Source organism: Streptomyces sp. NPDC059994 (genome assembly GCF_042737755.1).
Classification (GTDB): Bacteria; Actinomycetota; Actinomycetes; order Streptomycetales; family Streptomycetaceae; genus Streptomyces.
The window spans coordinates 27,447-68,362 of the sequence record NZ_JBHWUR010000033.1 but is presented as its reverse complement, the minus strand read 5'-3'; the positions used below and the strand labels follow the sequence as shown (position 1 = coordinate 68,362).

The 40,916-nt window shown below is 69.7% G+C and carries 46 protein-coding genes and 4 pseudogenes; 24 read left to right on the top strand and 26 right to left on the bottom strand.

Features of this window, described 5'->3' with window-relative positions:
- Nucleotides 1–586: 586 nt before the first annotated feature.
- Complete coding sequence (locus ACFWA7_RS18730) at nt 587–1,495, bottom strand: NAD(P)-dependent oxidoreductase (protein WP_385823961.1); 909 nt, start codon at nt 1,493–1,495, stop codon at nt 587–589.
- A gap of 83 nt (nt 1,496–1,578) precedes the next feature.
- Between ACFWA7_RS18730 and ACFWA7_RS18725 the strand changes: the two genes are divergently transcribed.
- A complete protein-coding gene (locus ACFWA7_RS18725) occupies nt 1,579–1,950 on the top strand; it encodes a winged helix-turn-helix transcriptional regulator (RefSeq protein WP_385823957.1) in 372 nt (123 codons plus the stop codon).
- A gap of 87 nt (nt 1,951–2,037) precedes the next feature.
- Here the strand turns inward: ACFWA7_RS18725 and ACFWA7_RS18720 are convergent, their stop codons facing one another.
- From ACFWA7_RS18720 to ACFWA7_RS18710, 3 genes are all read right to left on the bottom strand, one after another.
- Complete coding sequence (locus tag ACFWA7_RS18720) at nt 2,038–2,469, bottom strand: transposase (protein WP_385823959.1); 432 nt, start codon at nt 2,467–2,469, stop codon at nt 2,038–2,040.
- A 582-nt stretch (nt 2,470–3,051) separates the two neighbouring features.
- Nucleotides 3,052–3,726, bottom strand: coding sequence for a response regulator (locus tag ACFWA7_RS18715; RefSeq protein ID WP_385823955.1), 675 nt, complete (start codon nt 3,724–3,726; stop codon nt 3,052–3,054).
- On the bottom strand, nt 3,723–4,835 hold the full coding sequence (locus ACFWA7_RS18710; protein WP_385538960.1) for a sensor histidine kinase: 1,113 nt from the start codon (nt 4,833–4,835) through the stop codon (nt 3,723–3,725). The genes ACFWA7_RS18715 and ACFWA7_RS18710 overlap by 4 nt, the downstream gene beginning before the upstream one ends.
- A gap of 181 nt (nt 4,836–5,016) precedes the next feature.
- Here ACFWA7_RS18710 and ACFWA7_RS18705 point away from each other — a divergent pair, with 181 nt between their 5' ends.
- Complete coding sequence (locus ACFWA7_RS18705; RefSeq protein WP_385538958.1) at nt 5,017–5,658, top strand: hypothetical protein; 642 nt, start codon at nt 5,017–5,019, stop codon at nt 5,656–5,658.
- A complete protein-coding gene (locus tag ACFWA7_RS18700; RefSeq protein WP_385823953.1) occupies nt 5,651–6,190 on the top strand; it encodes a hypothetical protein in 540 nt (179 codons plus the stop codon). The genes ACFWA7_RS18705 and ACFWA7_RS18700 overlap by 8 nt, the downstream gene beginning before the upstream one ends.
- A gap of 841 nt (nt 6,191–7,031) precedes the next feature.
- Here ACFWA7_RS18700 and ACFWA7_RS18695 read toward each other — a convergent pair.
- The 5 genes from ACFWA7_RS18695 to ACFWA7_RS18675 all read right to left on the bottom strand — a co-directional run bounded on the left by ACFWA7_RS18695 (nt 7,032) and on the right by ACFWA7_RS18675 (nt 11,592).
- Nucleotides 7,032–7,898, bottom strand: coding sequence for an NmrA family NAD(P)-binding protein (locus tag ACFWA7_RS18695; protein ID WP_385823951.1), 867 nt, complete (start codon nt 7,896–7,898; stop codon nt 7,032–7,034).
- A gap of 102 nt (nt 7,899–8,000) precedes the next feature.
- The gene (locus tag ACFWA7_RS18690; protein ID WP_385538953.1) at nt 8,001–8,474 is read right to left on the bottom strand and encodes a hypothetical protein; all 474 of its coding nucleotides are present in this window, start codon (nt 8,472–8,474) and stop codon (nt 8,001–8,003) included.
- A gap of 148 nt (nt 8,475–8,622) precedes the next feature.
- Complete coding sequence (locus ACFWA7_RS18685; protein WP_385823949.1) at nt 8,623–9,141, bottom strand: MarR family winged helix-turn-helix transcriptional regulator; 519 nt, start codon at nt 9,139–9,141, stop codon at nt 8,623–8,625.
- A gap of 968 nt (nt 9,142–10,109) precedes the next feature.
- Complete coding sequence (locus ACFWA7_RS18680) at nt 10,110–10,535, bottom strand: DUF4259 domain-containing protein (protein ID WP_385823947.1); 426 nt, start codon at nt 10,533–10,535, stop codon at nt 10,110–10,112.
- A 205-nt stretch (nt 10,536–10,740) separates the two neighbouring features.
- Nucleotides 10,741–11,592, bottom strand: coding sequence for a LysR family transcriptional regulator (locus ACFWA7_RS18675; RefSeq protein WP_385823945.1), 852 nt, complete (start codon nt 11,590–11,592; stop codon nt 10,741–10,743).
- A gap of 95 nt (nt 11,593–11,687) precedes the next feature.
- Between ACFWA7_RS18675 and ACFWA7_RS18670 the strand changes: the two genes are divergently transcribed.
- From ACFWA7_RS18670 to ACFWA7_RS18655, 4 genes and pseudogenes are all read left to right on the top strand, one after another.
- Nucleotides 11,688–12,419 (top strand): SDR family NAD(P)-dependent oxidoreductase, encoded by a 732-nt coding sequence (locus tag ACFWA7_RS18670; protein ID WP_385538945.1) that lies wholly within the window; start codon nt 11,688–11,690, stop codon nt 12,417–12,419.
- Between the two features lie 269 nt (nt 12,420–12,688).
- The gene (locus ACFWA7_RS18665; RefSeq protein WP_385823943.1) at nt 12,689–12,928 is read left to right on the top strand and encodes a hypothetical protein; all 240 of its coding nucleotides are present in this window, start codon (nt 12,689–12,691) and stop codon (nt 12,926–12,928) included.
- 1 nt (nt 12,929) lies between these two features.
- The gene (locus ACFWA7_RS18660) at nt 12,930–13,133 is read left to right on the top strand and encodes a hypothetical protein (protein WP_385823941.1); all 204 of its coding nucleotides are present in this window, start codon (nt 12,930–12,932) and stop codon (nt 13,131–13,133) included.
- A gap of 92 nt (nt 13,134–13,225) precedes the next feature.
- A pseudogene (locus ACFWA7_RS18655) lies at nt 13,226–13,474 on the top strand (PHP domain-containing protein); the annotation flags it as partial.
- 193 nt (nt 13,475–13,667) lie between these two features.
- Here ACFWA7_RS18655 and ACFWA7_RS18650 read toward each other — a convergent pair.
- Nucleotides 13,668–14,036: a winged helix-turn-helix transcriptional regulator gene (locus tag ACFWA7_RS18650; protein WP_385538941.1), complete on the bottom strand. Its 369-nt coding sequence runs from the start codon at nt 14,034–14,036 to the stop codon at nt 13,668–13,670.
- A gap of 445 nt (nt 14,037–14,481) precedes the next feature.
- Between ACFWA7_RS18650 and nadC the strand changes: the two genes are divergently transcribed.
- The 4 genes from nadC to ACFWA7_RS18630 all read left to right on the top strand — a co-directional run bounded on the left by nadC (nt 14,482) and on the right by ACFWA7_RS18630 (nt 18,220).
- Nucleotides 14,482–15,375 carry a carboxylating nicotinate-nucleotide diphosphorylase gene (gene nadC / locus ACFWA7_RS18645; RefSeq protein ID WP_385823939.1) on the top strand — a complete coding sequence of 298 codons (894 nt, stop codon included), beginning with the start codon at nt 14,482–14,484 and terminating at the stop codon, nt 15,373–15,375.
- Nucleotides 15,363–16,220: a PhzF family phenazine biosynthesis protein gene (locus ACFWA7_RS18640; RefSeq protein WP_385823937.1), complete on the top strand. Its 858-nt coding sequence runs from the start codon at nt 15,363–15,365 to the stop codon at nt 16,218–16,220. Before nadC ends, ACFWA7_RS18640 begins: the two co-directional genes overlap by 13 nt.
- A gap of 334 nt (nt 16,221–16,554) precedes the next feature.
- Nucleotides 16,555–17,049, top strand: coding sequence for a GNAT family N-acetyltransferase (locus tag ACFWA7_RS18635; RefSeq protein WP_385823935.1), 495 nt, complete (start codon nt 16,555–16,557; stop codon nt 17,047–17,049).
- Between the two features lie 241 nt (nt 17,050–17,290).
- The gene (locus tag ACFWA7_RS18630) at nt 17,291–18,220 is read left to right on the top strand and encodes an NADP-dependent oxidoreductase (protein WP_385823933.1); all 930 of its coding nucleotides are present in this window, start codon (nt 17,291–17,293) and stop codon (nt 18,218–18,220) included.
- Nucleotides 18,221–18,616: 396 nt separating this feature from the next.
- Here ACFWA7_RS18630 and ACFWA7_RS18625 read toward each other — a convergent pair whose 3' ends face one another.
- On the bottom strand, nt 18,617–19,213 hold the full coding sequence (locus ACFWA7_RS18625; RefSeq protein WP_385538931.1) for a TetR/AcrR family transcriptional regulator: 597 nt from the start codon (nt 19,211–19,213) through the stop codon (nt 18,617–18,619).
- Nucleotides 19,214–19,273: 60 nt separating this feature from the next.
- On the opposite strand from ACFWA7_RS18625, the gene ACFWA7_RS18620 reads away from it, so the two are divergent.
- The gene (locus tag ACFWA7_RS18620; protein ID WP_385538929.1) at nt 19,274–19,780 is read left to right on the top strand and encodes a DUF3995 domain-containing protein; all 507 of its coding nucleotides are present in this window, start codon (nt 19,274–19,276) and stop codon (nt 19,778–19,780) included.
- 146 nt (nt 19,781–19,926) lie between these two features.
- Nucleotides 19,927–20,295, top strand: a complete 369-nt coding sequence (locus tag ACFWA7_RS18615) for a DUF6463 family protein (RefSeq protein WP_385823931.1) — start codon at nt 19,927–19,929, stop codon at nt 20,293–20,295.
- On the opposite strand, the gene ACFWA7_RS18610 is transcribed toward ACFWA7_RS18615, so the two are convergent.
- The 6 genes and pseudogenes from ACFWA7_RS18610 to ACFWA7_RS18585 all read right to left on the bottom strand — a co-directional run bounded on the left by ACFWA7_RS18610 (nt 20,223) and on the right by ACFWA7_RS18585 (nt 24,356).
- Nucleotides 20,223–20,516, bottom strand: coding sequence for a DUF1330 domain-containing protein (locus tag ACFWA7_RS18610; protein WP_385823929.1), 294 nt, complete (start codon nt 20,514–20,516; stop codon nt 20,223–20,225). The two genes, ACFWA7_RS18615 and ACFWA7_RS18610, sit on opposite strands and share 73 nt — an antisense overlap.
- 113 nt (nt 20,517–20,629) lie before the next feature.
- Nucleotides 20,630–22,084 carry an MFS transporter gene (locus tag ACFWA7_RS18605; RefSeq protein WP_385823927.1) on the bottom strand — a complete coding sequence of 485 codons (1,455 nt, stop codon included), beginning with the start codon at nt 22,082–22,084 and terminating at the stop codon, nt 20,630–20,632.
- A 26-nt stretch (nt 22,085–22,110) separates the two neighbouring features.
- Nucleotides 22,111–22,569 (bottom strand): MarR family winged helix-turn-helix transcriptional regulator, encoded by a 459-nt coding sequence (locus tag ACFWA7_RS18600; RefSeq protein ID WP_229876805.1) that lies wholly within the window; start codon nt 22,567–22,569, stop codon nt 22,111–22,113.
- Nucleotides 22,570–22,587: 18 nt separating this feature from the next.
- A complete protein-coding gene (locus ACFWA7_RS18595; RefSeq protein ID WP_385823925.1) occupies nt 22,588–23,331 on the bottom strand; it encodes a hypothetical protein in 744 nt (247 codons plus the stop codon).
- Nucleotides 23,332–23,517: 186 nt separating this feature from the next.
- Nucleotides 23,518–23,748: pseudogene (locus ACFWA7_RS18590) on the bottom strand (transposase); the annotation flags it as partial.
- Nucleotides 23,749–23,795: 47 nt separating this feature from the next.
- Nucleotides 23,796–24,356 (bottom strand): TetR/AcrR family transcriptional regulator, encoded by a 561-nt coding sequence (locus ACFWA7_RS18585; RefSeq protein WP_385538919.1) that lies wholly within the window; start codon nt 24,354–24,356, stop codon nt 23,796–23,798.
- Nucleotides 24,357–24,471: 115 nt separating this feature from the next.
- On the opposite strand from ACFWA7_RS18585, the gene ACFWA7_RS18580 reads away from it, so the two are divergent.
- The 4 genes from ACFWA7_RS18580 to ACFWA7_RS18565 all read left to right on the top strand — a co-directional run bounded on the left by ACFWA7_RS18580 (nt 24,472) and on the right by ACFWA7_RS18565 (nt 27,618).
- The gene (locus ACFWA7_RS18580; RefSeq protein ID WP_385538917.1) at nt 24,472–25,158 is read left to right on the top strand and encodes an SDR family oxidoreductase; all 687 of its coding nucleotides are present in this window, start codon (nt 24,472–24,474) and stop codon (nt 25,156–25,158) included.
- Between the two features lie 47 nt (nt 25,159–25,205).
- Nucleotides 25,206–25,631: an aldo/keto reductase gene (locus ACFWA7_RS18575; RefSeq protein WP_385823923.1), complete on the top strand. Its 426-nt coding sequence runs from the start codon at nt 25,206–25,208 to the stop codon at nt 25,629–25,631.
- An 18-nt stretch (nt 25,632–25,649) separates the two neighbouring features.
- Nucleotides 25,650–26,654, top strand: a complete 1,005-nt coding sequence (locus ACFWA7_RS18570; protein ID WP_385823921.1) for an NADP-dependent oxidoreductase — start codon at nt 25,650–25,652, stop codon at nt 26,652–26,654.
- A 160-nt stretch (nt 26,655–26,814) separates the two neighbouring features.
- Nucleotides 26,815–27,618: an alpha/beta fold hydrolase gene (locus ACFWA7_RS18565; protein WP_385538912.1), complete on the top strand. Its 804-nt coding sequence runs from the start codon at nt 26,815–26,817 to the stop codon at nt 27,616–27,618.
- 167 nt (nt 27,619–27,785) lie between these two features.
- On the opposite strand, the gene ACFWA7_RS18560 is transcribed toward ACFWA7_RS18565, so the two are convergent.
- Together ACFWA7_RS18560 and ACFWA7_RS18555 are read right to left on the bottom strand one after the other, a co-directional pair.
- A complete protein-coding gene (locus ACFWA7_RS18560; RefSeq protein WP_385538910.1) occupies nt 27,786–28,040 on the bottom strand; it encodes a hypothetical protein in 255 nt (84 codons plus the stop codon).
- Between the two features lie 176 nt (nt 28,041–28,216).
- Complete coding sequence (locus ACFWA7_RS18555) at nt 28,217–29,230, bottom strand: NADP-dependent oxidoreductase (RefSeq protein WP_385823919.1); 1,014 nt, start codon at nt 29,228–29,230, stop codon at nt 28,217–28,219.
- Between the two features lie 113 nt (nt 29,231–29,343).
- Here ACFWA7_RS18555 and ACFWA7_RS18550 point away from each other — a divergent pair, with 113 nt between their 5' ends.
- Nucleotides 29,344–29,943 carry a TetR/AcrR family transcriptional regulator gene (locus tag ACFWA7_RS18550; protein ID WP_385538906.1) on the top strand — a complete coding sequence of 200 codons (600 nt, stop codon included), beginning with the start codon at nt 29,344–29,346 and terminating at the stop codon, nt 29,941–29,943.
- Here the strand turns inward: ACFWA7_RS18550 and ACFWA7_RS18545 are convergent.
- Together ACFWA7_RS18545 and ACFWA7_RS18540 are read right to left on the bottom strand one after the other, a co-directional pair.
- Nucleotides 29,922–30,107, bottom strand: a complete 186-nt coding sequence (locus ACFWA7_RS18545) for a hypothetical protein (RefSeq protein ID WP_385823917.1) — start codon at nt 30,105–30,107, stop codon at nt 29,922–29,924. The genes ACFWA7_RS18550 and ACFWA7_RS18545 overlap by 22 nt on opposite strands.
- 163 nt (nt 30,108–30,270) lie before the next feature.
- Nucleotides 30,271–30,651, bottom strand: coding sequence for a hypothetical protein (locus ACFWA7_RS18540; protein ID WP_385823915.1), 381 nt, complete (start codon nt 30,649–30,651; stop codon nt 30,271–30,273).
- Nucleotides 30,652–30,862: 211 nt separating this feature from the next.
- Between ACFWA7_RS18540 and ACFWA7_RS18535 the strand changes: the two genes are divergently transcribed.
- Both ACFWA7_RS18535 and ACFWA7_RS18530 read left to right on the top strand, forming a co-directional pair.
- Nucleotides 30,863–31,105: a hypothetical protein gene (locus ACFWA7_RS18535; RefSeq protein ID WP_385823913.1), complete on the top strand. Its 243-nt coding sequence runs from the start codon at nt 30,863–30,865 to the stop codon at nt 31,103–31,105.
- Between the two features lie 148 nt (nt 31,106–31,253).
- A complete protein-coding gene (locus ACFWA7_RS18530) occupies nt 31,254–32,801 on the top strand; it encodes a GMC family oxidoreductase (protein ID WP_385823911.1) in 1,548 nt (515 codons plus the stop codon).
- A gap of 460 nt (nt 32,802–33,261) precedes the next feature.
- On the opposite strand, the gene ACFWA7_RS18525 is transcribed toward ACFWA7_RS18530, so the two are convergent.
- Nucleotides 33,262–34,296: a helix-turn-helix domain-containing protein gene (locus ACFWA7_RS18525; protein ID WP_385538897.1), complete on the bottom strand. Its 1,035-nt coding sequence runs from the start codon at nt 34,294–34,296 to the stop codon at nt 33,262–33,264.
- A gap of 15 nt (nt 34,297–34,311) precedes the next feature.
- Nucleotides 34,312–34,464, bottom strand: coding sequence for a hypothetical protein (locus tag ACFWA7_RS18520; RefSeq protein ID WP_385538895.1), 153 nt, complete (start codon nt 34,462–34,464; stop codon nt 34,312–34,314).
- A gap of 183 nt (nt 34,465–34,647) precedes the next feature.
- Between ACFWA7_RS18520 and ACFWA7_RS18515 the strand changes: the two genes are divergently transcribed.
- The 3 genes and pseudogenes from ACFWA7_RS18515 to ACFWA7_RS18505 all read left to right on the top strand — a co-directional run bounded on the left by ACFWA7_RS18515 (nt 34,648) and on the right by ACFWA7_RS18505 (nt 36,722).
- The gene (locus tag ACFWA7_RS18515) at nt 34,648–35,196 is read left to right on the top strand and encodes a hypothetical protein (RefSeq protein ID WP_385538893.1); all 549 of its coding nucleotides are present in this window, start codon (nt 34,648–34,650) and stop codon (nt 35,194–35,196) included.
- 367 nt (nt 35,197–35,563) lie between these two features.
- Nucleotides 35,564–35,737, top strand: a pseudogene (locus ACFWA7_RS18510) (transposase); the annotation flags it as partial.
- Between the two features lie 271 nt (nt 35,738–36,008).
- On the top strand, nt 36,009–36,722 hold the full coding sequence (locus tag ACFWA7_RS18505) for a tectonin domain-containing protein (protein WP_385823909.1): 714 nt from the start codon (nt 36,009–36,011) through the stop codon (nt 36,720–36,722).
- Between the two features lie 413 nt (nt 36,723–37,135).
- Here the strand turns inward: ACFWA7_RS18505 and ACFWA7_RS18500 are convergent, their stop codons facing one another.
- Both ACFWA7_RS18500 and ACFWA7_RS18495 read right to left on the bottom strand, forming a co-directional pair.
- Nucleotides 37,136–37,924 carry an alpha/beta fold hydrolase gene (locus ACFWA7_RS18500; RefSeq protein WP_385538885.1) on the bottom strand — a complete coding sequence of 263 codons (789 nt, stop codon included), beginning with the start codon at nt 37,922–37,924 and terminating at the stop codon, nt 37,136–37,138.
- A 186-nt stretch (nt 37,925–38,110) separates the two neighbouring features.
- Nucleotides 38,111–39,154 carry a saccharopine dehydrogenase family protein gene (locus tag ACFWA7_RS18495; protein WP_385823907.1) on the bottom strand — a complete coding sequence of 348 codons (1,044 nt, stop codon included), beginning with the start codon at nt 39,152–39,154 and terminating at the stop codon, nt 38,111–38,113.
- A 127-nt stretch (nt 39,155–39,281) separates the two neighbouring features.
- On the opposite strand from ACFWA7_RS18495, the gene ACFWA7_RS18490 reads away from it, so the two are divergent.
- A complete protein-coding gene (locus ACFWA7_RS18490; protein WP_385823905.1) occupies nt 39,282–40,217 on the top strand; it encodes a helix-turn-helix domain-containing protein in 936 nt (311 codons plus the stop codon).
- 24 nt (nt 40,218–40,241) lie between these two features.
- On the opposite strand, the pseudogene ACFWA7_RS18485 reads toward ACFWA7_RS18490, so the two are convergent.
- A pseudogene (locus ACFWA7_RS18485) lies at nt 40,242–40,639 on the bottom strand (transposase); the annotation flags it as partial.
- Nucleotides 40,640–40,916: the final 277 nt, after the last annotated feature.

The following is a 40,916-nucleotide window of genomic DNA, read 5'->3' as shown; positions in this document are numbered from 1 at the left end:
CCTCCGGTGAACCGGAGGGGCCTCTGATCACGAACGGTCGCGGGCAGCCCGCGGGTGTGCGGGCTGCCGCGACGCCGGCTTCGAGGGTCAGGCCGGCGGTGGCCAGGGCTACACCCCGCGCGTCAGCGCCACGCCCGCGGTCCACCGCCGGCTGCTCGGCCGCTGCCAGCCCCTCGACGGTGATCCGGGCGCCCCGGTAATCCCGGCACAGCGCAAGGCCCGCCGCGAGTACGTCGCTTCTCTTGGGGTCCCCGGGGTGGGGCCAGAGGTTCTAGCAGGTCGGCAGGCTGTTGCTGTCCGCGACAGATGTCGCGGACAGCAACGGCAGCGCTTCAGTGATGAGCACCATGCGACGCATACGTGCTTCCTGTGCGTCCGGCAGTCCCGGATGCGAGCTCCTGGGTGTAGGCCAACCGTGAGAACTCGTCGATCGCTGAGTGCGTGAAGGGTGGGCTCGTGGAACCGGCGTAGCCCGACTCCGGGCCGGGGCAGGTGCCGGATCACGGTCCGTCGAGGGCGCAAGTAGGCGGTGGGGTCTGGGCGGAGTCACGGCTGGCCGGCGTGTGTTCATCGGTCCCGCGTTTGGTCAGCGCGGTCCTCGGATGCTGTCGATGATGCGGGTCCAGCCGTCGCTGCCATGTCCGTCCTCAATCGCGCGCCGGTAGTGGGCCTGAACGGCCAGGGGGAGCGCGAGGTCGAGGCCGAGTGATGTGCTGGTCTCGACGATGTGGTCGGACGTCGCGCCCATCATGGTGACCGTGCTGAGGTCGCCGGGATGCTCTCCGGCATCCAGCGCGCCGCCGGGGGTCTCTTCGCCGGCCCTCAGGATGGCGCCGATCGAGTCGGCGGAGGAGAGCAACTCTGGCAGCGCTTCCTTGGCCTTCATTCCTGCGGTGCCCAGCATCGCGGTGGCGTGCATCAGTCCGGACAGGGTGGTGAGGAACACCGCGAGTTGGGCTTGGTACATCATCTGGGCGAGGCCCGGGTCCTCGCCCAGGTGCTTTGGCGTGCCGAGCGGTGCCAACGCCGCCCGGTGGTTCTCCATCACCTTGTCGGGGCCGCTGTAGTAGACATGGGCGGCCTCCGTGCCAACCATCGGCGCCGGGACCATGACACCACCGGTGAGGAAGGCGGCGTCGTGACCCGCCGCCCAGGTTGCTGCCTTGCGTGTGCGGTCGGGCGTGTCCGAGCTCAGGTTGACCAGCGTCCGGCCTGCGAGTGATGCGGTGGCGCTGTCGAGGACGTCGTACATCGCCTGGTAGTCGGTGAGGCTGAGGATCACGAGGTCACTCGCTTCGACCGCCTCGCCAGGTGTCGCCGCGAGCGTTGCTCCGTCGGCGACGACGCCGTCGGCCCGGCCGACGGTGCGGTTCCAGACGGTGACCGGGTGGCCGGCGGTGAGTAGGGTGCGGGTCATCGCCTGGCCCATCGGGCCAAGCCCGATCACAGTGACCGCGCTGTCTTGCCTGGTGGTGTGGTGCTGTTGTTCGTTCACCCCTCCATGCTCGGAGAGCGCCACTACTCTCGGAAGTACCCACTATTTTCTGCGGTACTTACCTTTTAGTAAGGGGATCAGTGATGGCCAAAGCGCCGAGATGCGGGCCTTACATCTGCGGCATCGACGCTGCGCTCGACGTGGTGAGCGGCAAGTGGAAGGGACTGATCCTCTGGGAGCTTGACGCCCATCGCGTACGCCGCTTCGCTGAGCTCCGTCGCGGTCTGCCGGGAGTGAGCGAGAAGATGCTGACGCAGCACCTGCGTGAGATGGAGGAGGACGGTCTCGTGCATCGAGAGGTTTATGCCGAGGTGCCGCCGCGGGTGGAGTACTCCCTGACTGAGCAAGGGCGCACGCTTAATCAAGCGCTCGGGCCGCTCGGCGCCTGGGGGGTTGAGCGGATGCGTCGCGAAGGCTCCGAAGCGGTCGGCGTAGCCGAGACCTCACACGGGTAAGCATCCCGGCCACCAACCCCGTGTGTGCGCGCCACTCCCGAGGGCTGAATGCTGCGGGGCACCGCGTTACATACTGGCTTCGGCGCGTCAGGGTGACGTTGGGATGTCGAGGGCGAGGCCGGTTCCGGCGATGAAGCCGTCCAGGGTGCCGGGCCGGTATTGGAGGCGTTTGAGCCGGTTGCGTACGAGCGTTTCGAGTCGGTCGAGGGCGACGACGGCGAGGTTGGCCGGGCTGCGTTTGACGTGCGCCCACACCCATTCCACCGGGTTCAGGTCGGGCGAGTAGGCCGGCAGCAGGAACACCGTCAGCCACTCGCGCTGGTCGATCAACTTGCGCATGGCGCGGGGGACGTGGGTGTTGAGCCGGTCCCATACCAGCACGATCGGCGCCTTGACGAGCTGGTGGGCGCCGTCGATCAGCGCGATGAAGTCGCGCTCGCCCATGCTGCGGCGCTTGCCCTTGCCCGCCGGGTGGGAGACCAGCCGGTGGCACAGCCGGGTGCGCGAACCGGGCCGCATCGCGACCAGGTCGGCCACCGACAGTCGCCCCGACCTGCGTCCGCCCCACCACGGGGCGGCGGGGGCCGACCATGGGCCCGACCATGGCTGGTCAGCGCGTTACGGCCGGGGTGACGCCGAGCACGATTCCGCCGAAGACACCGGTGGCGGTCAGGGCGACTACTACCGGCTGAGCAAGCAGCGGGCGGCGGTAGACGGCGTGGCCGAGGCGCTGGCAGCGTTCCTCTTCCCGCTGTAAGAACGCCTCCCTGTCTCTCGGGTTCTTCAGGGCCTCGGGGAAGGTCTCGGGCTGGCGGTGCCCGACGCGCAGCCAGATCGCGGCGCGGGGTCCCTCGCGCTGCAGGGTTTCGAGCGGGCTGGCGAGGACGGGGATGGTGTCGGTGTGATTGCGGACCTGACTGAACCTCCGTCCGCGCCCGGTCCGCGAACTGCCTGTACGCAGACGAACTTGACCGGTGTCACATGAGGAGAGCCGTCCGGATGCACGGTACTGAGCCGGACGTTCTTCTCATATGCCCATCTCACCCGCGCTTTTCCGCCGGAGCGTCTCGGCCGACGGGCCGGACGCCTCGTGCCTGCGCGCTACTCCCGCGGGACTGGACCGGCCAGTCCGTTCTCCCAGGCCCAGGCGGCGATACCTACCCGGTTACGGGCCTTCAGCTTCGCCTGGACGTTGGCGATGTGGGTCTTGGCGGTGCCCGCCGAGATGAAGAGCCTCTCGCCGATCTCGGCGTTGGTGAGGCCGTCGGCGACCAGCCGGGCGATCTCGTTCTCCCGGGCGGTGAGAGGCGACAGGGCCGTGGGCGCCGCTGGGGCGGGGGCGAGGGTCTGGAGCAGCCGGACGGTGATCTGGGGGCTGATGAGGATGTCCCCGGCCATCGCCGCCCTGACTCCCTCGATCAGCAGCCCGGGGCCCGAGCGCTTGAGCAGGAACCCGCAGGCGCCGTCGTGCAGTGCCGTGCGTACGTAGTCGTCGTGGTCGAAGGTGGTGACGACGAGGACACGCATCGGGTCGGGTATGCCGGGGCCCGCGAGGCGCCGGGTGAGTTCGAGGCCGTCCAGGCTCGGCATCCGGATGTCGGCGAGGATCAGGTCAGGGCGCAGGGTGCGGGCGAGGTCAACGGCGGTGAGGCCGTCCGCCGCCTCGCCGACCACGGTCATGTCGGGCTGCGAGCCGAGAATCAGGCGGAAGCCGCTGCGTACGTCCTCCTGGTCGTCGGCGATCAGGATGCGGGTCGGGCCGAGGGGTGTCGTCATGGGGTCTCTTTCGGGAGTGTGGCAGGCAGGACGGCGGTGAGCTGCCAGCCGCCCTCGCCGTGCGGTCCCGCCGAGAGGGTTCCGCCGAGGGCCTGGGCGTGCTCGGTGAGAGCGGGGAGGCCGAGGCCGCCGCGGGAGACGCGGCGGCGGGCCGGGGCGGGGCGGGCCCCGCGGTCGTTGGTGACCCGGATCTCCACAGTGGTGGCTGTGGGGGTGAACGCGACGGTGGCGCGGGGGGCGTCGGGGGCGTGCCGGCGGATGTTGGTCAGCGCTTCGACGACGATGCGGTACGCGGCGGAGCCCGCCTCGCGGGAGAGTGCCTGCGTGACCTGGGGAGGCAAGTCCAGATGTGCCTCGGTGGCTCCTGCTGAGGTGAAGTTCTCTATCAGGAAAGGCAGTTGGGACACTTCGGGGAGCGGCTCGGTGGCGGGCGTGTCGGGACCGTGCAGCATCTGTACGGTTCGGTCCATCGCGGCCAGGGCGCTCAGGCCTGCCTTCTCGATGCGTTCCAGGGCGAGCACCGCTTGGGAGGGGTCGGTGGCGGCGACGAAGCGGGCCGCCTGGGCTTGGACGACGATCCCGCTGATGTCATGGGCGACGAAGTCGTGCAGGTCGCGGGACAGTTGAAGACGCTGGGTGCTGCGGGCCTCGGCCACCGCGCTCCGGCGACGCAGTTCCTGGCGGCGGGGGTAGGCGCCGACCGCCACCGCGGCGGCTACGGGAAGCAGCCAGAAAGTGGCGATGCCGATGGATTCCAGGAAGGAGGCACCGGTGACCAGCGGCAGTGGCCAGAGGGCCACCGCGAGGGCGGTCAGCGCGAGGGCCGGCGTGAGTTCGCGCAGGGGTGACCAGCGGGTGACCACGGCCAGGAGGAGGAGCAGGACGGCGGTCTCCGCCAGCTTCCAGCCGGAGCCGGAACCAGTCTTCGGCAGGGCGAAGCTGGTGGTCAGGGAGAGGGCCGCGCAGACCGCGGTCGGGCGGGCGAGGCGGGCGAGCCGCTGACGAACCGCGGCACGGGGGCGGACGACGGCCCAGACCACCGTGCCCGCGGCCGCGAGCGACGGCAGAGTGCCAAGCACCTTGATGACCGGGCTGGTTGATTCCCACATGGTGATCAGCGTACGGGTGTGCGATGTGGCGGGGCTCTCTGCCGAACGGCATAGACGGGCCGGGCGGCGGCGCGGTCTTTGTGCCGATCGGCGGATGGGACTGCGGGGCGCCGAGGGGCGAAGCTTGAGCCGTTCAACCAGCCACGCAGCACACACACCCTCCAGAACACGGGAGTTCATCATGCGCAACACCGTCATCGGCGCTACGGCAGCCGTCGCCGTTCTCGCCGGGCTGGTCGCTGCCGGGCCCGCTCCTGCAGCCCCGGCCGCGTCCGTCGGGAAGAAGCCGGCGAAGACCGCGAGCGTCCATGGGGAAGCGCGGATCTCCTACATAGAGTCGATCGACGACGACATCCGCTTCACCATCCATGCTGAGCAGACGCCGTTCACCCGGCCGGTGCCCCCCAGGGCCCTCCAGGGGTTGTCCACAGATGCCCGGGGCACGCTGAAGTTCTCCCACACCCCCCGGGGCGGAGCCACGGGGTGGGCGGAGGCCCAGGTGGACTGCCTGGTCACCAGCGGCCGGACGGCGACCCTGACCGCGATCGTCACGAAGTCGAACGTCGAGGAGGTCGGCGCCCGGCTGGGCATCAGCGTCCAGCAGGGCGGCAAGGGCGAGCCGGACCGGCTCGGCTTCTCCTGGGGGGTGGTGAACGTCGACCCGGGGAACGTTGATGGGAACGGCCAGCCTGTAAGGCCGCAGGCCGGTACGTGCATGGCGCCCGCACCGTTCACGACCGTGATCAAGGGCGGCTTCAAGGTGGTCCACGCCGAGATCACCAAGACTCCCGCGCAGCCCGGGGCGGCGATCCGCCGTGGCTGACACCCTGATCGCCGGGACACCCGTCACGGCCGCGCCCCAAGTCCCCCGTTCCGTCCGCCTGGCGGCGCGCGCCGCCGCGGTGACCCTGGTGCCGTCCGGGCTGTGGCGCGCCGCCATCGCCCTGGGCTGGGACTCCGGATTCACCGACGAGTTCCTTCGCCCGGGGAACTTCCCCGGCGCCGGGTCCTTCTACCTCATCGGCCTCAGCCTGCTGGCCGAGGCACTCGGACTGCTCACCCTGGGCCTGGTCCACAGATGGGGCGAGGAACTCCCCCGCTGGGTACCGGCCCTGGGCGGCCGGAGAATCCCCGTTATGGCGGCGGTGATCCCCGCCTCGCTCGGCGCGGCGCTCGTCACCCTCATCACCGTCACCGGCGCGTTCACCTGGAACGACGCGGACAACATGGGTGCCGCCGGGTCCCCCGAAGGCGGCCACTACTGGCTGATGACCGCCTGCTATCTGCCCCTGCTGGCCTGGGGCCCGCTGCTCGCGGTAGTCACGGCGGCCTACTACCGGCGCCGGAGTCACTGAGTCCCGCCGTCCGCAGGTCCTGGACCATCTGCTCGGACTGTGCTCCGCAAAAACGATCAGAGCGCGCGGACAGGCCGGAGCGGACAGGCGAGCCGGACAGGGCAGGGCAGGCGGGCAGGGCAGGAGCAGGCGGGCAGGCGGGCAGGGCAGGCGGGCAGGCGGGCAGGGCAGGAGCAGGCGGGCAGGGCAGGGCAGGAGAAGTGGACAATCCTGCGGATCACCATGTGCATCGCACGGGCATCACTCGCACCTCCCGTACCGGTCAACCCCCGAGACGCCCGCCGAGGGAATACGACTCTCACACATGACCAGCTGAGCGAGGCATCCCTGCCCACGGTCATCCGTCACGTCCGCCCAGGCCGCCTTCCACGCAACCCGCGTCACCGCCAGGCTCCCCGCCCCCCAGCCTCCCCCCTGCCGCCGAGCCCTGCACGCCGGCCACGGGCCCTCCCACGGGACCACCAGCGCGCCCCCGACGAGCAGGCGCAGGATGCGCAGCAGAGCCAGTGCCGCACTCACCCACGTTTCGCCACTGAAACACCACCTCCCAAGGCAGGGAGTGGCCAACTCTCGTACAACCTCCTGACCGCGTAGCAACAAGAAGCACCCAAACCTGTCCACGGTCACCCGCAGGCTTGCCCCTTGCCCGCCGGACTTGCCGCAGACTCCAGCGTGTCAGCGATGCCCGTGGTGGGCCCGGCTGTGGGCCCCACCACGGCGTGTCAGCGCGGTGCGAGCCCGTCACCGACGGCGCTCTTTGGAACGGCCAGGGCCGATGACGGTCATCTGCCTTGTGTGGCGGGACGGTTCGCTCCTTCGTGACCGGGCTTGAGGCGGCGTCTTATCGGCGGAAGTGGCTGTGGTGTTCGTGCAGGAAGGCGTCGAGGGTACGGGGCGGGCGGCCGAGGATGTCGATGACGGTGGTGGTGGGGGTTTCGGGTCGGGCAATGGCGAGTTGCTGGATCTCCGTGACGTGGTCGGCGAGCCAGGTGGGCATATGGGCGGTCTCGACGAGGTTGTGGCGCAGTTTGTCCGCGGTGAGGTTGGCGTAGTGGATCTGATGGCCGGTCAGGGCTGTCAGGCGTGAGGCGATTTCGGGGTAGGAGACGGCTTCGGGTCCGGTCAGGGTGTAGGTGCCGCCGGCGATGTCGGGCCTGGTGAGGGCGGCAGCGGCGACGTCGCCGATGTCGCGGCAGTCGATGTGGTTGCAGGGCGCGTCGCCCGTTGTGCCGAGGATGATGCCCTGGGCGACGGTGGGGGCCAGGCGCAGGAGGTTCTGCATGAACGCGTAGGGGCGCAGGATGGTGTGGGTGAGACCGCTGGTGCGCAGGTGTTCCTCGACGGCGTGGTGTCCGCGGGAGATGGCGACTGGGGAGTCGGGTTCGGCGGCGGGTGCGGAGATCTTGACGATGTGTCCGATGCCGGCGTCGGCGGCGATGTCGACGACGCGGGTTTCGAGTTCGACCTGTGCGGGGCTGTTGGCCATGGCGAGGAAGAGCTGGCTGGCGCCCTTGAAGGCGGTGCGCAGGGAGTGGGGGTCGGTGGCGTCGGCGTACTGAACCTCGACGGGCGGTTGGTGTGCGCCGGTCATGCCGGGGATCGGCCTGTGCGGGGTGCGGGTCAGTGCGCGGACGGGTGTGCCGCGTGTGAGGAGGCTGTGGAGCAGGGCGTTCCCGGTTGCTCCGGTCGCTCCCATGACGACGATCATCGTGTGCTCATTCCTTGGTGACTTTCCGGCGGCGGGTGCTGGCGGGGTTGGCCCGGGTCGGGCTTGGGCTCGTGGGGCTGGTGGGCCCGGTGCCGGGGCTGGCTATGCCGGGGATGCTGTGGTGGTGCTGCGCCAGCGCAGGGTGACGATGGTGGTGGCGAGGGCTGCGGAGACGGGCAGGTCGATGCGCAGGCGCTCCAGCCACGGGGTGGCGGGGACCGGGGTGTGGGCGGGCAGCCATTGGGCGGTGGACCACCCCAGCACGGCCGCCGCGCCGGCGGCCGTGATGACCAGTGCGGCGGTCAGGGCGGCACGCGGCGTGGTGGTGGTCCACCGTCGGGGCTGCCCGCCATGCCGCAGCCAGGTGCCGACCAGGAACGCCACCACGGCGGAGGTGCCGGCGATGGAGGTGCAGGCGGCCACGGCCAGATCCTGCTGCCCGGTGACGACTCCGGCGGTACCGGCCGTCAGCGCGGGAGCGGCGTAGGCGGTCAGCACCTCGCGCCACAGGGTGAACGGCCGGGATGGCCGGGAGGCTGCCCGGTTTCGGCTGGCTCTGTCCTTCGTTGCGGGCATGCTGGCCTCTTTCTCGTTCGTGTGAGGGATGCGAAGGGTTGCGGCGGGGGCGTGGCAGGCCTGTTCCGCCATATAGTTAGGCAGCTAACTATTACTGTGTAAAAGAGGCCCTGCCCGGAGGGCGGGGCCAAACCGACTCAGAGCCGGGTCAGTCAGCGGCCAGGGCCGCGCTGCCGCGCACGACGCGGGCGAGCAGATCGAGGAACACCGCACGCTCCTCGACGGAAAGCCCGCCCACCATCGCCTCCAGCCGCCCGAAATGCTCAGACGCCATGTCGCGCAGGCGCTGCGCCCCGCGCGCGGTGAGGACGGCCACCGTGCCCCGGCCGTCCTCCGTGGACGGGCGGCGGGCGAGTAGGCCTTCGCGTTCGAGGCCGTCCAGCAGGCCGGTGACCGTGGCCCTGGAGACATCGAGGTCGACCGCCAGGCGCGAGGGGGATTTCTCCCCGCCGTGGTCTTCGAGGTCGGCGAGCAGGCGGTAGCGCCCCGTCGACAGGCCGAACCTGGCGAAGTGCGCCTCGGCCGCCCGGCCGACCCTCGCCCCCGCCGAGATCAGCCGCACCGCGACCAGCACCGCCTGCGGATCGACCTCCAGGCCGTAGTGCTCGACCTGCCGCCTGGCCTGGTCCAGCGTGGGTGCCTCGCCGTCGATGCCGTCCCTCTCCATGCAAGTAATATGGCGGCTAACTACTTGACTGTCAAGGCACCCCGGTCTCCGGGCCCCGGCGCAGGCGGGCTCCCGCATTCGACGGCGAAGCCGGCCCAGGGGACGCCGACCCAGGGGACGCCGCGTCCGCCCCCGCCAGCACAAGGCACTGCGTGGCCATCTGACACTCCGTCACACCTTGCCCCGCCGAAGGCAGGAGGCCCTCGCGGGGCCGAATCGGGAGACAGGCGCACAGGCGCGCCAGCGGGGCGCCACCACGGCCGGAGAGGCGGAGAAGTGGGGGGATCGCGGCGCCAGGCATCGGGGTGCTGCCGGACGCGGCAACGTCGTCCGTCGTCGGCCAGGGCCACGTAGTCGCACAGAAGGCGACCGTGATCGCGGCCGCCTCGCACAGGTGCGGGTGCGAGGGCCGCGGCCGGCTCCGGTCGAAGCACTCCACGGCCTTCCAGCGGTCGTCGGTGAACTTCCGTCCGCAGGTCGCGCACACGGGTGTTCGGTGTACATCCGCGTCCACAGCTCAGGCGCGGCTGGCCCGTCACTGAGCCACAAGGGCTGTCGATCTCCGTCGCCTTCACCGGATGTGACCATCCGACCGGGCGGGAGCAGGCCATCAAGGCTCGATCGGGATTCAGGTGCATGGGCCGGACGCCAGTGCTGCGACCAGGGGGTACCACTGCGAGGGTCCGAGCGCTCGATCCCGGTACTCCTGGAATTCCTCCCAGCCTGACGTATGCCCAGGGGTTATCAGGTCCCCATTCGCACAGTCGAGTACTTTGCACCGCAGAGCCTGGGCAAGACGGAAGACGTCCGTCAGCACGTCGCCGCCGGAGCCCCGGATGTGGAGCATGATCGAGTCCACCGGATCGGCGGGGATCTCGTGCACAGGTGACGTCGGCGGGTAGCCGCATGAGAGGGACGTCCCAGCTCGAAGTGACCTTCCGGGTAGGACGGGTGCGGGTCGGGGTGGGTCAGATCAGGCTGAGCTGTTCTCCCGATGGCTGTGCCAGGAGCACGTTCCGCAGGCGGCGGATGTTCGCGCGCCAGGGCCCGCCATCCGACTCGCCCCATAGGTCCATCAGTTCGGACGGTTCGGTCATGATGCGGTCGAGGGCCTGAAGGGCGAGATCGCGCAGGCCAGTGAGATCCGGGAGGGGCTCTTGCGGCCCATGGATTGGATCGGCCGGCTCACCCCCGGGGCACTGCGCCGCGACGAGCGCGGCCGCAGCTGCGGCTACCTCGGATTCGGGTGCTTCGAGGTAAGCCGCGGTATCGATCACACGTGTGAGAGCACTGCGGACGATGCCCTCACGTTCGCCTGCAGCTACCTCATCAAGGTCACCGCCAAAGTCCGCTGCGGTGTCGTTGTCGAAGGGGCCGACGTCCCAAGTGCCCATGGTCTCTCCTGATCACGATGTCGACCGGGGCATCCTGGCAGAGGCCACTGACAGAAGCCGTGCAGTCCAGAGCGGGGATTCAGCCGCATGTGACTGGTCGAGACAGATGTCACCCGGCCTCGATATCCGTCACCCGCGTCAGCTCGGCGGGCTGCCATCATTGAGCCGGGCCACGATGGGTGGAACCTGGCCAGGCATGTGGGAACTACCGCAGACGTGTCGCAGTGCGGACAAGGTCGGCGACGGCCCTGGACCGGCTGTGCGGTGGCCAGGCGATCACGGTGGTGACTTTCGGCGCGTCCAGCACGGGCACGGCGGCGAGGTCACCGGGCAGTTGGGCCCGGCACGACTCCGGTGAGACCGCGCAGGCCCGGCCGAGCGCGACGAGCTGCAACAACTGCGCGTGGTCGCGGACCCGCGGGCCGGGGCCGGGCGGGTAGGTGCCGTCGGGGTCGGGCCAGCGTGGCAGGGGCAGGCCCGGCAGCCCGGTGATGTCGCCCATGTGCACATGGGCCCGGACAGTGAGCGGATGCCCGGCCGGCAGGACCACAACCTGGCCCTCCGTGCTGAGCTCTTCGGTGTCGAACCCGGCCGTCGAGTCGAACGGCCGGTGCAGCAGCGCCACGTCGGCCCGGCCCTCGCGCAGAAGTCGTACCTGCTCGGCCGGGCCGCACAGGATGACGTCGACGGCGACCGCGCCGGGTTCGACGGCGTACGCGTCGAGCAGTTTCGCCAGCAGTTCGCGGGACGCGCTGGCTTTCGTGACCAGGACCAGGCCGGTACCCCCGGTCGCGGAAAGGGCAGCGCGGCGGGTCCGGCGCTCAGCAGCGTCGACCGCGCCGAGGGCCGCCCGGCCCTCGGCCAGCAGCACCGAACCGGCCTCGGTCAGCGTGACGGTGCGGCTGGTCCGGTCCAGCAGCGTTGCCCCGAGCCGGCGTTCGAGCTGCTGGATCGCCCGTGACAAAGGCGGCTGCGCGATCCCGAGCCGCCGCGCGGCGCGCCCGAAGTGCAGCTCTTCAGCGACAGCGACGAAATATCGCAGTTCCCGGATCTCCATCCGGCCACGCTACCCCCGATCGATACCCGGACGGTATCGTTGCCCACCCGATCGGTCTTGGACCCCCTCCGGAGTCCGAGGGCAGCATGGTCCCCATGAGTGAACGAACGATTGCGCTGGTCACCGGCGCGAACAAGGGAATCGGCTACGAGATCGCCGCGGGCCTTGGCGCCCTCGGCTGGAGCGTCGGCGTCGGCGCCCGCGACGATCAGCGCCGTAAGGCCGCCGTGGAGAGACTGCGCGCGGCCGGCGTCGACGCGTTCGGCGTACCACTGGACGTGACCGACGACGCGAGCGCGACCGCCGCCGCACGGCTGATCGAGGAACAGGCCGGGCGCCTCGACGTGCTCGTCAACAACGCCGCCATCACCGGCGGCATGCCGCAGGAACCCACCCGGGTCGACCCCGCCACCATCCGGACGGTCGTGGAGACCAACGTGATCGGCGTCATCCGCGTCACCAACGCGATGATGCCGCTGCTGCGCCGCTCTGCCTCACCGCGGATCGTGAACATGTCCAGCAGTGTCGGCTCCCTCACCCGGCAGTCAGGAACCGCTGCTGAGCAGACGAAGGGTCCGGTGGCCGCGGCGTACTCGCCGTCCAAGACGTTCCTGAACGCCGTCACCCTCCAGTACGCCCGGGAGCTGAGCGGCACGGATATCCTGATCAACGCCGGCTGCCCCGGCTACGTCGCGACCGACCTCAACGGCTTCCGCGGCGTGCGCACCCCCGAACAGGGCGCGGCCATCGCCATCCAACTCGCGACCCTGCCCGACGACGGCCCGACCGGCCAGTTCTTCGAGGACGCCGGCGTAGTGCCCTGGTGATGTGCACGGCGGTCATCACCCGCCGGGTGAGGCGGCTTCGCCCACGCGTCTCCAACAGGTTCATCGACTGCGTCGGCTGCCCCGGCCGACGCTCCGGTGACCGGGGCAACGCTCCGCACCGCTACCGGTTCCCGTAGGAATGGCGATTCACCGCAGGTTGCAGGCAGCGTGACCATGTGGTTCCAACAACCGTGACCCGGGGCTCCGAATCCCAAGGTCACCACACCCCCATGGTTCCAACTACCGCGACCCGTCACAATCATGCTCAGATGACCCACGGCATAGTGTTCTTCCTCGCCGCCGACGACGAGACCGCTGCTGCGACGCGCCTGCGGGGACCTGGTGAGGCCTTTGAGTCAGTGGCCTGCCGTTTCATTGAGCCGGACAGTGCCATCGCCGAATGGGACATGTACTTCGAGGAGCCTTCGGCCGAGGCCCCGCCGGTTGAACAGCTCCTTGGGTGGACGTGGCCAAAGTGGGTCACTGCCCCCCTGAACGAGCCGCGTTGAGGTGTTCGCTCTGCCGCAGCGGTTGACCCGGGCGCTGGCCAACGCGAGCTCCGCCGAGCTGGAAGAGCTTGCAGGCCGCTGGAGCACGCGGGTCCGGTCTGAGGACGGGGACGACATGACCGACGATGATCTACTGGCGGTCCTGCAGGGAGTTGCCCGGCTTGCGGCGTCTGCGGTGGACACGGGTGGCGGCCTCTACAGCTGAGACAAGCGGGCTGGAAGCACTGCGCGCGAGATCGTGATCAAGGCTCGGAGAGTCGCTTTCCGTTCGCGTTCATGTGACGGAGGACATAACCGATGTGGGACGTGGGCCACCGTCCGTTCGAGGGCCTCAGACCTGGAGCTCCGCGGCCATGCCGGAAGGGACACCGTCACCAGATCCAGGCGTACGCGGAGCGGCTCACGCATCTCCACGTAGCGTCCGGCTATTCCATGCGCTACGGCGCATCCCATCCCGAGGCCTTGGTGCGGAGAGCCGCCGAGCGGGGCATGGAGTGGCTCGCTCTGACGGATCGCGACAACGTCACCGGGGCCGTTCGGTTCGCGAAGTCGTGCGCAGCGCATGGAGTGCGCCCGATCTTCGGCGTTGACCTGGCGGTTGCATCCACGAGGATTGGCGGAGGTTTCGCGCCTGTCCCCGGCGCTCGGCCGAGCCACGGCAACCTCGTGACCCGGCGATCCCGCCCCGCCTCCGATCCGAGGCGGGGCGGGGCGGCGCGGGGCGGGGCGGGGCGGGGCGTCAGTCCGCGGAGTCCCTCTCCGGCGTCCCCTCGTCCACGGTGTCCGGATGTGAGACGCGGCTGGCGGACTGGTCGTCGGTGTGGTCCGCCCCTTGCGGGTCGGTCGTGGCCGCCCAGCGTTCCGCCCAGCGGGCGAGGGCGTTCAGGGCGTGGCGCGCCTCCTGTCCCAGCGGGGTGAGCTCGTAGCGGCTGTCCGGTAGTTGGTGAATCACCTGGGCATCCAGCAGTTCGGTCAGGCGCTGCCGCATCACACTGGAGGACATGTCGTCGCACCGCTTCTGCAAGGGGCGGAATCCAAGCGGACCCGCGCGAAGCTCCCACAGGATGCGCAGACTCCACCGCCGCCCGAACAGATCGAGTGCGGCCATGAGGGGGCGGCCGGTGGTCGAGCCGCGAACGGGATTGCCAGGTCTGGGTGTTGCCATGTCGGGATGTCCAGCTCTCCAGGGTTGATGCTTCGAATTCCGACACGCTAGCATCGGTGACCGATTCGGAAATCGAATCGGGAGGCGGCTGTCGTGGCACCTGCCCTGCCGACCTGGGTGAGAGGCGTTCCTGAAGGCCCCGGCCGACGGCGGCGAGACCGGCCGGGAGGACCGGTACACGCGCACGGTGCCCCGAGTCCGACGCCGGCGCCGAGTCGCACGGACGGCTCACCCACAACCTGTTCGTGGCGGGGGGACGGGTGACCGGCACGCGGGAGATCGAGTACAGGGTCCACCAGGTCCTGCAAACCGGCCCAGCGGAACTTCAGTGCTGCCTCGTCAGCGGTTGCCGCCACCAAGCCGACGTCCACTCAGAGATGGAGACCAGATGACCACGACCGAGTTTCCCTCGGCGGCAGCACGGGCCGCCGCCGCTGCCGCCCTGGTCGAGGACGCGTCAGGGAAGGACATCACCACCGTGTGGAGCGTTCCCGAGGACCTGGCGGCCACGGCCGAGATCCACACCCGGCAAAGCGGCATCGCCGCCGGCCTCCCCGTGGTCGCCGAGGTCTTCGCGCAGGTCGACCCCGAGGTCAAGGTCGAGCCGGCCGTCGCCGACGGCGCCCGACTGGCCGACGGCCAGGTCCTGGTGCACCTGTCCGGTTCGGCGCGCAGCCTGATCACCGGGGAGCGTACGGCGCTGAACTTCCTGCGGCGCATGTGCGGCATCGCGACGCTGACCGACCGCTACGTCCAAGCTGTGGCAGGGACCAGGGCGCGGTTCCTGGACACGCGCAAGACGGCGCCGGGCCTGCGCGCCCTGGACAAGTACGCGGTCACCGCCGGCGGCGGCCACAACCACCGCCTCGATCTCGCGGCGATGGTCCTGCTCAAGGAGAACCACATCGCCGCGGCGGGCGGGGTGACCGCCGCGATCGAGGCGGTCAGGCGCGGGATGGCGCGCACCGGGCAGATCGTGGAGAGCGATGTCGAGGTGCAGACCGTCACCCAGGCCGCCGAGGCCCTCGACGCCGGAGCCCGCTGGATCACGCTCGACAACATGCCGGTGGCCGACATCGAGCAGGTCGTGAAGGTCCGGGCCGGGCGGGCCGACGCTTCCCGGATCCTGCTGGAGGCCTCGGGCACCATCAGCCTGGACACAGTTCTCGCCATCGCCGGGACGGGCCTCGGCCTCATCTCGGTCGGGGCGTTGACGCACAGCGCGCCCGCACTGGACCTGACCATGCTTCTGACCACCGGCCCGGTGCCATGTCCGAGGTAGCGGTCGTCGACGCGTGTCAGCGAGACGGCGCGGGTGGCAGCCCGACCGCCGTCCTGGACGATGCGCCGTTCACCGACGAGGAGCGATGCCGCATCCCCACGGAGTTGGGAACATCGCACGCCGTCTTCCTCCGCGCGACCGGAATCGAGCGTCGTCGGCCCGCGTACACACTGCGGTTCTTCACCACCCAGGACGAACTCCCCACCTGCGGCCACGGCACCGTCGCCGCCCTCGCCGTGCTCGCCGAACGGGAAGGCGGCGACCACGACTACCGCGCCGTCCTGCGTACGGCCCACCGCGGCTTCGACGGTCGGGCATGCCGAAACGGTGACGGCCTGACGGCGTCGTTCGACCCGGGCCCGGTCAGCCTGCGTAGCGCCGGTGGACCCGAACTGAGGGCAGTCGCAGGCGGCCTCGGACTGACGGAGGACTCGGTCGCCGGCGACGCCTGCGTGGCGTCGAACGGACGGCCGAGGCTTCTGCTGCCCATCCGATCCCGCGCCGCACTGGCCGAACTCACGCCGGACTTAACCCTGTTGCGCGCAGCCTGTGACCGCTACGGTCTGCTGGGCTGCTACGCCTACTCGCCCCCGGACCGACACGGCCGAGCAGCAGCCCGGATGTTCGCCCCGTCGATCGGCGTCCCCGAGGACATCGCCAACGCCAACAGCACGGCCTGCCTGGCAGCGCATGCTGCCGGGTTCGGCACATACCGCCTCGCTGTCGACATGGGTGACCACCTCGGCAGCCCGTCCACCATCACCGCGACCGTCCACCGCGACCGCACGGGACACCGGATCCGAGTCGGCGGCCAGGCAGCGATCGTGCGCACGGTCATGCGCTGAGGCCTGCGCGCTCAGGGCGAGGGTGCTGGTGCGCAGCAGGTCCAACTGCTCCTGTGAGAGCCCGGCCAGTTCTGGCGGCATCTGTGGCAGGGGCTCAGGGTTGATGGCCGATCACGTCGTACTGGTGCGACTCGTACCTACTTGTCGGCCCCTCTTCGTTCTAGTCCGGGCCGCCGCCCTTCCGGCGAGGCCAGTCATCGACTCGACCGGCTCTGGCTCGTCCTCGCCCGCCGACGCTCACCCGAGACCGATCCGATCGCAGCCCCAGCCGGTTGATCGAAGCCGTCCGGCTTCGACGCCGTCTCCGTCGGCTCGTGAACGTAGCCTTTCCCGGGTGACGAAGATCGTGACGTATGTCGAGATGACCGACCCAAGCCAACTCGTTCCCGGTGCTCCGGTCCCGGGATTGTCACTAGTCGCCGTTGATGGGGACCTGTCGCTGGTTCCCGACCTGATGGCCAGGATCGGTGCGCCGTACCAGTGGCGCAGCGCCCGCCGTGGCCCACAGGAGTGGCAGGCGTGGTTCGCCGAGCACCCGGACCGGACATGCTGGCTGTTGACCTTGGCAGACGAGCCGGCCGGCATGGTCTGTTACGACCTCCATCCGGGCGCCGACGTCGAGATCAGGACGTTCGGGCTCCTGCCGGAGTTCACTGGCAAGGGCTTCGGCGGTCATGCGCTGACGCTCGCGATCCGGCAGGGCTGGAAACTGGTGCCGGGCGTGCGCCGGGTATGGCTGCACACATCGTCGGCGGACAACTCCAACGCGCTGCCCAACTACCACCGCCGCGGGTTTCATACCTTCAAGACCGAAGAAGGCGACTGCTGAAGCGGGAGCCGCAGACGAGGCGACTGTCGCCCGAATCAGGTATTCCGCTCGACCCCCTGTCAAGCCTCGCACTCGGCGCCAAAGGCTCGGCCTTCTCGACACCCTGCGCGATCCACGCGGCACGACGGTCACCAGTGCTCTGACCAGTTTGGTTTGCCGATTTCGGGTACCCCGCTGAGGCTGAGGCCGATTGGATGGGGGCCTGCTTGGCTGTCGATGGTGTTCGCCGAGAATGGATCACATGCGAGTGATCAAGCAGCTTTCCTTTGGTGGTCCGGAAGTTCTCGAAGTCGCGGAGGCCGACCGGCCCAGCCCCGCGCCCGGTGAGGTTCTCGTGCGCGTGCATGCCACGGGCATCAACCCGGCGGACTGGAAGGTCCGAGCGGGGCATGTGCAGTGGTTCGGTGAGCCGCCCTTCGTCCTGGGACACGAGTTCAGCGGAGTGGTGGACGAGATCGGTGAAGGAGGCAGCGGCTTCCGGCCCGGTGACGAAGTGTTCGGATGGGTGACCCCGCCGCGCGGCAGCCACGCCGACTACGTGCTCGTACCCGAGACCTCCATAGCCGCCAAACCCACCACCCTCGACCATGTGCACGCGGCGGCACTGGGCATCGCGGGCCTGACCGCCTACCAGACCCTGGTGAACATCGCGCAGGTACAGCCCGGTCAGCGCGTTCTGGTGCACGCGGCGGCGGGCGGCGTGGGACATTTCGCCGTCCAGATCGCCAAGGCGCGCGGTGCGTACGTGATCGGCACGGCCCGCACGGCCAAGCACGCCTTCCTGCGCGAGCTCGGCGCGGACGAACTCATCGACTACACGACGGCCGACTTCACCAGCCTGCGTGACGTGGACGTGGTGATCGACACGATCAGCAAGGAGTACGGGCCGAGGTCGCTGCGTACGCTCAAGCGCGGCGGCATCCTCATCGACGTGGTGGGCGTCGGGGTCGACCGGACGGCCGTGACGGAGCAGGCACAGGCCAACGGCGTGCGGTTCCTTGAGTACTACCTCGAACCGACCCCCGCCGACCTGGCAGGCTTCGCCGACCTGATCGACCGCGCCGGGATACGCCCGTCCGTAGCGGAGACGCTGCCTCTGACCGAGGCGGCCAGGGCCCACGAGCTGAGTGAGAGCGGCCGGGTCCGCGGCAAACTCGTGCTCGTGCCCTGACACCCGGCAACTTGTCATGGGCCGTCATGGTCAGCGCCGCTTGTACGGAAGGCGGGCCAGTGCGCCGGCCATCCCGCAGGTGCCGGTGGCCGCCGAGAACACCCGACCCAACGCCGTCCGCCCGTCAGCCTGCGGACCCTGACCGGCGGCGCCACCCCGCCCCCCACGCTGGTTGGAGGTGTCGTCACCTCCAACCAGCACAACGAGCACCCCGACCACCCCCGCGACCTCGCGGTGTTCCATGCCACCGCCGATCCGCTTCGGGCCGAATCTGGCACTCTCACCAAGAAGCAGTAGCCAAGCCCGGAACGGACATCAACTCACGAACCGCCCACTCGGAGCTGACCGATTTCAGGGCCCGCGGGCGGGCGGGACTCTTGCGGGCGGTGGCGCGCTCTATTTCGGCTCCGCCTGGTGTACGGCGGGTCGGGCCAGCTCGGTGATGAGGTGCTCAAGCGCGGCGCTGGCGATGGTGCCCACGGTGGCGACTTCGGGAACGATGTCGCAGACGGAGTGGCGCAGTTCGTGCCATCCGAGGTACGTGGCATACGCGGCGACTGCCTGACGTCGGGCTGCGGCGGGGGCCAGGCCCAAGTCGGCGTAGAGGTCCGTGAGGTAGGAGATTCGCCGCTCGGTGACCCGGCGCAGGACCCGGGCGACGGCGGGGTGATCGGCGTGGGCGACGATCGCGGGCTCCAGGCCGTTGCTGCTTTCCTGCCCCAACGCGGTGGTGAGCAGGACCGTCAGCCGCTGCCGGGGGTCGGTGATGTCGCCCAGCTCCGTGATCAGGGCTGTGGTGGTGTTCTGCTCCCACATTTCCAGCGCGGCAGTCAGTAGCGCATCGCGATCTTTGAAGTGCCAGTAAAAGCTGCCCCGGGTTGCCCCCAGCTCGCCCGCGAGTGCGTTGACCGATACTGCGGCGACTCCGCCGCGTGCCATCGCACGCAACGCCGCAGTGGACCAGTCCTGCGGTGTGAGGTGCCTTCTCGCCATATCCGTACAGTACTGTACGGTCCATCCGTACAGGGGTGTACGGATGACTGGGGGAGCACAATGACGCTGACGAAACTCGCTGGCGGGGCGGCCGCAGTCGGCCTCGGCGCGGCCGGGGCACTGCACGGGATCTGGACCTTTTCTGCCTGGCCGCTGGCCAGCCGTGCCGAGATCGCCCGTACGGTCGTCGGGGTCGCTGAAGCCGACCTGCCCACACCGGAGTTGACCGCTGCAGTCGCGGCGGCGCTCGGGGCGGCGTCCTATCTGATCGCGGCCCGGGCCGGCTTGGTCCCCCAGGTGCGGCCACGTCGTTTGGTGCGCCACGGAGTATGGGGCGTCGCAGGCGTGCTGCTGCTGCGGGGTACGGCTGGTCTGGTTTCCTCCGGTCTGACTCCGACCAGCCGGCCGCCCGAGTTCATCCGCTGGGACCTGGCGCTGTACTCCCCGCTGTGTCTGACGCTCGGGGGGCTGACGGCATACGTCGCTGCCTCCACTCGCGCCCCTCGCTGCCAAGACCGGCGCCATGTCCTCAGGGGACTCAAGGACCGTAAGAATCGGGGAAGCTGACGATGACCCGATTGATTCCCAGACTGGTGACAGGGCTGGCCGCACTGCACTTCGCGGTCTCCCAGCGCCTCCAGCACCTTCGGTGATGTGGCCCGCGCCGGATTTTGGAACGCCGTCCCCGGAAATCCGCAGCGTGGGTACGAGATGTGGTTCTTCGTCGCGGGTTCGGCCTTCTCGCCCTGGGCACCCTCAGCCAACGCATCGTCCGTGGCACCGGCGGCCTCCCGGCACAGCTGGGCTGGTATCTGCTCGCCATCGGCGTGCCACTGCAGATTCTCTGTCCCGCCTCCGGCGCACCCGGACTGATTGTGCTCGGGGTGCTGGCCCTGATCGCGGCCCGGCGGGGCAGTGCGGGCGAGAGCCGTCGGACGCCCCTGTCGCCAACTACCGAAGGTGATCCCCGCAGTCGGCTTCGTGTTCGTCGCCGACGCGGGATCGGTCGTCAGTCGAGGCCTTCGATGATGCGGAAGTCGCGCTCGACGCCGTCAGCGAGTACGGCCAGCGCCTCCTGGTAGGCCGCACTCGCGCGTGCGGCGACCGCCTGTTCGAAGCTGTCGAACTCGATCAGGATGGTGCGCTCGGCGATTCCGGCGTCGTGTGCGACGACCCGGCTGCCGCGGGAGAGCAGCCGCCCGCCCGCGGCCTTGACGGCTGGACCGGCCAGCTTGTCGTAGGCAGCAAGCCTGTCAGGGTCTGCGATGGTGCGGTAGACGCTGACCCAGTAGCCCTTGGCCACGGTACCTCCTGTGTTCGGAAATTGATGCTCAGAAGCATGCTCAGATCCATGGCCGGCGCGCTGTGGGTCAGCGAGCCGACGGAGACGGCGTCGAAGCCGGACGGCTTCGATCCTCAGCTTCCGGTTCGACTCGACCGGCCCAGGCCCGGCACACCGGCTGGGGCTGTGATCGGATCGGTCTCGGGTGAGCGTCGGCGGGCGAGGGCGAGGCTGGCCATCGTCGTGATCGCCATCGCGGCGACGCCGACCAGCGCCGCGGTCGTGTAGGCGTCGTCGTTCGGGAAGAGGCGGCCCGTGGCGGTGCCGGCGGCCAGGACCAGACCGCCGATGGCGCTGCCCAGGGAGTACCCGACGCTGCGGACGACGTAGTTGAAGCTCATGGCGCTCGACGTCTCGCTCTTGGGGGTGACGGCCAGGATGACGCCGGGCATGGCGGCCGAGAAGCTGCCGACGCCGAAGCCCAGCACGCCCATGGCCGCGAGCAGTTCGGCCAGGTTGGACCGGGCGGTGGCGAACAGGACGAACCCGCCGCCGACGATGGCGGCGCTTCCGGCCAGGAGCAGGGGGCCGTCGATCCGCATCCGGACCCGCGGCGTGAGCTTGCCGGCGACGAACCCCAGCACGGAGAACGGGATGAGGACCAGCCCCGCCACGAAGGTGGTCAGTCCGAAGCCGTAGCCGGCGCTGTGCGGCGTCTGCGCGTAGCGGGTGATGAGTGTGAGCAGGAGGTACATGCCGCTCCCGCCGACGAGCATGGCGATGTTCGCCCCGGCGACCGCCGGGTGCCGTACCGCCCGGACGTCGACCAGGGGCGTCTTGGTTCGCAGTTCGGAAACGGTCCAGACGCAGAGCAGGAGTGCGGCGGCGACGGCAAGGGTCACCGCCACGGCGAGGTGTCGGCTCCACAGGCTCCTCTCGCCGGCCAGGAACAGGACGAGGAGCAGTCCACCCGCCAGGACGAGCGCACCGGCCACGTTCACATGAGCGGAGCGGCCTTCGGGAGCTGCGGGCACGCAGCGCCACGCGGTCACGAAGGCGATGGCGGTGACGAGCAGGCCGAGGCCGTAGGCGGCCCGCAGTCCGCCGAACTCGGCGAGCAGCGCGGCCAGCGGGTAGCCGACGCCGGCTCCGATGATGGAGACCACTGAGATCAGGGCGATCGTGGCCGCGCTGCGCTCCTCGGGAAGATGGTCACGGGCCACGCCCATCATCAGCGCCGTGAGGCCGAGTCCGACGCCTTGGGCCGCTCTGCCCACGAGCAGCCAGGCGAACGGCAGCGGCAGCACGGTGAGCGCGCTGCCGACGACGACGATCGCCAGCGTGGCGAGAATCGTGGCCCGCCGGTGCGGACCGGCTCCGAGCCGGCCGAGGACGGGTGTGGCGACGGCGCCGCTGAGCAGGGCGATGGTCAGCGTCCACTGCGCGCTGTCGAGGGAGACGTGGAACGTGGTCGCCACGCTGGTGATGAGCGGCGTCCCGAGGCTGGCGACCGCCGCCACGACCAGGGCGATGAACATCAGGGCGGGGACCAGCAGACGTGCCTCGGAACGTATCAGGGCAGTGCTCATGGGCTGGTCATGAGCCTGGGCCGCGGTCACCGGTCCGACTCCTCTCGGGCGTGGCTTTCGAGCTCCGCCAGATGCAGCAGCGCCGGAAGGGCTGCTGCCAAGGCCTCGACCTCGTCACCGGTGAGTTCGTCGATCAACCGCGCGTACGCGTCGACGCCCGCCTGGCGTCGCGTCCGGACGTACGACGCGCCGGCCTCGGTCAGGCACACCAGCGTGACCCGCTTGTCGGACGGATCGCCCTTCCGCTCGACCAGCCCGGATTCCTCCATCACCCGGACCAGGACGGTCATCGCGGGCTGGGTGACGCCCTCGGCCACCGCCAGATCGGTGATCCGTCGCGGGCCGGTCTTGTCCAGGGTGGCCAAGGTGGCGGCGGACGTCAGGCTCATGTCGCGGGGAAGGCGTCTCACGGCCCTGGTGGCCAGACCGTAGAGGGCTGACCCGATGGCATCGGAAGCGCCGTGCGCGGCGTCTCGGCGACTCATGCCTGAAGCATAGCAGATTTATATGAATTCTTTATGCATCTCCGGATCAGGGTTCGGCGATACTTGACTTGCGGGTATAGAAGGTCCTACGTACTCGTCGGCCTTGCGCAGTTGGGCGGGGGCGACCGGCTCGGGGAGCGGTGGGTCGTCCCAGGTGTCGGCTCCGTCGCGGTGGGGGTAGCGGGCGCACTCGGAGAACGCGTAGACCGCGAGGCGGCCGCCGGGGTAGGACTCGACGTGGATGGTGTCGCCGCCGGCGGGGTGCCGTAGGCGCAGCGCGAGGCCGTAGCGGCTGTTCTCGAAGGAGACGACGCTCCAGCCGCTGTGCGTCAGCGCAGCGCGGACGCGCTCCAGCGCGGGCAGGGCGCGCTCGCGTGGGACGCCCTGGAGGCCCCAGTGGTCGCTGACGCTGACGACGTACGGCTCGCTGGGCGGAGTGTCGCTGATGTTGTCGACCAGATGCCGCAGGCCCCTCAGGCCGCACCCGCTGCCCGAGGACTCCATGCCCGCACCCGGCGACTCCGGATCGAGGCGGGCGTCCGGCAGCCGCAGGGCTTCATAGGCGACCTGGGTGTCGTGGTCCAGTCGCCGGGCGGTCGCGGCAGGGTCCGCGACCGGATACGGCTCGCCGTCCCACACGGGGCCCAGCCGGGAGACCAGCCCCTGGACGGCGACAGCCACCCACACGACCATGGCGAGAACGACCGTCGCGAGGGTGATCGTGAGGGGAAGCCGGTGGCGGCGGATGTGCTGCGTGTTCATGACGCCAGCGTCGACCGAAGCCGCAGGTCACGGCATCAGGCTTCCTACTCATTCGCCTGAGCTGTTCGCGCACGACCGCTGGCCGTCCTGGCGGACCGCCCATACTCATCACGAGTCGAACGACGCATCAACTGGGCTTGATCCGCTTTGCCGGACATCTGAGCCGGCGTTACTGACGTCGGCTGATCAAGGTGACGTCGGGTCGTCGAGGGTGAGTCCGGTGCCGGTAACGAAGCCGTCGAGGGCCTCGGGTCGGTACTGGAGGCGCTTGAGCCGGTTGCGGACGAGTGTTTCCAGGCGATCGAGGGCGACAACCGCGAGGTTGGCCAGACTGCGTTTGACGTGCGCCCACACGCCCTCCACCAAATTCAGGTCCGGTGAGTATGCGGGCAGCAGGAACACCGTCGGCCACGCCCGCCGGCCGGTGACCTCCATCGGCCCGCTGCCCGGCACCGCGTCGCCGATCAGGTGGTGGCTGTCAATGCCGCGCGCGTGGTGGCGAGGATCTCCTCGGAGAGCGGGGAGCCCTTGGTGGCTCGGGCCAGGACGAGTGCGCCGAGCATGGTGCACAGCCGGGTGATGCCGTCCTGGTCTTCGGTGGCAAGCACCTCGGCGAAGTCACCCACTCCCTCGGTGTAGACGCGACGGGCCTCGCGATCTTCTGGTTCGCGCGCCATGTCGGTGGCGAGTGCGGCGACGGGGCAGCCGTCTGCCGCGCTGTCGCGGTGCTCGATGGAGAGGTAGGCGTCGATCAGTGCCTGCTGGGCGGCGTCGCGCTGCCCGGCGTACTGCTCAAGTCCGTTCTTGTGGTGCTGGGTGAGTTCGTCGAAGGCGTGGGCGGTGGCTTCGTCGATGAGTGCCTCTTTGGAGGCGAACTGCTTGTAGAAGCCGCCGTGGGTCAGGCCGGACGCCTTCATGAGGTCGGCGACGCTGACGTGGGTGCCCTGTTCCCGGAACAGCCGGGAGGCGGTTTCCACGACCCGCCGACGGTTCTCCTCCGCTTGTGCCTGCGATACGCGGCCCATCAGCTGCCTCCCGTTTGGATGTCGACTGGCATCTATCCTAGACCCATGTTTAGATTGTTATCGTAATCTAATTTCTGTGGGTCGGTTCACGGACCCCGTGATGCTGGGAGCAGGCATGGAACTGGAGAACACGGTCGCGGTGGTCACCGGCGCCAACCGGGGGCTCGGGCGGCATCTGGCCGCCCAGCTCGTGGAGCGCGGGGCGAAGGTGTACGGCGCGGCGCGCCGTCCCGAGACGGTGGACCTGCCGGGCGTCACTCCGCTGCGGCTGGACCTCACGGACGAGGAGTCGATCCGGGCCGCGGCCCGCGCCGCATCTGACGCGACGCTGCTGGTGAACAATGCGGGCATCTCCACCGCCACGCCGCTGATCGCGGGCGGCCTCGACGCGGTGCGCCTGGAGATGGAGACGAACTTCTTCGGTCCACTCGCCGTGACGCGGGCTTTCGCCCCCGTCATCGAGGGCAACGGTGGCGGCACCGTACTCAACGTCCTGTCCGTCCTGTCCTGGCTGCACCCCGCCGGCCTCGGCTCCTACGCCGCCGCCAAGGCTGCGGCCTGGGCACTGACCGACGCGGCCCGGGAGGAACTGGCGCCCCGCGGCATCACCGTCTCGGGGCTGTACGTCGGATACATGGACACCGACATGGCCGCGGGCGTTCCCGCCGATCAGAAGGCCGACCCCGCCGATGTCGCCGCACAGGCCCTGTACGGCATCGAGAAGGGCCTGCCCGAGATCCTCGCCGACGAGGCCACCCGGCATGTCAAGCAGAGCCTGGCCGCTTCGCCGAACGCGGCGTGAGACACGCCCCAGCACCTTCCCCCTCGATCTTTGCGTAGGGACACCTGATGCGCTGCACGTCCTTCGGACACCGCACCGGACCGCGCGTCTGCGAGTGCGCGCTCGGCACGGCGAACTTCGGCACCCGCTGGGGCGCCGGCGCCGGGCCGGACGGGGCACGCCGCATTTTCGACCGATTCGCCGAAGCCGGCGGCACCTTCCTCGACACCGCGGACACCTACCGGTTCGGCGAGTCGGAAGAGCTGACGGGGAAGTTCGTCTTCGTCCCGATCACCGGGCCGCGCAACCTCACCCAACTCGACGACTGCCTGAGTGCACTCGACGTCCAGCTGACGCATGATCAGTTTGCGTGCCTGTCCGACGTCAGCGCGGTGCCGCTCGGAGTTCCCCACGAGGCGATCGCCGGATCCCTGGGCGGCATCCAGGGCGGCGACTCCGGCCGCGTCATCGCCCCAGCCGCAGCAGCGGCCTGATGAGAAACGGAAACGGCAATGAAGACCTTCATGATCGAGCGGTACGGCGACAGGGCCGGCGTGCGCGCCGGTGAGATGCCCGACCCGCAGGTGGGCGTCGACGACGTCCTGGTCCGGATCCACGCGGCGAGCGTCAACCCGCTGGATCTCAAGCTCCGCGACGGACAGTTCAAGGCGTTCCTGCCGTACCGTCTCCCCCTCATCCTGGGCAACGACCTCGCCGGGGTGGTGGTCCAGGTGGGGCCGGCCGTCACGCGGTTCGCGGTGGGCGACGAGATCTACGCGCGGCCCGACAAGGACCGCATCGGCACGTTCGCCGAACTCATCGCCGTCCATCAGGACGATGTGGCGATCAAACCGGCCACGCTCACCATGGAGGAGGCCGCGTCCCTTCCCCTGGTCGCCCTGACCGCGTGGCAGGCGCTGGTCGAGCGGGCGCGGGTACAGCCGGGCCAGAAGGTCCTGATCCACGGCGGCGCCGGCGGCCTCGGCAGCATCGCCGTCCAGCTGGCCAAGGCGTTGGGTGCGCAGGTGGCCACCACCGCGAGCACCGCCAAGGTCGACCTGGTGAAGGAGCTCGGCGCGGACGTCGTCGTCGACTACAGGGCGCAGGACTTCGAGACGGTCCTTGACGGCTACGACGTTGTCCTGGACAGCCTCGGCGGCGAGACACTCAAGAAGTCCCTGCGGGTACTCAAGCCCGGCGGCAAGGCCATCAGCGTCGCAGGCCCTCCCGACGCGGCCTTCGCCCGCGAACTGGGAACGAACGCGATCCTCCGCATCGTGATGAGCGCGCTGAGCTGGAAGACCCGGCGCCGCGCCAAACGCCGCAGCGTGACGTACTCATTCCTGTTCATGAAGGCCAGCGGCGACCAGCTGCGCGAACTCACGCCCCTCATCGACGCCGGGAAGATCCGTCCCGTCGTCGACCGTGTCTTCCCCTTCGATCAGACCCGCCAGGCCATGGAGTACGTCGAGAAGGGCCGCGTGAAGGCCGGCAAGGTCGTCGTCGCGATGACGTGAGGGCAGGCCCTCACCCAACCACTGGTGAAGACCTCCCCAGGCAACGAAAAGATCCCGCCCCCACCCCCGCAACCCCTAGGACCCGGTCATGACTGCACCGCGGAGTTCCCCCACCCCTGCCCCTGCCCCGTCGTCGTACACGAACGCACCGACCCGTTCCGTGTCCGTGCGCGGCGTCGAATTCGTCTACCGGCAGCTCGGCCCGCAGGACGGCGTACCGCTGATCCTCCTCCACCACCTGGCCGCGGTCCTGGACAACTGGGATCCACGCGTCGTCGACCAACTCGCCGCCCGACGCCGAGTGATCACCTTCGACAACCGCGGAGTCGGTGCGTCGGGCGGCTCCACGCCCGACACCATCGAGGCGATGGCCCGTGACGCGGTGCTGTTCATCCGGGCCCTCGGTTTCGAGCGGGTCGACCTGCTCGGCTTCTCACTGGGCGGATTCGTCGCCCAGGTCATCGCGGCGGAGGAACCGGACCTCGTACGCAAGATGATCCTCACGGGCACGGGTCCCGCCGGGGGCCCGGGCATCGACAAGGTCACGGCACTCACCATCCGGGACACGCTGAAGGCAACCCTGACCCGCCGGGACCCGAAGCAGTTCCTCTTCTTCACCGACACCGAGGGCGGCCGACAGGCAGCGCGCGCCTTCCTGGAACGGCTGAAGAAGCGCACGGACAACCGCGACAAAGCCATCTCGCTGCCGTCGTTCCGCGCCCAGCTGAAGGCCATCCACCGATGGGGCCTCCAGGCGCCGGCAGACCTGTCGCGCATCCACCAACCGGCCCTGGTGGCAAACGGCGAGAGCGACCGGATGGTGCCAAGCGAAAACACCCTCGACCTGGCCGCACGGCTTCCCAACGGCGAACTCGTACCCCTCTACCCCGACGCCGGACACGGGGGAATCTTCCAGTACCACGATGAATTCGTCTCACAGGCGCTTGAATTCCTCGAATCGTAGCCAGACCGACGCCCGACACGACCCGCACGCGGGCCACTCGTCCGTCCATCCACTCCGGCCACCATGGCCCCGGGAGCCAGCGCTGCGGGGACAGACAACTCAGGATCCTCGATGACCGTGTTGGTCAGGTTGTGCCTTCGCTGATCTGTTTGTACTTGCGTTGCCTTTCACACCAGGTCGAGAACCGCCGCGCGTCCGATGAGCGATCCCTGCTCGACGTCACCGGCGATCGTGAACGCCATGGTCGAATCCTCGGTCAGGAGGCTCTTCAGTGCCACCGGATCTCCGTGATCCAGGGCGAAGTCGTAGCGTGCCAGCGTCTGCTGGACAGCGAGCTGCTCTGCAAGGGCGAGATCCACCCCTGTCGTCGGCATTGTGCCGAGGTAGCTGGTTCCCCGGCCGAAAGCCGCAGTTGTCGTCATGTCAAACCTCGCTCGTGCTCGGTCGTCGGGTGAAAGACCCGGCGCGGTCAGCGAAAGCAGCCGCGCGGTGTGCGACGGGAGGGCGGAGAGCGTGATCTGAGCGGCAAGCGCGACCCGCGACCGACCGCCACGCTGCGTCGACCCACCGCCGGACGCATCGGTGAGACGGCTCCCCGCTAAGGGACGGTGAGCACGATCTTGCCCTGGATGTGCCCCCGGGCGGCGCGCTCGTGCGCCGCTTGGGCATCCGCGAGCGCAAACGTGCTGTCGATCGCGACGCGCAGCGTGCCCGCGGCGAGCAGGCGTAGCAGTTCGGTGAGCTGCGCGCCGTTCGAGCGGACCTGCGCGCTTGAGACCGTGACGCCCAGCTTCGCGGTCTCTTCTTCGTCGAAACCGCCAGGAAACACCGGGAACAGCGCGCCGCCGTGCTTGAGGGTGGGCAGGAAGCGCCTGGTGCCGGGACCCCCGACGGTGTCCAGGACGAGATCGACGTCACGGGCGGCTTCCTCGGGCCGGTCCTTGGTGTAGTCGATGAACGCGTCGGCGCCGAGTTCGCGCAGGAACGTCTCGTGAGCGCCGGATGCCACGGCGATGACGCGGGCTCCCTTCCACTTGGCCAGCTGGAGTGCGAGGTGCCCCACGCCACCTGCAGCGCCATTGATGAGCACCGTGGCCTCGCCGGCGAGTGCCGTCGGGCGGTGCTGGGCCGCTTGGAACGGTGAGGGGTGGTCGTGCCCGAGCTCGATCAGGAACTGCCATGCCGTCAACCCCGACATGGGCAGGCCGGCAGCCTGCACGTGGTCGATGGAGGCCGGCTTGAGTGCGAGGTCCGATGCCGGCGCGGTGACGTACTCGGCGTACGCGCCGGCTTGGAGGACGGTGGGGAAGCGCAGAAGGCCGGCCACCTCGTCTCCGGCCGCGAAGCCGTTGACCTCGGCTGCGACGTCTGCCACGACGCCTGAGACGTCGGTCCCGGGAATCAGGGGGAGATCGAACGTGGGCTTGACCTCGGGAGGTACGTCAGGCATTCCCTCACGTGCGTACCAGTCGGGAGGATTGAGGCCGACCGCGTGCACGCGGACGAGCACCTCGCCCGGCCCCGGCTCGGGGACCGGCGCCTCCTCATGACGCAGCACCTCCGGGCCGCCGAAGCGGTGCAGCCGGATCGCCCTCATTGTGTGTGTGGACATCTGTCTCTCCTGCCCGCGCCGCGGGACTAGACTTATTCGGATCAGCGGTCCACATACCCGGACCACTGATCCGAATATATGGACCACTGATCCGGATAGTCAAGAGGGACATGATGAGGGCCGACGCGAGGAAGAACCACGACCACCTGCTCGTCGTTGCGGGCGCCGCCATCACCGAGCAGGGCGTCGACGTGTCCCTGCGCGACATCGCGCGCAGGGCCGATGTCGGACTCGCGACGCTGCTACGGCACTTCCCGACACGCGAGGCACTGCTCGATGCCCTGCTCCGCACGAGCTTCGACGAACTGACGGCAGAGGCGGGCGAACTCGAGACGTCGAGCTCGCCCGAAGTCGCTCTCGTTTCATGGCTGCGCGACTGCGTCGCGTGGACAACCGAGTACCGAGGCGTCACCGAGCTGATGGCAGCGGCGATCGAAGACACCGAATCCGCACTCCACGCTTCGTGCGTCACCCTGCGCGCAGCCGGCACGCGACTCCTCACCCGCGCCCAGGCCGCGGGCAAGGCCCGAAGCGACATTGACGGCACCGATCTGTTCGCACTGGTAGCAGCACTGGCATGGCTCGGCGACCAACCCGCGCTCGCGCCCCGCGCCGATCGTCTCTTCGAGGTCGTCGCGAGCGCGATTCTGACGGGTGCGGGGGGCAGCGATGCCGAGGGCGAACATCGCCCTCATACTCGGACCCGTGGCTGACATGGCTCCACGGTGTCGTTCGCGCTCCGTAGGTAGTTCTGGTCGACGTGGGACAGGCGGGAGCGGGTGAGTGCCTTGTTCTCCGGACCGGTGACCGGGGTCAGGCCGATGTCGCAGCTCTGCGAGACCAGCAGGGCGACCAGCCAGACGAGCAGGCCCACCACGCGGGTGCGCCGGTCGGAGACGTGGCCGAAGGCGTCGAGGAATCCGGTCCAGGAGTGACCTCAACAGCAGGTCTGGCAGTCGGTCCTGGGAAGCACGGCCTCCGTGGTGGCCTTCACCCGGGACGGCCCGCCGGTTCGACGGGGGCGAACACATCGCGCCGGTTCAGCGCGCGGTGCAGCTGCTCCGGCACGCACACCACGTACGCGTCCCGATCGACCCCGCCCTGCGGCGGCTCGGTGTTCGAGAACACTGCCCGCTTCCACATCGCGGGCACCAGCTCGGCGTCGACCTCGCGGGACAGCAGCGGCCGGTCGTGACCCTCCGGCGCGAGAGCGCGGGCAGGCGGCGCACCGCCTTCAGGATGCGCCGCCCGGCCGGGGCGGCGCCCAGCGCGTCCGACTCGTCCAGCGGAGACAGGAAGCGGCGCACGGTGTTGTGGCGCAGGGCCGGCTTCTCGCGCATCGCCCACCAGGCCGACCCGTCGTCCTCAGGCACCAGGGCCTCCACGGTCGCCAGCGCCGAGGAGACTGCCGTACGCGGCACGGCTTCCTCCATCGCCGCCCATAGCTCTCCACCCTGCCCGCCCGCGAACGAACCGAACCATGTGCTCCAACACTGGCTTATGGCGCTCAGGTTCCGAACGGATGTCGCGGTGGTTCAAGTGCGTGCCGTGTCGATCTTCGTAAGCTTCGACGGCAGAGGGGAACACCCCCGGACTGTTCCTGGACGGCTACATACAAAAGACGAGAAACTCGTGAACCAAGTGAATGCCGGCCGCGTGGCCGTCATCGCGGTTACCGGCGCCGACATGGACATCTCCAGCGGGCTGACCGGCAGTGTGCGGATCGGGCGTACCCAGGGCCGCCGGATCAAGGTGATCGCTTGCCACCGGGTCACCTCGGTGTCCGTCAGCCCCGCCCACGCTTGCACCAGCGGGGGCGCGTGGCGGGCCTCCATCCGGGCAAGCCGTGCTCCGCTGGAGCCCACGCGCTGCTGACAGCCGCTCCCACGCCTTCTGCGCGCCGAGCCGGGACGCGGCTGGGCGACCCACAGGGCTGACGCGAAGACAACCATCCCAACCTCTGGGCCCCTTCAGTACACAACCCTGATCAGCTCCTTGATCGTCGAAGACTGGATTTTCTGAAATGCGGTGGCCTGACAAGGCTGCCGTGGAAAGCGGAGACATGATGGCCAAGAGTTCTTATGACTATGTCGTGGTGGGAGCAGGGACAGCGGGATGCGTGATTGCCTCCCGGCTTTCGGAACGCCCCGGCGTGCGGGTGTTGTTGCTGGAGGCGGGAGCCCGGGACGCAACCGAGACGATGGCATCTCCGTGGGGCTTCCTGGGGTTCGACCCCTCATCCCTCTGGCTTGGCGCCTCGACCGTGCAGGCCGGTACAGGCAGGGCCGCTGACGTGCTGCGCGGCAAGGCGCTCGGCGGATCGTCGAGCATCAACGGCCTCTACCACCTGCGGGGGCACCGCTCCGGTTACGACGAATGGCCCGGCCTCGGTGCTCCAGGCTGGGGCTTCGACGATCTGCTGCCCTATTTCCGCCGCAGCGAGAGCACTCGTAACCGTAATGCCTCCGTGCGGGGCACGGACGGGCCGGTCGTGGTCGCCCCGGTCCCGGAACCCCATCCCCTGGCCACGGCGGGCGTCGACGCCGCAGTGGAGGCTGGGTTCTCACGCGCCGATGACATCGGCAGCGGGCTGGAGACCGGGTTCGGGTGGAGTGACATGAATCTGCCCGGCGGCGCCCGCCAGAGCGCGGCCGACGCCTACATCCGTCCGTTCCTGGACCGGCCGAACCTGGACGTCGTCACGGACGCGACCGTGCAGCGGCTGCGCACCACCGCGGGCCGCTGCACCGGCGTCGAGTACACCATCGGTGGCGAGCACCTGTCCGTCGACAGCGCCGAGGTGGTACTGACCGCGGGAGCCGTCGGTTCCGCACACCTCCTGATGCTGTCAGGGATCGGCCCGGCACAACACCTTGACGAACACGGCATCGACGTCGTCGCCGACCTGCCGGGAGTGGGCTCCCATCTGCAGGACCATCCGATGGCGGGAGTGGTGTACGAAGCCAACCAGCCCGTACCGTTCCTCCCTGCCAATCCGCCGGCCGAGATGATGGGCCTGCTGTACAGCGACCCCGCCGCGGCCCGGCCGGACCTTCAGGTCTACATCGTCGCCGCACCGCTGCCGTCGGCATGGGGCCGGCCGCCGGCCAACGGCTACTCCATCGCTTTCTCCGCGATGGCTCCGCACAGCAGCGGCACCGTGCGCCTGGCGGACGCCAATCCCGGCAGCGCTCCCGTCGTCGACCCCGGCTACCTGAGCGACGAGCGTGACCTGGAGATCATGCGCAAGGGCCTGGCCCTGGCGCGCCGCATCGGGGAGGCCGACGCGTTCGCCGACTGGCGCAAGCAGGAAGCGGTGCCGGGCTCCGGGACGAGCGGCGAATCCGTGGACGAGTTCATCCGCAAGGCCACCGGCCCCTACTTCCACTTCACCGGGACCTGCCGCATGGGAACCGATGCCGATGCCGTCGTCGACCCTGCGAACCTTCGCGTGCACGGCATAGCCGGACTGCGGGTCGCCGATGCCTCGGTGATGCCGTCCATCCCCTCGGCCAACACCAACGCGACCGTCTACGCCATCGCCGAACGGGCCGCCGAACTGATCGACTGAGCCTTCGTCAGCGCCCACGGCCCTTCCACAACGCGCTCATCCCCGACGCCCGGACCGCCGGCAGCTGGTCGGTCTTCGACCAGCTGCCGGGATCCTGCTTGCCGAACTCAAGGCGGCCGGCGAGCTCGGCGGCTCCAGGGCCTGTGTGGACGGCTGCCGCATGCGCGCGAAAGAGGAAAGAGGGGGGACTGACGCCGGTCCTTCGTCGGCCGGCCAGCGGAAGGCGGGCAGCGAACACCATCGAGCCACGGTGTGACAGATCACCTCTCAGCTCGCCGGGAACCGCCGATTTCCTGAAACGGCCGAGGGCCCCGCGGGCACAGCCGACGGGGTCGCCCAGACCCGCTCCCTCATCGGCAACATCCCGCCGCGGTCAAGTGCCCAGGCCGCCCACAGCGTCCCCTGCCCTTGCTCGGGACACGAGTAGGCGGCATCCGCTGGAATACGGTCGTACCTCTGGTCACGCGCTTTCGGCCGCTCCGTGGCCCGGCGGGTGCCGGTTCGGCGAGAGCGAGGCTGCTCCGGTCGAGCGGGCGTACTCGGTGGGAGTTTGACCGTAGTGCCTCTTGAAGGTCCGGCTGAAGTGGCTGCTGTCCGCGAACTGCCAGTGCGCGGCGAGCTCCGAGATACTCAGGCGACCTGACGGCGCGGTGAGGGCGAGCCGGGCCTCGTGCAGTCGCCGATGGCGGATGTAGGTGGTCAACTGCTCTCCCACCGCGGCGAATGCCCGGTGCAGCGTACGGACGGAGACGTTGAGTTCACGCGCAAGCATCGCCGGAGAAAGTTCGGGATCGGCGAGCCGACGGTCCGCGAGGTCCTTGGCTGCCTGGGCGAGCGCGGGAGCCAGCCGGGGTTCCACGTCGTCGAACCGGCCCTTCGCCACCGCCTTGGCCAGCTCGATCAGGGCGCCGTGAGCGGCTTCCACACCGGCCGGGCCGAGGTCGGCCACAGTTGTCTGGATCATGCCTGTGAAGGCCGTCAGCAAGCGTATCTCGGCCGAGTCCGCCGGCCCGGTGATGACCCGGTTCCCGAGCAGGGGTTTGAGCTCGCCGGGGGGCAGGACGAAGAATTTCGCGGTGAGGTGCGCCGTCGTCTCGAAAGCCGACAGGCGCCCGACGTGCCGGACGAGGAACTGCCCGGCCGATACGGTCTGCTCGCCGCAACCGGGCGGGCCGCCCAGAGTCCATGCGCCGCGCTGCACTACGTACATGGCCACCAGATCCTGATCGCCGCCCGGGGCGTCCGCGGTCCGGGTTGCCGACGCGGCGTGAAGGTCGGCGATCGCCGCGCCGTGCACCTTGGTCACGCGGCCCTTGACCCGGAAGTCACCGATCGTGTCCGGGCTGAAGGCCGGCAGTTGGAAGACATCGTCGCCGATCTGCGTCGTCCACCCGCGCCGGAAGGCGTCGAGTCCTCGCGGTGCGGCGCCCGGCTCGGTCGAGTCCACTGAGAACGCCCCGCGCGCGCCGTCGGCCTCCGCTCCAGTACTGTTCATCACTCTCCGATCCCCTCACGTGTACTGCTTCAACACCAGCCTGTGGAGCTTGTGTTCCTTACGTATGTCACCGTGGTTCCTGTGGGCGGCTGCGCCGGGGAGGCCCTCGGCGCTGGTGCCCTCGGTGGCGGCGATGCGGCCGGGGATGCGGTTGCTGACGAACTTCACTGTGGCGCCCCGACTGCACCAGTCGGCGGCCAGGTTCTTGCCGACCTGCTGGGGGACGACGTCGTCCAGTGCACTGTTACGGCCTGGGGGGAATCTATAAGGTCCCTCTGATTCACTGAGCACATGGGGATCGGGGCACTCATCACACAGACGCGACGGCTGGCGGCACACGAGGGGCGGTGGATGGCGAGCCTCGGGCTGTGGGTGGGTCGGCGCTCGCACGGGGTCGGGGAAGCGGACATCCCTGTCGGGTACGCGCGTGCTCAGGCGCCGACGGCGTACGGGCTGGTCTTCGTGTTCGTGGTCGAGACGATCGGGGTGTCCTTCATGCTCGCCGCGTATCCGGTCGCCCACCTGGTCATGCTGCTTCTCGACGTCTACACGGTGTTTCTGGTCTTGGGGCTGCACGCCGCCGCCGTCACACGCCCACACGTCGTGGGGCCGGGCGAGCTGCGGGTGCGGCGCGGTGCACGGCTCGATCTGCGGATACCCCTGGAACGGATCGCGTCCGCCCGTTACGACCTCCGCTTCCCGGACGCGAACAAGTCCGAGGACGGTGTGCTGGATGTGGCCATCGCCTCGCAGACCTCGATCACTGTCGAGCTGACCCAACCAGTCACCACCGTGAGCCTGTTGGGGCGGCGCGCGGAGGTTCATACGGTCCGCTGCCACGCCGACGAACCGCAGACCGCCGTCGCGGCGATCAAGAAGCTGCTGCCGGCAGATAGCTGACAGGGACGACACTGTCACCGCAGTTCGGGCATGCGGAACTTCGGGCCGTGATATGAGACGGGCCGCACGAGTTGGGTGAGTTGTGAAGCCGGCCTGGGCCCGTGCGGCCTGCTCCCCTCCTGCCCTGTCCGGTGTCTCCCGCGCGCATTTCGGCGAGTTGCTCGAAGAGCTCGCGTCTCCGTGGGAGGCAGCGCGCGAGACCGCGCTACGTGATCAGCGCGGCGGCCCCAGGCGCCGATCGGTGGGGGCTGGCGCAAGGCGAAACTGGTCTTCGTCGGCCGTTGCCAGTCACCCTCATCCACCTGCGGCACGGGCTGCCGCACGCGCTTGTGGCCGGAGTTCTTCAGCGTGGGCCTTCACGGCCTTCACGGCCTTCACGGCCTTCACGGCCTTCACCGCGTTTCCGCGCGAGATCTGGCGGCAGATCTGGTCGAACAATCCGCAGGAGCGGCTGAACAAGGAAGTCCGGCGTCGCACCGACGTGGTCGGCATCTTCCCCGACGGCACCGCCCTGATCCGCTCGGCCGGTGCGTCGGCGGCTGCCTTGAGCCCCGGGAAGCTCACTCTTGGTCCGTGCCTGCGAACCGTCGCAGGCACGGACCGACGATTTTGTCGATCGCTCCTGGGAGGGACTGTGCTTTTGGCCGATCTGCTCCGAGGCGGGCCGTCGCGTCCCTCGGTCCCGCAAGGACGCGGGAAACCAAACATCTACTTACCGTCTTATTTGCCTCCAGAATAGAAATTTCACCGCTCTATCGGCTTCTTCCGCCGCCCATGATGGCAGTGACCACCGGAGCGACGGAGGGCGTTTCATGGCTGATTGGGTGAAGGTCGCGGGCAGTCTCACGGCGATCTCGGCGGGGTCCAGGACGACGGTGTGGGGGGTGAACGCGGCGAGCGCCGTCTACCGGTACACCAACTTCGACGGCAATCCCTGGATCAACATTCCCGGGGGTCTGAGCGACATCGGTGCCGCGGCGGACGGCACGGTGTGGGGGGTCAACAGTGGCAACCAGATCTACCGGTACCACGGGGACCAGGACGGCGTGAACCCGTGGAAGGGCATCGACGGCAGTCTGGTCCGCATCGACGCGGGCTCCCGCACGAGCGTGTGGGGGGTGGACTCCGCCGGCGCCGTCTACCGGTACACCAACTACGACGCCAGCCCCTGGGTGAAGGTCCCGGGGGCGCTGAGCGACGTCGGCGCCGGCGCCGACGGGACCGTGTGGGGCGTCAACAGCGGCAACCAGGTCTACCGGTACACCGGGGACCAGGACGCCTCGAACCCGTGGGTGGGCGTCCCCGGCAGCCTCAAGCGCATCGCGGTGGGCTCCCGGACGAACGTGTGGGGCGTCGACCCCGCTGGCAGCATTTACCGGTACACCAACAACGACGCCAGCGGCACCAACCCGTGGATCAAGATCCCCGGCACCGCCACCGACATCGCCGCCGGTGCCGACGGCAACGCGTGGCACATCAACAGCGCCGGCGACATCTACCGATACACCGGCGACCAGCCCAGCTGACGCTGCCCCGCCAAGGCGTGCGGGCTCCAGGCCGAGATGGTCGGGGGTCCGCACCGACGTCCGGGTAGTCGGACGTCCGCCTTCCTGGCGGTAGTTCGTCGACTGACGTGACTGCCCGCCGCCTGCCCGCCGCCTGCGCGCAGCCCTGCTGCTCGCCGCCGCCGTCCCGCTCACCGCGGCGACGGCCGCCGCCGCCGCGCTCAAGGCCAGCCGCCTCAAGCCCTACGCCGACCGGCACCGCATCGAGATCACCGCCCGGCCCCGGCCGGGCTGTCCGCACTGCCACGGCGAGGGCGGCTGGTGGACCGGCGGCGCCTTCCCCCAGATGGAGGCGTTTCTTCTGGTTCTTCCGGCTCTTCCGGCTCTTCCGGCAGCGTCGGCGTCCGGCGCGGCGGACCGGTCGTCACGGTGGTTCAGATGCCCGCGAGGAACTCCCGGACCGCGGTGGCGAAGCCCTCGGGGTCGGCCTGCTGGACGAAGTGGTCGGTGTCCAGCCGGCGGTAGACCGTGCCGGGGCGCCTGGAGCACATGGCATGGGCCTGTTCGGCGGGCAGGACCTGGCTGCGCAGCCCATGGATGAGGAGCGCGGGGCAGTCGGTGGCGAGCCACTGTTTCCAGTGGTCACCGTGGACAAGGTTCTCGGAGTCGACGGTGTCCTGCGGGTGGAAAGGCAGCCGCCAGCCGCCGCCGGGCAGCGGGCGCAGCACGGGGCCGAGAACGGCGGCGAGGGGTCCGCAGGCGGCGGCCAGTTCCTCGCGGGTGGCAGCGGTGTAGGGGAAGTCGAGCACGAAGGCGAGGGGGCTGGTTCCGTGGTCGGGGAGGTCGACGGCGGTGTCGATATTGATCAGGGCCTCGACCAGTTCGGGGCGTTCGCAGGCCAGGTGGTAGGCGTTGACCGCTCCGAGGGAGTGGCCGAGGAAGACCGCCCGGTCGATGCCGAGGTGGTCGAGGAGGGCGAGGAGGTCGGCGAGGTAGCCGATGCGGGTGTATTCGCGGGCGCGCTGGGAGTCGCCGTGGCCGCGCTGGTCAGGGGCGATCACGCGCCACTCAGGGCCGAGGGCGGAGGCCAGGGCGGCGAAGGAAGCGCCTTCGGAGAGGTGGCCGTGCAGTGCTACGAGGGGGCGGCCGTTGCCGCCGTAGTCCAGGTAGGACAGGGTGCGACCGTCGAAGGTCATGGTGGCACGGGTGGGCAGGGCGGTCATCGCGGTGATACTCCCTCGGTTCGAGGTGCGGGGTAGCGGGTCCTTGCCGAGGTCGACGTCCGAGGCGCTTGTTCTATGCATTTGTTCTGTACAACCGAATGGATGACTTGGAGGGGCCGGAGCCCTGGGGCCGCGGCGCGCTCGGCGCGTAGGAAGCGGACGACAGCCTCGCGGGTGGAGGGGGGGTCAGGCGATCTGCTTCTGCGGGTTCAGATCGAGGGTGATGTGCGGGGCGAGCGCGTGCAGGAAGTCCGGGGCGTCGAAGATCTCGCCGGCGGAGGCGACGCCGGTGGTCTTGGTGCGGCCGGTCAGGACGCGTTCGAGGGCCTCGGCGACCAGGGGCGCGGTGACCGCGTAAATGTCCTGGCCGCCGGCCGTGGCCCGGCGTTCGGCTCCGCCCGAGCGTACGACGACATCGACGAGGAAGGTCTGGTCCGAGCGCCCGCTCTTGTCGGCGGCGGTCGGGGCCGGTGTGTGGGGGGCGGCGATGTCGCGGACGGCGTCGGCGGTCATGTAGGTGGTCACATCGGGGATGGACAGGTGCTGGGGGACGGTGACGACGTCCGCCATCGTGAACTCCCCGATCACCTGCCGGGGTCCCATCGGGTCCGGGAAGGTCCACTCCAGGGTGGGCGCCTGGTCGATGCGGCGCTCCCACTGTCCGCCGCGGTAGCGCAGGCGGTGGTCGCCGCGCCGCTCGCGGGAGACCGCGCCCGAGAGCCGGGTGCCGGCGGTGGGGTGCCAGCTGCTGAGCGCGTAGGCGATGTGGGCCTCGTCGGCTTCGGTCCAGTCGCCCATCGCCGCGGTGGCCAGCAGGTCGCCGAGACCGCCGAAGAAGGCCATGGCCGGGACGATCACCGCTCCCGCGTCCCGGGCCCGCTCGCGGTAATGGGCGAAGGTGTCGAGATTCGCCTCAAGTTCGGCGGCCACGTCCAGGTACGGGATCCCCGCGCGCAGCGCGGCCTCGATGACGGGGCCGGTGGTCGAGGCGAAGGGGCCGGCGCAGTTGATGACCGCCACCGTTCCCGCCAGAGCCCGGTCCAGCGAAGCCGGGTCCCCGACCGACGCCACCCGGGCCTCCAGCCCGTGCTCGCCGGCCAGCTCCTCCAAAGCCTGCGCGTTGCGCCCCGACGGCACCGGGACGAACCCGCGCGCGGCCAGCTCTGCGACCACGAACCGTCCCGTGTGACCGTACGCGCCGAAAACCGCCACCAGCTGACCTGACCCCATGAGACTGCTCCCTGCACTCGGACGCCCGCTGCGATGTCGATCCGCTGCGGCCTGACACGCCTATCCTGTCCTCGCGGCAGCACCCCGCACGAGCGTCGGAAACGACATGCCACGTACAGTTTCGGACATGCCCACTGTCGCGCTGGCCGTCACCGATGGCATGCTCCACTACGAACTGTCCGTGGCCGTCGAGATCTTCGGGTCGGACCTGACCCACATCGTGGACCCCTGGTACGACTTCTCCCTCTGCGGGAACGGCCCGGTGCGCGTCGACCGCTTCCGCCTTGAACCCGACCATGGACTCGACCACCTCGCGCACGCGGACACGGTGATCGTCCCCGGCTGGGCCGACACGGACCGCGAACCGCCACCCGAACTGGTCGAGGCGGTGCGCGCCGCTCACGCGGCCGGCGTCCGCGTGGCCTCACTGTGCACGGGCGCCTTCGTCCTGGGCGCGGCAGGACTGCTCGACGGCCGGCGCGCCACCACACACTGGGCTCACACGCGGGAATTGGCCCGGCGCCACCCAGCGGCCACCGTCGATCCGGACGTCCTCTACGTCGACAACGGCGACGTCCTCACCTCCGCGGGCAAGGCCGCCGCCATGGACCTGTGCCTGCACCTGGTCCGCCTCGACCACGGCTCGGCCAACGCCAACAAGATCGCCCGACGTCTGGTCATCCCACCCCACCGCGACGGCGGCCAGGCCCAGTTCATCGCCACTCCCCTCCCCGCCCCCGGCAACCACCCCCTGAGTGGACTCTTCCCCTGGGCGTTGGAGCGACTGGACCAACCGCTCAGCGTGGAGGACCTGGCCCGCCAGGCCCGCATGAGCTCACGCCACCTCGCCCGGCACTTCAAACACCTCACCGGCACCACGCCGCTGCAGTGGCTCCACACCCAGCGCATCCGCCATGCCCAGGAACTGCTGGAGACCACCAACGCCACCGTGGACACCATCGCCGCGGCCACCGGTATGGGCACCGCCACTACCCTGCGCCGCCACTTCCACCGCAGCGTCGGGGTCCCACCCGACACCTATCGCCGCACCTTCCGCCCCTGACAAGGCATTTCCTTTGGGGAGCCGGCGGTAGCGGATGAGGGTAACTGCGGGGGCGGTGAAGGCGAGGAGGTGTTCGGGCTCGCGCTCGTATCGGCGGCGGAGTCGTCGGCATCCGCCAAACCGGGCGATGGTCCGTTCGACGAACCACCGGTGTCGGCATCCGCCAAACCGGGCGATGGTCCGTTCGACGACCCACCGGTGTCGGCCCAGTCGGCCCCGCCGCGTCCTACCGCCGCTGGCGGGACGTGGGGGTACGCGGCTACGGGGCCGACTGTCTGCCCCGGGCGGAGTTCTCGATGCCGCGGCGGGCGATGCGGGGTGTGATGCCCCCGCGAGCGTAACCACTGCCGCTGGCGAGGGTAGTCGTAGCCCTTGTCGCCGTGGAGTCTGTCCGGCCGCCGCCGTGCCCCGCCGCCGCAGCCCGGGGGATGCGGCCGACCGCTCGCGGACGGAGAAGCGATGAAGGACTTCCAGGGCCTCACCGACCTCGGATGAACGTGGCCGCGTCGCGGACCCTCGGCCTGATGCGCGCGCGCCGCCGCCTACGCAGTGCGGGACCGTGCGGCGGTCGTCGAGCACCTCGCGCACCTCATGTCCAGGCGTGGGGGGGGCGGGGGGCCCCCCCCCCCCCCCCCCCCCCCCCGCCCCCCCCCCCCCCCCGCGGGTGGTAGTGGACGATAACAAGGATTGGCGGCGAAA

Excerpts from the sequence above, each read along its gene's own strand:
- ACFWA7_RS18500 (WP_385538885.1), bottom strand. The coding sequence starts at position 37,924 with ATGACCGCCCTGCCCACCCGTGCCACCATGACCTTCGACGGTCGCACC.
- ACFWA7_RS18650 (WP_385538941.1), bottom strand. The coding sequence starts at position 14,036 with ATGGCCGCACTCGATCTGTTCGGGCGGCGGTGGAGTCTGCGCATCCTG.
- ACFWA7_RS18620 (WP_385538929.1), top strand. The coding sequence starts at position 19,274 with ATGACGCTGACGAAACTCGCTGGCGGGGCGGCCGCAGTCGGCCTCGGC.
- ACFWA7_RS18560 (WP_385538910.1), bottom strand. The coding sequence starts at position 28,040 with ATGACGACAACTGCGGCTTTCGGCCGGGGAACCAGCTACCTCGGCACA.
- ACFWA7_RS18525 (WP_385538897.1), bottom strand. The coding sequence starts at position 34,296 with ATGAACAGTACTGGAGCGGAGGCCGACGGCGCGCGCGGGGCGTTCTCA.
- ACFWA7_RS18595 (WP_385823925.1), bottom strand. The coding sequence starts at position 23,331 with ATGAACACGCAGCACATCCGCCGCCACCGGCTTCCCCTCACGATCACC.
- nadC (WP_385823939.1), top strand. The coding sequence starts at position 14,482 with ATGACCACGACCGAGTTTCCCTCGGCGGCAGCACGGGCCGCCGCCGCT.
- ACFWA7_RS18715 (WP_385823955.1), bottom strand. The coding sequence starts at position 3,726 with ATGACGACACCCCTCGGCCCGACCCGCATCCTGATCGCCGACGACCAG.
- ACFWA7_RS18505 (WP_385823909.1), top strand. The coding sequence starts at position 36,009 with ATGGCTGATTGGGTGAAGGTCGCGGGCAGTCTCACGGCGATCTCGGCG.
- ACFWA7_RS18675 (WP_385823945.1), bottom strand. The coding sequence starts at position 11,592 with ATGGAGATCCGGGAACTGCGATATTTCGTCGCTGTCGCTGAAGAGCTG.
- ACFWA7_RS18720 (WP_385823959.1), bottom strand. The coding sequence starts at position 2,469 with ATGCGGCCCGGTTCGCGCACCCGGCTGTGCCACCGGCTGGTCTCCCAC.
- ACFWA7_RS18680 (WP_385823947.1), bottom strand. The coding sequence starts at position 10,535 with ATGGGCACTTGGGACGTCGGCCCCTTCGACAACGACACCGCAGCGGAC.
- ACFWA7_RS18630 (WP_385823933.1), top strand. The coding sequence starts at position 17,291 with ATGCGAGTGATCAAGCAGCTTTCCTTTGGTGGTCCGGAAGTTCTCGAA.
- ACFWA7_RS18490 (WP_385823905.1), top strand. The coding sequence starts at position 39,282 with ATGCCCACTGTCGCGCTGGCCGTCACCGATGGCATGCTCCACTACGAA.
- ACFWA7_RS18725 (WP_385823957.1), top strand. The coding sequence starts at position 1,579 with ATGGCCAAAGCGCCGAGATGCGGGCCTTACATCTGCGGCATCGACGCT.
- ACFWA7_RS18685 (WP_385823949.1), bottom strand. The coding sequence starts at position 9,141 with ATGGAGAGGGACGGCATCGACGGCGAGGCACCCACGCTGGACCAGGCC.
- ACFWA7_RS18495 (WP_385823907.1), bottom strand. The coding sequence starts at position 39,154 with ATGGGGTCAGGTCAGCTGGTGGCGGTTTTCGGCGCGTACGGTCACACG.
- ACFWA7_RS18580 (WP_385538917.1), top strand. The coding sequence starts at position 24,472 with ATGGAACTGGAGAACACGGTCGCGGTGGTCACCGGCGCCAACCGGGGG.
- ACFWA7_RS18695 (WP_385823951.1), bottom strand. The coding sequence starts at position 7,898 with ATGATCGTCGTCATGGGAGCGACCGGAGCAACCGGGAACGCCCTGCTC.
- ACFWA7_RS18555 (WP_385823919.1), bottom strand. The coding sequence starts at position 29,230 with ATGTCCACACACACAATGAGGGCGATCCGGCTGCACCGCTTCGGCGGC.
- ACFWA7_RS18515 (WP_385538893.1), top strand. The coding sequence starts at position 34,648 with ATGGCGAGCCTCGGGCTGTGGGTGGGTCGGCGCTCGCACGGGGTCGGG.
- ACFWA7_RS18585 (WP_385538919.1), bottom strand. The coding sequence starts at position 24,356 with ATGGGCCGCGTATCGCAGGCACAAGCGGAGGAGAACCGTCGGCGGGTC.
- ACFWA7_RS18670 (WP_385538945.1), top strand. The coding sequence starts at position 11,688 with ATGAGTGAACGAACGATTGCGCTGGTCACCGGCGCGAACAAGGGAATC.
- ACFWA7_RS18550 (WP_385538906.1), top strand. The coding sequence starts at position 29,344 with ATGAGGGCCGACGCGAGGAAGAACCACGACCACCTGCTCGTCGTTGCG.
- ACFWA7_RS18640 (WP_385823937.1), top strand. The coding sequence starts at position 15,363 with ATGTCCGAGGTAGCGGTCGTCGACGCGTGTCAGCGAGACGGCGCGGGT.
- ACFWA7_RS18605 (WP_385823927.1), bottom strand. The coding sequence starts at position 22,084 with ATGAGCACTGCCCTGATACGTTCCGAGGCACGTCTGCTGGTCCCCGCC.
- ACFWA7_RS18690 (WP_385538953.1), bottom strand. The coding sequence starts at position 8,474 with ATGCCCGCAACGAAGGACAGAGCCAGCCGAAACCGGGCAGCCTCCCGG.
- ACFWA7_RS18530 (WP_385823911.1), top strand. The coding sequence starts at position 31,254 with ATGCGGTGGCCTGACAAGGCTGCCGTGGAAAGCGGAGACATGATGGCC.
- ACFWA7_RS18600 (WP_229876805.1), bottom strand. The coding sequence starts at position 22,569 with ATGAGTCGCCGAGACGCCGCGCACGGCGCTTCCGATGCCATCGGGTCA.
- ACFWA7_RS18705 (WP_385538958.1), top strand. The coding sequence starts at position 5,017 with ATGCGCAACACCGTCATCGGCGCTACGGCAGCCGTCGCCGTTCTCGCC.
- ACFWA7_RS18625 (WP_385538931.1), bottom strand. The coding sequence starts at position 19,213 with ATGGCGAGAAGGCACCTCACACCGCAGGACTGGTCCACTGCGGCGTTG.
- ACFWA7_RS18710 (WP_385538960.1), bottom strand. The coding sequence starts at position 4,835 with ATGTGGGAATCAACCAGCCCGGTCATCAAGGTGCTTGGCACTCTGCCG.
- ACFWA7_RS18665 (WP_385823943.1), top strand. The coding sequence starts at position 12,689 with ATGACCCACGGCATAGTGTTCTTCCTCGCCGCCGACGACGAGACCGCT.
- ACFWA7_RS18570 (WP_385823921.1), top strand. The coding sequence starts at position 25,650 with ATGAAGACCTTCATGATCGAGCGGTACGGCGACAGGGCCGGCGTGCGC.
- ACFWA7_RS18575 (WP_385823923.1), top strand. The coding sequence starts at position 25,206 with ATGCGCTGCACGTCCTTCGGACACCGCACCGGACCGCGCGTCTGCGAG.